The organism is Legionella massiliensis (assembly GCF_000756815.1).
In the GTDB taxonomy this organism is placed as follows: domain Bacteria; phylum Pseudomonadota; class Gammaproteobacteria; order Legionellales; family Legionellaceae; genus Tatlockia; species Tatlockia massiliensis.
This window is the reverse complement of record NZ_CCVW01000004.1, coordinates 461,373-519,043: the sequence shown is the minus strand read 5'-3', so window position 1 is coordinate 519,043 and position 57,671 is coordinate 461,373. Positions and strand designations below refer to the sequence as shown.

Sequence of the window (57,671 nt, the reverse complement as noted above, 5' to 3'; positions counted from 1 at the left end):
CTACCAAGGACGCAGCTTAGAACGTCCTCAAGCTGAGATGGAATTACTAAAACATTTCGCTAAACAGAAAAAATATGAGCTAGTCGAGCAATGCTGCAATTTGTTAGAAAGCGAAATGTCTACCAGCTTTCTGGGGCAAATAGGTAAGCATGCTAAGGTGGAGGCTCGACTCAATAAACATGTATCCAGCTGGTATTATCCTATTTACCAATTCTTTATAAGGCTTTGGAACTATGGCCTATGGGGAAGCAGCGAATCGGATAAAATTGTGCCCTACTGTGATGAGGATAGCGAATACTCTTCACCTAGTACTACCCCTGCAACCATAGAAACACCCAATATGAGCGGGAAAGTTATTGACGATCAGTTAAAACTTGCTAAGAATACACGTGCATTAAAGACGAGGTACCAGCGTTTTCTTGAGAAACATCCGAAAGAATCAGACCTACCACCTGTGGAAAAGCTTTCTCTCTCTATTGCTGACATGCCCTCTCTATTTACACCAGTAATACCTACCGGCAGGATTGAGGCGCTTATAAATCCCCAGAGTCTTACTGTGGCATCTAGTTAACTGATGTTAGTTAAGGAAAATAGGAATGAGGTTAATCAAGTCGCTCTACTTCTGGGTTTTTGTAGCCTTTATCTCTGGCAGCTTATTTGGGCTATTAAAACCAGAGATGGCTATTGCTATGGAGCCGCTTGGCACTAATTTTATTAAGATCATTAAAATCTTTATTGGTCCCATTGTTTTTCTAACAGTAACAACCGGTATTGCCCAAACCGGCTCATTAAAAAAATTAGGTAAAATTGGTTTAAAAGCAATTATCTATTTCGAATTGGTTTCAACTGTTGCGCTGTTAATCGGCTGGTCGGCAGCCTTGATTTTTAAGCCAGGCGCAATGCTTCATGCTGATGTGAAGCTATTGGATCCACAGGCTGTCGCTCAATTTGTTAAAAGCGCAGAGCATCTCGGCTTTGTACAATTTCTTGAAAACATTATTCCTACTAGCATTATTGAGCCTTTCGCCAAGGGCGATATGCTGCAAGTCCTCTTTTTAGCTATATTATTAGGCATTTCTTTGCTTGCGGTGGGCGAGGAAGAAGGTAAGCTTGTTTTTGAGTTTATGGAAAAACTCACCAAAGTATTATTTCGGGCAATCCGAATTATTATGTATGCCGCCCCGCTTGGCGTGTTTGGTGCAATGGCCTTCACTCTGGCGAAATTCGGCAGTCAATTTTTTATTCCTCTTTTAGGTTTGATACTTACTTTTTACTTAGCAGGTTTGATTTTTATTTTTCTCGTTTTAGGTTCAGTAGCCCGGATCACAGGTTTCTCAATTTTACAGTTTTTGAAATACCTTGCCCCTGAGCTTTTTATAGTATTGGGAACCTCATCCAGCGAAGCCGCCTTACCCCAGTTATTACAAAAATTAGAAAATCTAGGTTGCGAACAAGAAACTGTTGGTGTTGTTGTACCGATGGGCTATTCCTTTAACTTGGATGGCACCAATATCTATATCACTCTGGCAGCCCTGTTTATCGCCCAAGCCCTTGGGATTCATCTAAGCATCCTTGAACAGTTCACCCTTTTTGTGACAGCGATGTTATCGAGTAAGGGAGCAGCTGGTATTACTGGCGCAGGCTTTATTACCCTAGCCGCAACCTTGTCTGTAGTTCCTCTTATCCCGCCGGTTGGCATTGTGCTCATCTTAGGCATTGATCGCTTCATGAGTGAAGCGCGTTCGTTAATTAACTTCATTGGCAATGGCGTTGCTACTCTGGCGATTAGTCGTTGGGAAAAGGAAATTTCTGCTGAGCAATTAGCACATAATCTTGAAATGCATGCTTGAAACTAAGGGCAATAGGCCACGCAACTTAAGTGACGCCATTATGATAGCGCACCCCAGCCCATCATCTTTAACAAAGCGAAGGCCACCCCTATCCCGAATTCCCGCGGTCAAAATAACAAGCTTTATGCCTGGTAGTAACTATTAAAAAATTAATAGTATTAATAAGTTTCTTTTAATTCAGCATTTTTATAATGATTACTGAATTTATGAATTGGAAGTAATCATGTTTAAACGAAACGCCCCTGAAACACCACGATTATCATCAACAGAAACAAAGAAACCTAAGATTTTATTCAATATGACAACCAGCGAAGCAGCAGCCTCTTCCAGTTCATCAGTAGTGAGAGATGATGACCAGCATCAAGAACAACCGCTGGAACCTAGGCTTTTTCTAGGTCTAAACGAGCCTGATACTCAAGAAAACACAGCCTTACTCGGGTTTCCAATAGTGAGCGATGATGACCGGTATTGCTGGGAAGCACTTGTACATAGCCATTTGCCAAATCGGTATGTATGTGACAATAAGAAAACTAATAGGGAATGGCAAGGTTTTTATCAAGATGCAATTAATACATTGATAGATTCTTTTAGTGATTCGGAAGTAAAAGAAATTGCTCATAAGTTATTTTCCCCCGAGGCTATAGATACGATAGTTGACTTGTCGGATAACGAACAAAGCATATTTTTCAACGCAATCATTGAAAAGCTTGAAGGGTTAATGAAGGATAATGATTATCGGAGCACTAGGGATTTAGCAATCCTTATTTATTACCGCTTACCAAGGAATTTGACAACGATTTTGTATGAGCAGGCAATAACTGGACATACCAGCCTATCCAACCTGCATTGGGCGCTTATTTGTCACCACCCCTTGAGTAATGACATGAGTACTGACATCAATAAGGTTTCATGTACCCCAGCGATTCATCTGACAACTTGTTTCAATGATCCTCAGCTAATACATCACTTAAAAAATTTAGGTGCTGATTTAGATCTCAAAAATTTAAGAGGCACAACAGCCTGTTATCTTGCAGCACAAATGGGACTTACTACTGTAATAAATGTATTAATTGCAGAGGGGGTAAATGTTAATCTAAGCTGGGATGGCTATACTCCACTTTGGGTAGCTGCCGGAAATGGCCATATTGAGATTGTGAATCGCTTATTAGAGGCAGGAGCGCTTGTTAACCAGCCAGACGATTACAATAGAACCCCGCTTTGGGTTGCCGCCGGAAATGGCCATATTGAGATTGTGAATCGCTTATTAGAGGCAGGAGCGCTTGTTAACCAGCCAGACGATTACAATAGAACCCCGCTTTGGGTTGCCGCCGGAAATGGCCATATTGAAGTTGTGCGTCGCTTGTTACAAGTAAGGGAGATTGACGTTAACCACCTAGATGATTATAGCGAGTCCCCACTTTGGGCTGCAGTCGCAGAAGGCGGTCTTGAAACTGTGAATTGTTTATTACAGACCGGAAGGATTGCTGTTAATCAGCAAAATATCAGGGGCAAGACCCCGCTTTTTGCCGCTGCTAATCGAGGCCATACCGACATTCTAAATTCCTTATTGCAGGCTGGTGGAGATATTAACTTGCCAAGCGATATGGATGTTAGTCCGCTCTATACAGCCGCTATAAATAATCGTACTGAGGTTATAAAAACACTAGCCATTCATGGGGCTATAGATCACGAGAAGAGCGTTTTAAGGTATGCCATTGAAGAGAAAAAGACAGAGGTCATTGATGCTTTTTTTGCGGGCGGCCTTCACTTTTCTCCTGACGATATGGATACATTTCCATGGTTAGCAGAGGAGATATCCAGACGCAGCCAGGCGAATACTAATACCCGCCAATCTTCGCTAGCAGGGCGTTCCTTGTTTGCTTATGAGAATGCATTGCGTGACCCCAATGAGATTCCCGCTGAAACTCTCGACAAACTAGGCAGGCTTTGTCACATGCCTATAGGCTATGCACCAGATGGCACGTGGTTTATGGATAAGGCGATTGCGGGCGACAAAGATGCCTTAGCCTATCTGCAAACCTACGATGATAAAGTACCAGGCTCATTAGCTTGCTGGTTTAAACAGGCCGGTTCGAAGCTAGCTCCTTTTCGTTTAGCCTTAAAGCTGGTAACTGCAAGAACAGCCCAAACGATTGAACTGAGTGTTAAAGAAGAGCAAGATTTTTATTCAGGCCACATAGATAATCTGGACGACCTATGCAACAGATATGATTGCGACTTACTTATAGATTGGCTCAATAAACTGATTGTTGCTCCGGAGATGGAAGCATTTTCTGTAGTGTGCCTGAAATTCTCTAATAAAATTTTGAGTCATCAGATCACTACATTAAAGCAAGATAGGCACAGGATAGCTATGTTAGAGCAAACTGTATCTCAGCTAATGTCTCATAAAACAGAGAAAAAGACGATTCCTGCAAGTCAGCGACAAATTACCGATTTTTTCAAGTTTGACAAAAATCCTGACTCTAGTCCTGTAGCTAGCAGCAGTTCTGGGCCATAGACAATACCAGGAGTAATAGGTCACCCCCATCCCGAATTCCCGCGCAGCTTGACTACAGGATCCGTGGACTCAGAGTAGAGTGAAGAGCTTCTAATCAGCAGATCCCGCGGTCAAGCCGCAGGAATTCGATACTAGAATGAGGCTGACCTATTATAGTCTAAGTAGCCAAAGGATTATTGCCCACATGTCGACGATTATCGCGCTGTTCCTGGGCTTTATCTTTTAATTCTTCACGCTTAGTTTCTGATATAACGGCATTATGAAACCAAAGAGTTCCTGTATAAGTCGAATTGGCAAAGGAAAATTTCTTTTCATCTACTCCCTGTACTAGTTTCATATTATTTGAAGGCTCTTTACCATTTCTATTCGGTTCATATTTCAAAAATAATTCGAAAGTTTCGGGAGGAGTTCTAAAGTAGATGATAATTTCATTAGCACAGGTTTCTTTAGAGTTGAGACTAATTGAATGTGCTCCGCGTTTCTTTGTACGTAAACATTCCTTCACAAGATCTTGTATGATGATTAAATTTTTACAAGCCGTTTTTTCCCCTTGTGCTCCACCCTTAGACTCAACTTGCAATAATTGGTCACTCACCAATACATCTTTTAAAATACCGTCAACAACCCGTTTATCAAAGGTCCAGCCTTGAGGAATTTTTATATAAACCATCGAAACACCATGACTAAATTAAGATCATGTAGATCATCGTATAACAAATCAGTATTTAATTTCAATAATTTGCATTTAGTATAATTAAGGACAGATTTGTTTTTATCTTGGTAAGGAGCCTTACTTGTAACCAACAACGATACTTAGTATAGTTTGCAGCCTGTTTCAGGAGTAATCGATGAATGACATAATTGCCTCAATGATCAGCCAAGCAAAACATGTCTTAACACATGCCTATGCACCCTACTCTAAATTTCGCGTGGCAGCCTGCCTTTATAGTGAAAATGGCAATTTTTATACTGGCGTGAATGTTGAAAATGCGTCTTATGGACTCACAATTTGCGCTGAATCTTCAGCAATTTGCCAAATGATTACTGCGGGAAAACAAAAGATTTTATCGATGGTAGTGATGAATGGTGAAGGGACGCTTTGCCCACCCTGTGGCGCTTGCTTGCAGCGAATTGCGGAGTTTGCAAATAGCAAAACTGTCATCCACCTTTGCTCTCATCAAGCCCCAATTAAATCGCTCACTATTGAAGAGCTCTTACCCTATACCTTTAGATTTAAGCCTTAGTGTGGAAATTAAATGACTAATACAAATAAAACAGCAGCGCATTTAGCTGCAGAAAAAATTCAACAACTCTTGCCAGGCTTTAAACCGAGACTAGGTATAGTCCTTGGCTCAGGGCTTGGTAGCTTTGCCGAACAGTTAGAAAGCGCACTCACTATTAGTTACGATGAATTACCTGGTTTTCCCAAAATCACAGTTCACGGCCACGGTGGTAACCTTGTGCTTGGCTATCTGAATGGTGTAGCTATTGTTTGCCTACAAGGACGAGCGCATAGCTACGAAGGCGCTAATCATGAAACGGTGAAAACCTATGTTCGAACTTTGCGCTTGTTAGGCTGTGAATATTTCTTTGCAACCAATGCATCAGGCTCCTTACGTGAGGATGTTGGTCCAGGCGAATTGATGTTGATTAGAGATCACATCAACATGCAACCCGGTAATCCCTTAGTTGGCCCCAATGATGAGGAGTTTGGTTCCCGCTTTTTCCCCTTAGACAATGCCTATGATAAGGAGATGTGCGAAAAATTGCTGGCAATTGCCAATCAGCAAGACATAGCACTCCATCAAGGTGTTTATATTGCCGTACTTGGTCCCAATTATGAAACAGCAGCAGAGATTAAAGCCTTCCGTATTATGGGAGCTGATGCAGTTGGCATGTCGACAGTGCCTGAGGTTTTGGTTGCTAATCATTGCGGTATGAAGGTAGCGGTTATAGCGACAATTACCAATTACGCAACCGGCTTAGATCAAACTAGCCATAGCCATGAGGCTGTTGTGAAAATGGCTGCCAAGGCTGCGGAAAAATTAAATCTCTTGGTTAAACAATTCATAGCGGACCTGACATGATCCTGGAAGAACTCTATTTGCATGCCTTTAATGAGCTAAAATCTAGCCTAGAGAGCTATTCGCTAACAGCCATGGAGGCAATCAGCTTAATTGATTTAACCTTACTCGATGAAACTGCTTCTGATGAGGCTTTGTCTGCACTCAATGAAAAAGGAAACCGCTATCAGGTTGCAGCGGTCTGCGTCCTGCCTCAGCATACTAGGGCAATTACCCTTAGCCACGAGCTCAAGCTAGCCACAGTAATTAATTTTCCTGAAGGCAATCAATCAGATCAGCAAGTGTTATCCGCTATTGATGCTGCCTTGACTGACAACAAAATCGATGAAATTGACTATGTCTTTCCCTATTATGACTATTTAGATGGGGAGCAATCCTTTGCCTTAGCTCAATGCCAACAAGTTCTTGAACGTTGCCAACAACAAAAGCTTAGCCTCAAAGTTATTTTAGAAACTGGTGCCTTACCCTCCTTAGAGATCATTTATCAATTAAGCCGCGAGCTAATCGATTACGGCTGCCATTTTCTAAAAACCTCAACGGGAAAAGTTGCACAAGGTGCAACACCTGCAGCAGCCTTTGTGATGCTTAAAGCAATCAAAGATTCCCAAACCAATTGTGGTTTAAAGGTTTCTGGCGGAATAAGAAAGCCTGAGCAGGCATTCGGCTATATGGCCTTAGCGCAACAAATATTGGGACGTACCGTCGATAAATCATGGTTTCGCATCGGAGCGAGTTCTCTGCTGGATGAGCTTGTTTAGTTAATGCCCCCTCATCCGCCCTGCGGATGAGGGTTCCAAAAAACAATCTTCCTACCTACAACTACCGAATTTTCTACGGTACTTCATCAAATGAGCAATAGAATGTGTTTTTTAACTTCATACAACGTTATATTGCAAACAACCCAACTTCCCTCAATTACATATCTATTTTAATGATAAGGATGAACTGGCAGCCCAACCGCTGTTTTCTGAGTGGACAGCCCATGAAACCGGCGATCGCTTTATGCCTATAGCAAACGAAGAATTAGATGAATACTTTATTAACTTGGCCAATATTAATGCGAAACCCCTTATTAAAACTATTAGGACTCAATTAACAGCGCAAGTAAAGAAAATGGAAACGGATTATAAGATTGCAGAAGGACAAGCGTCAAAATTATCTGCATCTATCGCTGATAATTATCAGGACTATATTGCAAAACTAACAGAACTTAGCCAAAGGCTTAACCACTTTTCATTATCTTTTAGATAACTATCTGGCAATGGCTTTACAGACCCAAAATCACCAGCTATTAGAATTTATCCTAATAGATGGCAACATTAACATTAACCACCAAGAAGTGACCACCTTCTCTTCTGCCGTTCATTGTTGTTTGGACTTTGCTGGTATGGCTAATTGCCTGTCAGTTTTAATAAAACATGGGGCTTCAGTTTTTGGTAGAGATGAGCAAGGTTTACCAATAGCACATATTATTTTGACAAATCACCCCCTACTTAAACAGGTTTTCCGTGCTCATCGTGCAAAAACGATAGACTCTCTCGCATTCTATAAAAAACTGTTATTCAGTCTTAAGCTCTATTTAGCGGAAAATACTCTAATACCTGAGGCAAGTTATAAGGAAATTACAGAAGCAATTAAGCGCTATCAGGCATCTATTGATGCACTAAGTTATGTACTTCCCCCAGTTAACGCTAGTTAGAAAGTCCTGAAAAGTCGAAGAGCGTAACTTGCTAATAAATATCACACAACGGCTTTAGAGCGGCTTGCTACAGATCCTGAGTTCGTAAATTTAAAAGGAAAATTGCTTAAAGCGTATAAAGAGTATCGCAAAAAATTAAGCCCCGTTGAGAGCAGAAGATTCGCCAAAATTGAATCACAGTCATTGGATAATCTTGACAAATTACTGATGCATTTTGGAATTAAGCTTGATAACTATGAAGAAATAAAAAGAAGTGGCATAGACTATCTTCATAATAATTTGACAATAATATCTAAGCGATTGGAATTAATAGCTCTACAGGAAAATACACGAGGCTATTCTTCTGGTAAAAACCTTTCTAAAGGCTACTCTAAACTTCTATCTGCTCAACAAGTTTTGTTGGCTGAAATAGAAGAATTGGAAGGTAAATATAGTCTTGCAGATATAGAGCGGGTAAAAGTGCTGGACAAGGAAATTGACGACTTAACTGAGATCTCAATGAAACTGAGTCATCTTAAAACAAATGACGTACGTCATGTCGAACGCAGAGAGACATCTCCTGATGTGTAGCACTGTGCTAATCCCGGAGATCCTTCGCTATGCTCCCAAAAACGTACGTCATGTCGAACGCAGAGAAACATCTCCTGATGTGTAGCACTGTGCTAATCCCGAAGATCCTTCGCTATGCTCCCAAAGACATACGTCATGTCGAACGCAGAGAGACATCTCCTGATGTGTAGCACTGTGCTAATCCCGGAGATCCTTCGCTATGCTCCCAAAGACGTACGTCATGTCGAACGCAGAGAAACATCTCCTGATGTGTAGCACTGTGCTAATCCCGGAGATCCTTCGCTATGCTCCCAAAAACGTACGTCATGTCGAACGCAGAGAGACATCTCCTGATGTGTAGCACTGTGCTAATCCCGGAGATCCCTCACTATGTTTGGGATGACAGACGTAATAGTTCTCGTGGGAGGTAAAAATCTTGGAGAAAGTTCAATTTTAAGTCCAGGTCGAGAGAAAAGCGTGATTAAAAAGTGCAGAATAGCTGCCTATTTGAGCATTTTTAATCACGTTTTTCTCTCGAGATGTGACAGAAGTGGACTGTCCTAGGTCCGGAGTGATCTATTACAAAGCACCTAGGGCAAAGTCAGAGCTAACCACATGATTAACCCATACCAACTATTTGAAGTAAAAGCCTGGAAATAGCTATCACGGTTTCCTTTAACAACTAGTCGGTATTGATAGAGCAATACCAGCCCTGCTACAAGCCAGCCAGCGAAAAATAGCTTGGATAGCTGCAATTCAAGAGCCAGAACAAGCCAAAGTAGATGTAAGCAAACTTGTAAGCTGCTAATAATCACTTTGTCATAGCTGGCAAACAGAATGGCAGTCGATTTAACACCAATGCGGAGATCGTCGTCTTTATCGACCATAGCGTATTGAGTATCGTAGGCGACTATCCAACAAAAATTAATGATTAATAATAAAACCATCGTCGTATTGGGCAGTTGCTTTGACGCTGCAAAGGCCATGGGAATCCCCATTGAAAAAGCAATTCCTAAAACAAATTGTGGCCCCTGAATAAAGCGCTTACAAAAGGGATATAACACGGTAACAAACACCGCAGCCAAGGCATAGTAAAAGCATTGCGGCGGTAGCTGAATAAGAATAAGCAAAGCAGCAAATAATAAAACCAATAGCAAAGCCAGCGCTTGACCAAGGCTTACCTCGCCTGTAACCAATGGACGCATAGCAGTTCTTTTGACATGTAAGTCCACGTGGCGATCCGCAATATCATTAACCACACAGCCAGCGGCGCGCATTAAAACAGTACCTAGAAAAAACAAAATAATGAGAGCTAACGGCGGTGTTTCCTTATTAGCAAGCCACAAAGCCCAGGCTGTGGGAAACCATAACAACCAAATGCCAGCTAATCGATGAAAACGCATTAATCGCAGATAAGGTCCCATATCAATTTATCACCTTCATTAGACCTGGAAGAAAAATTTCTACCAGATAAAAAGTTGATGTTTTTTCAATAGTAAATACGGATAACCGTAACCATAAGGTCTCGTCGAGCTCACCTAATGATTTTGGTAGCCATTGATATTCTAAGCAATGCGGATTAATTGCGTAATTTAATAAAATAGTCCGTTCTATAGAGGGCTCATTGAAAACAATGACGCCAAGCGACTCTTGGCTTAATCGATCAAAAAATAGTCGATTCGCTCGATAGGTATATTCAGGAATAATAGTCCTAGCAAACCAGCAGGCTGTTTTATGCGAAAACATGAGAATATCTCGATGGACAACAGGCACTAGAGCTAGACCTAAGGTAAATTTATCCCACCAACTTGGCTGCGACCAAGATTGTTTAAGTACTTGCAGCTCAGCATCACCGCTTTGTGTTCTGAGCTTATCGGTTAAGGAGGAACTATGATGAAGCCAGGGTTTTAATATTTCGGGAGAGAGACTATCAACTTTCATGAGATTATTAATTTGAATGGACATAAGCTAAACACAATCATTATGCGAATTTAATGGACGCTATTATAACATTATCGCGGATGAAAGCTCTAATTGAGTTAGTAAGGCTGACTTGTAAAATTAATACTCTGAATAATATAGGGCGAGGGCAGGGACAAATCTTGTCCATCCACCACAAGCATAGACAAAGCCACATTTACACTTAGCTCGGGGATTTTAAAAGCTTGTTCTATCCGCCAACATCGGAAACGAGCACATTTGCCATCAGAAACAATAGTAGGAGCAGTTATGGGATAAGGATGTAGGACTAATCCATTTTGTCGTATTTCCTGCAGCCTGTCTTGAAAAAAAATCTTAAGGGAATCCCAGGCCGCAGGATAAAAACTCTCCCGCACTTTGGCGAGCTCTTCTGGCTTACCTAAATACTGTGCTGAGAAGGTGTTTATCATGGTCTGCTGTGTCCAACTAGCAACATCGGGACTGCCGTCAGAGGCATGAGCGTTAAATGGGATAATGATAAAAAATAATGCGCCAAGAAAAGAACGAGTCAGATTCATGTTAATCCCTTAGTTATTTTTAGTGAACTCTGCTTAGCAACTTATTTCAAGTATATGCTATTTTGTACAATTTGCAGGATTATCTTCTAACGCGCCCCAAGCGATTTAGCGTTAATTGAGTCGAAGCTCCTTTATCATTTTGAATAGTGAAATGACCACTGGAGGCAGAATGGTTAGGATCAGCGGAGAATATCAAATAATTAACAGAATGAAGCCCCTGCCAACTTAGCTGAAGCCCTTTATGATGCCATTGCCAGAGATGTATTGGCTTTATATTTTCACTGTATTGATGCGTTTTATTATCAGCAAATAAAATCGCGCCCTTAGACCAATCTAGTCCCCCTGGCAAAGGAGCTAACACTAGTGGTTTGCCCTGTAAAATTGCCGTCGCTCTGGCAAAATTAATTAGAGCGGCTAATTCATCTTTGACAATTTCCAGCTGATTCTTGCGATAAAGATCTAGGCCGAAGGGAGTGCTGAATGCCAACAAGATGCCTATCAGCAAAATAGACAGCAGTAGTTCAACTAAACTAAACCCCCTCTTCCTGTGTGCTGGACTTCGGTGCAGGTTCACGGTTTTTCCATTAAGTATTTTTTTACAGCAAGCAAATCAATATAGGCTTTTTTCTTATCGCTTGGATTGCGTAATAGATAGGCTGGATGGTAGCTCACAATAAAGGGGGTATCATTATAACGATGTATAGTTTTCCTTAATTGATTCAAAGGAAGCGGCTTAGAAACGAGGAACTGGCCAGCGAAGCGTCCCAAAGCAAGAATTAAGTCAGGTTTAATCAAAGTAATTTGCCTTGTTAGATAATCACTGCATTTAACTATTTCCTCAACGGCAGGATCGCGATTATTCGGTGGGCGGCATTTTAAGACATTGGCTATATAAACATCCTCTTCTGTCATCCCTATGCTTTGTATCATTTGATTCAACAGGCTACCTGCCTTACCAACAAAGGGTAAGCCTTGCTGATCCTCATAAAAGCCAGGAGCCTCACCAATAATCATTAACTTTGCCTGAGAACTACCTCGCGAGAAAACAGTCTGACTACGTGTTTTATGTAAAGGACAGCGCTGACAAGCTGCAACTTCCTGGGCAAGATCATCTAAAGGATTCTCGCAGACAGACGAACCAGGCTGTCGAACAACCCAGCTATCAATTCCCATAGTTTGTAAGTAATAACGAGATAAGGGCTCTGACATAGGCAACTGCTTTTGCTGACTTAGGGCGGCTAGTATAAAGTAATTTAGGTTTAGAGTGAATTGAGTGAGGTTATTAAAGTAAGTATCATAGTGCCGTAGCCTGGATGCAGCGAAGCGAAATCGAGGAAGCCGGATCACTGCTCCCGGATTTCGCTTCGCTGCATCCAGGCTACATTTTTTTTAAATCATTGCGAGAATATCTTCTACAACCTGTGCAGGTTTTTCAGCCGCCGTTATTGAACGCCCGACAACAAGAAAATCACTCCCCAAACCTATAGCCTGATCTGGAGTCATAACACGGGTTTGATCATTCTTGTTATCACCTGAAAGTCTTATACCCGGAGTAACAGTCAAAAATGATTGTCCGCAGACTTTTTTGATCAATGGCACTTCATAAGCAGAGCAGACCACACCATCAAGTCCGGCACTAAGAGTCAATTGAGCTAAACGCTCTACTTGTTCATCAATCGGAGAATGCAAACCAATTGCTGGTAAATCTTGAGGCCCCATCGACGTTAAAACAGTTACCGCAGTTAATAAGGGACGGTTTCCCCCGAACGATTCTATCGCTTTACGTGCAGCCTGCATCATATTGAAGCCACCCGACGCATGGACATTGATCATCCATACCTCAAGTTCAGCACAGGCACGACAGGCTTGTGCAACAGTATTGGGGATATCATAGAATTTCAAATCGAGAAAAATCTTGAAGCCCATTTTAACTAGGCGACGCACAAAGTCAGTACCAAATAAGCAAAACATTTCACTACCAACTTTGAGTGCACAGTCCGTTGGATCTAATTGCTCAACGAGAGTTAGGGCTTCGTTTTGATCTGCAAAATCAAGAGCAACTATTAGCTTTGAATTCATTGAGCTTCGACCAATTCGGCTGAAAGACAACTTATAACCGCAGTGGCTACCTGCTGTTGTTCTTCAAGGCTCATATAGGGATGCATCGGCAAGCTAACCACGTGCTTAGATGCCTTCTCAGCATGAGGAAAATCACCCAATTTATAGCCAAGATAAGCCAAGGCCTGTTGTTGGTGCATTGCTATTGGATAATGAACAGCGGTAGGAATTCCAAGGGTCTGCATTTGCTTCTGGAATTGATCACGATTAGGTACCTCAATCGTGTATTGGGCATAAACACTCGTGTTACCTTTCATTACACGCGGCGTTACCACATGCTCCGCAAGCAACTCTTCATAACGTTGAGCAACCTCTTGTCGCAGTGCAATTTCTTCTGGGAATAACTTCATTTTTTCGATCAGAATTGCAGCTTGGATAGTATCCATTCGGCCATTAATTCCGATACGGCTATGGCTATATCGACTATGTTGACCATGGATTCGAATTTCAATCAGCTTCTCAGCAATAATATCGTCATCGGTAAAACAAGCACCTGAATCACCATATCCCCCTAAAGGTTTTGAAGGGAAAAAGCTGGTACAGCCAATGGTTGACAAGGCACAAGAATAATTGCCGTTATATGTGGCACCAAAACTTTGCGCCGCATCTTCAATAACAGGCAAACCATGTTGTTTTGCGATTAGATTAATAGCTGCCATATCAGCACACTGGCCATAGAGGCTCACTGGCATGATAGCTTTTGTTTTAGAGGTAATTGCTGCTGCAATTTTTGCCGGATCAAGATTGTAGGTGACTGGATCAATATCAACAAAAACAGGCTTAGCATGGCAAAGCGCAATAACTTCTGCTGAGGCAAAGAAACTAAAGGGCGTTGTGATAATTTCATCACCAGGCTGTATGTCTAGAGCTAATAAAGCCATCAATATCGCATCTGTTCCACTGGAATTAACGATTGCATGTCTAACGCCTAAAAATTCAGCAAGCTGTTTTTCAAGTTTTGCTATTTCTGGCCCCATAATATATTGGCCATGGTCCAATACAGTTTTAATGCTTTGCAAAATCTCAGTTTCAATTAATTTGTACTGCTTTTTAAGATCAATAAATTGCATAATTATCTCAATATTTAGTTACGCTCAGCTGCAATTTTTCAGCTTATCTAAGAGCTCGATTAAAGTTTTGTTGTTATCCTTTTCCGAACCTAATCGCCCTCTAATCCATGAACGGGCTTCATTCTACCCCACTGCTTACAACTTGGGCAATGCCAATGCAAATGTTTACCACCAAAACCACAGTGTCCGCAGCGATAAATGGGCTTATTATCCAGAAATTTCGATGTAATGTCATACAACATTTGTAGTTTATCGCGCACTTTGCCATGCGCTGTTTCAAGATGCCAAAAAATCAAACGATTTAATCCGCGAATTGAAGGATAGGTACTTAGTTTTTCTGCAACAAAATCTACAGCCTCATCCATGTCTTTTTCACGTCGTAAAAACTCAGCAATAACAAATATTGTTGAGGCTCTTGGATGTTCTTCCAACGTTTGTTGTAAAAACTCGACGCATTCGTCCATTGCATCGATTTCACGATAGCACATGACCAAAGGTTCAATAATTTCTCCAATAAATTCTGGATCTTGCTGAGGAACACGTCTTAAAGAGCGTAGGGCTTGTTTAAAGCGCTTTTGATGCATATCGAGAGAGGCTTGCATCAAAGAGGCACGAACAGACATTTTATCGACGATTAGGGCCTGCTTAGTTGCATTCTGCGCTTTTTCAAATAAATTATTTTTAAGTGCCTGATGAGCAATTTCACAGTAATAATGGGCAGCCTGAATATGCATACTTTGCCCTGCTGATAATTCAAGCTTTTTAACGATATCTAAGGCCTTTTCCCAAGCCTTTTCTTGCTGATAGATTGCAAGCAGCCCATGCAGGCTTGAGACCTCACGGCTCCCACCCATCTCAACAACTTCGAGAAAAATACGTTCAGCCCTATCGAATACACCAGCACTCATATAATCTTGCCCCAGAGCCATCAACGCTTCTTTACGCTCCCCTAGACTTAACTGAGGTCTTGCAATTAGATTTTGGTGAATTCTTATTGCTCTATCGACCTCGCCTCGACGACGAAAGAGAGAACCCAGAGCCAAATGAGTTTCTACTGTCTCACTATCAACTTCCAATAGTTTAATAAAGACATCAACAGCCTTGTCAGGCTGTTCATTCAAGAGATAATTTAAACCGACTACGTATTCACGTGATAAACGATTATCAAAGTGCTTTTCTTTGCCAGAATAATTACGGCTAGCAACCCACCAGCCAGACCATGCAGCAGCAGGTAAGAGTAAGGGCCATAAATTAATCATTAAAGCTCTCCATTACTTCATAACCGCATCATAATAAGTTCTGAATTAATCCAGGTCAATTCTGTTAATGTTGATCTTTTAATGGTATAGCCCTCAGGTTTTTTATTTCTTTTTCTGTGAGTTTTAGTTGATTTTTGAGTTTTAAATAATCAACTTTTAATCGCCAATACCGGTATAAGAATAATAAAAACCCTACTAATAGACCAACTCCAAGCATAATTGTCATTAGAACTGAAATAGGCATACTCACCGTTTTAAAATAAAAATTAACCGCTACTGAAGATGCATTTAAGGCCGCAAAACTCACACCTAATAAGATTAATATTAAATAAACTAACAACATGACTAAACGCATGGTATCCACCTATAAGCTTTAATTATCCTTTATTCCCTGAAATGAACTAGGTTTAAGCACCCTCATCCGCCCTTCGGGCACCTTCTCCCTTTTAGGGAAAAGGGACAATCAGTCCCACTATATTCCCTCCCCCCAAACATGGGGAGAAGGTGCCCGAAGGGCGGATGAGAAGTACTGATTCAAAGCTCTGGATATCAGGGCTACCCTATTAGTGCGTAGCCTGGATGCAGCGAAGCGAAATCCGGGAAGTCATACCACACTGCTTCCGGATTTCGCTTCGTTGCATCCAGGCTACATTCAATCCACACAATAGCACCTGCTCAGGGAACAGCGCAGACCTCTCTGTCATTAATTTAAGGGCATTTGTCATTCCCGCGAAGGCGGGAAACCATCTCTACATTGGCACTGTGCTTAGCTAGAAATAGTTTCCCGCCTTCGCGGGAATGACAAAACCTTCCTTAACTCAATGGCAGTGAGCGCAGACTTATTCCCCTTACAGGAAATAAAACAAAAAAAAAGCGTAGTTACCTACGCTTTTCTATCAGCTAGAAGGGATTACTCACCCTCTTTGTTTGCCATTTTCTCTTTAAGCAGATCACCTAAGGTTGTTGAAGCAACTTCTCCACTACGTGAATACTTCTTAATCGCTTCAGCTTGATCTTGCGCATCTTTAGCTTTAACAGAAAGTGCAACAGTACGATTCTTCTTATCAACATTGATAATCTTAGCTTCGACTTCGTCACCTTCTTTAAAGAAGTTAGTGGCATCATCAACTCTGTCTTCAGAGATTTCACTAGCACGAATAGTACCAACAACGTCAGGAGCCAGGTCAACAGTTACAGATTTAGCATCTACTGCAGTTACCTTACCTTTGACGATTGCACCTTTGGTAAATTCCTCAGTGTAAGAGGTGAAGGTATCGCCTTCGAGTTGTTTAAGACCCAAAGAGATTCTTTCACGTTCAGCATCAATTGCCAGGATAACAGCTTCCAATTCTTGACCTTTCTTGAATTGTTTAACTGCTTCTTCTCCAGGAACATTCCAGGAAATATCAGACAAGTGAACCAAACCGTCAATTTCACCATCTAAGCCAATGAAAATTCCGAAATCTGTAATAGAGCGGATTTTTCCGTTAACCTTTTGGCCTTTGCTATGAGATTGTGAGAATTGGTGCCATGGGTTGCCAACACATTGTTTCATACCCAGGGAAATACGACGACGCTCTTCATCAATCTCAAGAACCATTACGTCAACTACATCGCCCATTGAGACGACTTTGCTTGGATGTACGTTCTTGTTAGTCCAATCCATTTCAGACATATGGACTAAGCCTTCAACGCCTTCTTCAATCTCAACGAAGCAACCATAGTCAGTAATATTGGTAACTTTACCTTGTAGCTTTTTACCGACAGGGTAACGTTCAACAAGATCAACCCACGGATCGTTGCCTAATTGTTTCATACCTAGAGAAACACGGTTACGCTCGCTATCAAAGCTCAACACTTTAACACGAACATCTTGACCGACTGTTAACAATTCGCTTGGATGTTTAACACGTTTCCAGGAAATATCAGTAATATGGAGTAAGCCATCGATGCCGCCTAAATCAATAAAGGCACCGTAATCTGTCAGATTCTTAACTATACCGTTGAGAACTTGTCCATCATGTAAGGAATCAAGTAAGGCTTGTCTGTCAGCACTGCTTTCTTCTTCAACAACAGCACGACGTGAAACAACGATATTGTTTCTCTTGAGATCCATTTTAATAACTTTGAACTCAAGCTCTTTACCTTCAAGGTAGGATGGGTCGCGAACAGGTCTGACGTCAACCAAAGAACCAGGCAAGAACGCACGAATTGTGCCGATTTCGACTGTGAAACCACCTTTGACTTTACCAGAAATAAGACCAGTGACCGTCTCGTTGTTTTCATGGGATTTAGACAGCTTACGCCATGCTTCTTGGCGTTTAGCTTTTTCTCTTGATAACAAGGTTTCGCCGTAGCCATCTTCAACCGAGTCGAGAGCAACTTCAACTGTATCACCCAATTGAACTTCCAACTCACCATTTTTATCATGGAATTCTTCTACAGCAACGATACCTTCGGACTTTAAGCCAGCGTTCAGGGTGACGTAATCATCATCGATGCCAATAACTTTTGCAGTGATAATCGCACCAGGATAAAACTGTGCGCCAATGATACTTTGCTCAAATAATTCTTTGAAACTTTCAGACATGTTAATAAACTCTTTAGTAAAAATATGGAAGATTAAGATCCACTTATCTTCCCCCCAACAACCTCTTAGCTTAAAGCCAAGATTTCTACGTCAACGACTAAACAAGCGTTCATCAGTTAATATTAATACATTATCGAACACCTGTACAATCGTTAATCCAGTTGTGTCAATCAAAACCGCATCCTCTGCTGGTTTCAATGGCGCATGTAAACGTTCTGTGTCTCTTGCATCACGTTTAGCCAGCTCATCCACAACTTCGGCGAGGCTAGCATCAATTCCTTTTTCTTTCAACTGAAAATAGCGTCTCGATGCTCTTTCTTCCGGTGAAGCATATAAAAAAACCTTTAAAACTGCTTCAGGAAAGACAACAGTGCCCATATCTCGACCATCAGTCACTAAGCCAGGAGGCATCGCAAAAGCGCGCTGCCGTGCAAGTAATGCTTCTCTAACCTCAGGGATAACTGCAATTCTTGATGCATCCTGCCCACAAAGCTCAGATCGAATTTCATCAAATACGTTAGTTCCTTCCAACATTACCTTACTTTGTTGATGCGGATCTGTTTCAAAACGAAGTTCAAGCGAATGTGCAAGCTCAACGAGAGTTGATGTATTGCCAAAATCCACAGCAGCCCTTCTTGCTGCGTAGGCAAGAACTCGGTATAAACAACCACTGTCCAATACATGCCAATCTAAATGATTTGCCAGCATATGACAGATTGTTCCCTTGCCAGTACCGCTTGGGCCATCTATTGTAATGACCGGTACGTTTCTATCAGACTTCATTTTTAATTTCCTTAATAGCCAACTGAACTTGCTTGGCTGTTTCTACAAAAGTTGGAAATGAAGTTGCCACATTGACGCAATCTTTGATAACAACTGACTCTTTGGCTACAGCACCAGCTATAGCAAAGGACATCGCAATACGATGATCATGATGGCTGTTTACTTCTCCGCCCCTCAATTTTCCACCATTAATATATAAACCATCTTCAAAGGCCTGTGCCTCTACTCCTAAACGCTGCAGCCCCTCAACCATAACACCAATTCGATCAGACTCTTTGCAACGCAATTCGCGAGCACCATGAAGTAAGGTCTGTCCCTTGGCACAGGCTGCTGCAATAAAAATAATAGGGAATTCATCAATAGCTATAGGCACCAGCGCAGTTGGAATATCTATCCCCTCTAGCGGTGCATGTCTAACTAAAATATCAGCGACCAGCTCTTCTCCACAGAGACGCTTATTATTCAGGCTGATATCTGCCCCCATTTGCAACAAAATCTGGATTACCCCTGTTCTTGTGGGGTTAATCCCTACATTTTTGATTAAGATCTCTGACTCAGGAATAAGTGTTGCTGCTACGATGAAAAAAGCCGCGGAAGAGATATCTCCTGGCACAATAATATCTGTAGCTATACATTCATCTTCTGAATTAATAATAATTGTATTTTCAGCTTTCTGGATTGGATAGGAAAAGGTTGTGAGCATTCGTTCGCTATGATCGCGCGTTAAACCCGGCTCTATTATTTTCGTTTCACCTTGTGCATAAAGGCCGGCAAGCAAAAGGCAAGACTTAACCTGGGCACTTGCCTCAGGCATTTCATAGCTAATCCCATGTAGCGTATGGCCGCCGCGAATAGTTAGGGGAGGACGACCATCTGTCGTCATTATTTCTGCCCCCATCTGCATCAATGGTCTACTAACTCTTTCCATTGGACGTTTTTGCAAGCTTTGATCGCCGTTTAGCTCAGAGTCAAAGGATTGAGCAGCTAAAAGTCCAGCGAGCAAACGCATAGATGTCCCAGAATTACCACAATCAAGGACCTCTTTCGGCTTAGTTAAACCATATTTGCCAACACCGTGAATAACCACTTTCTGGTTCACAGGCCCTTCTATCTTCACACCCATTGCTTGGAAGGCTTTTAGAGTTGCAAGGCAATCTTCGCCATCCAAAAAACCGCTTACGGTTGTGGTTCCTTTTGCAATAGCCCCTAAAATAATCGCCCTGTGAGAGATTGATTTATCGCCTGGCACAGTAATTTCACCGCGCAAAGCATTTACAGGGCTACTTTCAAAATCCAGACTCATTCTTTATGTTCCTTTGCAAAATCATTCATAAATTCAACCAAGCAATCAACACCCTCCATCGGCATTGAGTTATACATACTTGCCCTTAATCCACCAACTGCACGATGGCCTTTTAGTGCCAGCAATCCACGAGCCTTAGCTCCTTCGAGAAAGGCATCCTCAAGCATGGGATCATCGAGAGTAAAACAAACATTGACCAATGAACGAGCTTCCTTAGCTACTCGACAATGGTAAAAATTTGAGTCATCAATGCAATTGTAGACTTTCTGTGCTTTTTGACAATTAATTCCATACAAGGCCTCTACACCACCCTGCTGTTTAATCCAATTAAACATTTTTCCAGCTAGGTAGCAGTTAAAAGTAGGTAAGGTTGCATAGGTTGATTTTGTCGAACTGTGGGTCCGATAATCGATCATAGTAGGAAGTTTGTCATCAGAGATTGATTTGATTAATTCATCACTAACAATAACAAGAGTCAGACCCGCATTAGCTATATTTTTCTGGGCGCCGGCGAAAATTAGCCCATAATCTTTTACATTGATCGGTTCACTCAATAAGCAGGAAGTCATATCCGCAACTAGGGGTATCCCGTCTGTCTGAGGCAAGTTTGCGACGCGGATACCATTTACCGTTTCATTAGGAGTAAAGTACAGGTATTTTGTATTCTCTTTAATCTGCCATTGATCAACCGCAGGGATAGTCGTGAAGCCTGAGCCTTCGCCATTAGCCACACAATAAGCTTCTTTGAGCTTATAAGCCTCTTGATAAGCCAAATAAGACCACATGCCTGTTACCAGATATCCAGCCTTTTCCCCTAGACCCAGTAAATTCATTGGGATAGACGCAAATTGCGCACGGGCAACCCCTGTTAGAAAAAGGACATGATAATCATCTGGAACAGCCAAAAGCTCACGGAAGCTTTGTTCGGTCTCATTCATTAGTTCGGTAAAGGCCGGAGTACGATGGCCAATTTCCATGACTGACATACCCAGATTCTGCCAATCCAGCAGCTCTTCTTGTACCTCTCTTAAAATCGACTCTGGCAACATTGAGGGGCCAGCACCAAAATTATACCCTCTAGTCATTTTGTTCGTCTTCCAACTGACCTTCTTCGTCGTTATCCTCTATGTCTTCCAACTCATCAGCGCCAGCAATCTCTTCGATACGCTGCATACCAACAACATGTTCACCCGACGCAACATTGATCAAGCGAACACCCTGAGTATTACGACCTATAATCGATAGCTCACCAACTCTGAAACGAACCAAGGTTCCTTTGTCAGTAATTAACATGGCCTCATCGGTGTCAGTAACCTGAAGTGCTCGCACCACCTTGCCATTACGTTCAGTAACCTGGATAGAAATTACCCCCTGACCACCACGGCCAGATACGCGATACTCTTCAACATCTGTACGTTTTCCATAGCCATTTTCTGTTGCAGTAAGAATTGTGCCACTCGATTGCGCAACTACCAGTGATATGACTGATTGACCTGCAGCCATTTTGATACCACGGACACCACGGGCGGTTCTACCCATCGGCCTTACCAGATTTTCGTCAAAGCGAATAACCTTACCCGCATCAGTAAACAGCATAATATCTTTGGAACCATCGGTAATATCAACACCCACTAAGCGGTCATCGTCGTCTAAATCAACAGCGATAATTCCTGTTGAACGCGGACGGCTAAAGGCTTCTAAAGATACTTTTTTCACGGTTCCACGCTTAGTCGCCATAAAGACGAAGTAATTTTCATTAAACTCACGTACCGGTAACATTGCGTTTATCGCTTCATCAGCTGCAAGAGGTAATATATTAACAATAGGTTTACCACGAGAAATACGACTAGCTAAGGGGAGTTGATAAGCCTTAAGCCAATAGAGCTTACCGTGGTTAGAGAAGCAGAGCAGTGTATCATGGGTATTTGCGATAACCAGGCGCTCAATAAAATCTTCGTCCTTCACGTTTGTTGCAGACTTTCCTTTACCACCACGGCGTTGTGCCTGATAAGCAGAAATCGGTTGATATTTCACATAGCCTTGATGCGATAGAGTAACCACAACATCTTCTTCAGTAATCAGATCTTCTATAGTCAGGTCTTCCTGAGATGCAGTTATTTCTGTTCTACGAGCATCACCAAATTGAGCTTTAACTTCAACGAATTCATCGTGTATCACTTGCATCAAACGTTCTGGCGACGCAAGAATTTCAAGTAATTCTTTAATAACACCCAACAACTCTTCAAACTCAGAAATAATCTTGTCTTGCTCAAGAGCGGTTAAACGATGGAGCCTTAATTCGAGAATAGCCTGAGCCTGATTAGGTGAAAGCCGGTAACCCTCATCAGTCAGGCCAAACTCAGCCGATAAATCATCGGGACGGCAGGCATCGCTTCCAGCGTTCTTTAGCATGCTAGCAACCATTCCTGCTTGCCATAGCCGTGCCAGCAAGCCATCCTTTGCATCCTGCGGTGTTGCAGATTGCTTGATGAGCTCAATCATTTCATCAATATTGGCTAAAGCAATACCTAAGCCCTCCAATAGATGGGCGCGATTACGTGCTTTCTTCAATTCAAAAATAGTACGTCGGGTAACAACTTCACGTCGATGCTTAATGAAACAATCAAGAATTTCCTTGAGGTTTAGGGTACGAGGCTGGCCATCGACCAGCGCAACCATATTAATACCAAAGACATTCTGCATCTGGGTATGGGCATATAAATTATTCAGAATAACTTCCGCAACCTCACCACGCTTCAGCTCAATAACAACACGCATACCTTGTTTATCTGATTCATCACGTAAACCGGAGATGCCCTCAATACGTTTTTCTCGTACAAGCTCAGCAATCTTTTCAACAAGCCTTGCTTTGTTAACCTGATAAGGCAACTCATTAATGATGATTGCCTGTCGGCCAGAGTGGCTGTCAGTTTCGATTTCAGTACGGGCACGGATGGAGATTCGTCCACGACCTGTTCGATAGGCCTGCAAAATTCCTCCGCGCCCATTAATAATGGCAGCGGTAGGAAAATCAGGACCAGGAATATGAACCATCAGATCATCAAGCGATAAATCAGGCTCTTCAATCAAAGCGATACAGGCATTAATAACCTCTGTCATGTTATGAGGGGGAATATTTGTCGCCATACCAACGGCGATACCTGAAGAACCATTGACTAGCAGATTAGGAATTCGCGACGGCAATACAACCGGGGCAAATTCGCTTTCGTCATAGTTAGGGCTGAAATCAACAGTTTCTTTTTCCAGATCAGCAAGTAAGGCATGCGCCACTTTTGACATTCTGATTTCGGTATAACGCATGGCTGCAGCCGCGTCACCATCAACCGATCCAAAGTTTCCTTGCCCATCAACAAGCATATAACGCATGGAAAATGACTGAGCCATACGAACAATCGTATCGTAGACAGCAGTATCACCATGAGGATGGTATTTACCGATAACATCCCCTACCACACGGGCTGATTTTTTATAGGGTTTATTCCAATCATTACTTAATTCGCTCATGGCAAAGAGCACACGGCGGTGAACAGGCTTCAAACCATCACGCACGTCGGGCAAAGCTCGGCCGACAATAACGCTCATGGCATAATCCAGGTAGGATTGCTTTAATTCATCTTCGATATTAACGGGTATGACTTCTTTGGCTGAATAAACCATCTTTGCAGGCATCCTTTGGGTGTATGTACGAAAAAACAAACCGAAAGGATACCATAGAGGCCGACTTAATTGAATCTTCTCTATTTAGGGTAAACTTTTATATAGGGCAAAAATCTGTAATCCCAGAAAAAACTCGAATTCCCACGGCTTGACCGCGGGATCTGGCCGTGGTGTAAGCGACATAGCCCCCGCGGTCAAGCTCATAGGTATCTACACAAGTGTCTGTAATAGGTCATGTTCCTTCTGGTCTCAAAACTACGTCATCCTGAGCGCAGCGAAGGATCTCCTGAATGTGGCACCGTGCTAATCCCGGAGATCCTTCGCTGCGCTCAGGATGACGTGGCGTTGGGGTGACAGGGCGTTCAATTACAGACACTTGTGTAGATACCTATGGGTCAAGCCGCGGGGATTCAGAACGTATTAAGGTATTTCTATTTTCGTCAAATACTAAAGTAGGATTGATATAGGCTAAAAATAATTTCTGTAAAAAAAACAAAAACTACACCATACTCAATATATTGCAGGGATAAATTGACTGGGGATAGGCATTTTTATATAGTGCTGCCCATTGACTTAAGCGTAGAGGCTGTCAAGCCAAATAATAAGAGGAGACGCGATGACTACTAAAATTGCACGACTTAACATAGACGGCCATGATCCCATTGAATTACCTATATATAGCCCAACGCTTGGAAGTGATGTAGTTGATATCAATAAGCTTGGTGAGCAAGGCATGTTCACCTATGACCCTGGTTTTATGTCTACTGCATCTTGCGAATCCAAAATCACTTTTATTGATGGTGACGAAGGTGTCCTACTCTATAGAGGCTATCCAATTGAGCAATTAGCTGAGAAAAAAGACTTTCTTGACGTCAGTTACTTACTCCTAAATGGCGAATTACCTGATATCAAACAGAAAGAAGAATTTGTTAAGCTGATTAACAACCATACAATGGTGCATCAGCAAATGTATAACTTCTTAAACGGCTTTCGCCGTGATGCGCACCCAATGGCAATTATGGTTGGAATAGTTGGTGCCTTGTCTGCTTTTTATCACGAGTCAATGGATTTAAATAATCAGGAAGATCGCTATATCTCTGCGATTCGTCTAATTGCCAAAATGCCTACCCTGGCAGCAATGAGCTATAAATATTCTATAGGCCAGCCCTATATGTACCCACAAAACAAGATGTCTTATGCAGAAAACTTCCTGCATATGATGTTTGGTGTTCCTTCCGAGGAAATAATACCCAATCCAATAATTGTTGATGCAATTGATACTATTTTTACTCTGCATGCGGATCACGAACAGAATGCCTCAACATCAACAGTCCGCTTGGCTGGCTCAACTGGTGCTAACCCCTTCGCTTGTATTTCTGCTGGCATAGGTGCTCTCTGGGGACCTGCTCATGGTGGTGCCAATGAAGCCTGCCTGAATATGCTTAAAGAAATTGGTGATGTTAAACACATTAACCACTATATCAAACGAGCTAAAGACAAGGATGACCCATTCCGTCTGATGGGCTTTGGTCACCGTGTCTATAAGAGTTATGATCCTAGGGCAAAGGTTATGCGTAAGACCTGTCATGAGGTGTTATCTACCGTTAATGCGCATAATGAGCCTTTATTTAAACTAGCTATGGAACTAGAGCGTATTGCGCTTGAGGATGAGTATTTCGTGGAGAAAAAACTCTATCCTAACGTTGACTTTTACTCAGGAATCACCCTTAGTGCGATTGGCATTCCAACCAACATGTATACCGTTATTTTTGCACTAGCAAGAACTGTTGGCTGGATGTCGCATTGGATGGAAATGGTTGCTGGTAAATCTAAAATTGGTAGACCACGCCAACTTTATACTGGTGAAAAACAACGAGATGTTTCTTAAAAAGCACCCCTCATCCGCCTTAGGGCGGATGAGGGTTTATCCTTCCTCCTATCTATCCTAGCAACCTGTGCTCAAATCCAAACTTTCACCAAGATTCAAATATATCCCCTGAGCAGGTACCTATCCTCCAAATTATCAATTTGCTACAATCTTGCCCTGCGTCTAAACTGACTAAGATCTCTCTTTGCACAGGATAAGGAAATATCATGACCGACATTCTCATCTGTTCGCCAACACGAACTGCTATTGGTACTTTTAATGGTACTTTAAAGGAAACTCCCGCTACTTTACTTGGTGCCACTGTTATCAGCGAAACTCTCAGACGAGCAAAATTAGCGCCTGATGAAGTGCAAGCTGTTGTTATGGGGCATGTCGTGCAAGCAGGAACCGGGATGAACTCGGCAAGGCAAGCTGCAGTTAAAAGTGGGATTCCAGTCAACGTTCCCGCCTACACAGTAAATCGGGTTTGTGGTTCAGGAGCCCAAGCTGTTGTTTCAGCCTATCTGGAAGTAATTAGCGGGAATATTTCCTGTGCAATTGCTGGTGGTATGGAAAATATGGATCTCTGTCCCTACCTCCTTAACTCAGCACGCTGGGGTTATCGCCTTGGCGAAGGAAAACTGGGTGATAGTATGTTAATTGATGGTTTACATGATGCCTTCTCATCCATGCATTCTGGTTGGCATACAGAAGATCTTGTCAATAAATATTCTATTTCCCGCGAAGAGCAAGATGCGTGGGCACTTCGCACACAACAGCGCTTTGCCAAAGCACAGGCAGCAGGAAAGTTTGAGGCTGAGATCTGCCCGGTTGAAATTACTACCCGCAAGGGCGTAGAACTTTTCCAAAAGGATGAACATAATCGACCTGACACCAGTGCAGAAACCCTAGCAAAACTCAAACCCGCCTTCCGCAAAGACGGAACTATCACCGCGGGCAATGCGCCTGGCCTCAATACGGCAGCTGCGGCTATGATCATTGCTGACGCAAAATTTGCTAATAAGCATCAGCTCAAACCGATGGCTCGTATTGTTGCTTATGGTATCGGAGCAGTTGAGCCTGGCATGTTTGGGATAGGACCTGTTCCGGCTGTCAAACAAGCCTTGGAAAGAGCGAAATGGCGGATTGAAGATGTAGAACGAGTTGAAATTAATGAGGCCTTTGCTGCTATAGCCATTGCGGTTATGCGTGATCTAGGTTTCAAAGAAGAGATCGTTAATGTTGAAGGGGGCGCAATTGCCCATGGGCACCCAATTGGTGCAACTGGGGCCATTTTAACTACTCGCTTGCTGCATTCTATGCAACGCGATGGCTTAAAGCGCGGTATTGTGACGCTTTGTATAGGCGGAGGCCAAGGTATTGCTTTGGCATTAGAACTTTTATAAAACCAAGCAAGGTCCCTGATGCTTTGTTGCTGACAGGGACCTAGCCTAAAACTTGAGGTTTATCAATTATGATGTATCAATTGGAAAATGTCGGCACACGCTCAATGGAATCTTTGCTAGGTGAATTTGCTAATATTCCCGACAACACAGACTATCTGATTATTACCGATTACGAGAATAGTAATAAGACTCTCGAAGAGCTACAGCTGCTAGCCCAACGTATTCCACAATTCATCACCGATTTAGACCTCGCTTCTATCAATTTTAATTCCTTAATACTGCCCCATGCGGAACATCTTTTTAAGTCCCTACCCCCACAGATTAAAAAACTCATAGTCAATCCAGAGGGTCTGGCAACAGAAACCACTGCGCAATTTTGCAGCCTACTCAATGCATTGACTGAAACTGGTCTGCGCTCTTTGTTACTTGAGGGCTCAGGAATTACACATCGTCCACAAGCCGATCAAATACAAATCCTTAATGCAGTACCTAAAACAATTACTCACCTTGGTCTAACCCGGCAAGAGATTAACTCAGAAAATTTTAGACGTTTCGCTGCCGCCTTATCCCAACTGACACATTTGGATAGCCTGGATTTGAGTGAAAACAGTTTTGATCAATTAACCCCGGAAGAATTTTTAGAGTTTCTGCGTACTATACCAAGAAACATAAGAACTCTTTCTCTATCTTCAAATAATTTATGCCATTTTATTGGCTACATGGATAGGATCTGTGAAGCACTTCCCCCGGGTCTACAAACTCTTGACCTTACATCAAATGGTTTTGGGTCAGCTCCAGGACTACCCAATTTAACCCGGCTGCCTGCCCTGAAAACCCTGGACTTCCAAGGTCATTGCTTAGAATTTTCGACTTTTAGTCAGATAAGTACTTTTTTTGCAGAGCAACTTAGTCCAACAGTGGATGCTGTTCATTTAATAGGCACCGTTCTTAATCCTCAACAATTTTCCTTAGCAGCTTACGAGCAATCTGGGCTAGACAAAATTCGCGCAGTTCATTTACAAATGATGCAACAATATTCCTATGGACAGTATATGGATACGACTTTCTGGCAAATACCACAAACTCCCCCCGATGGATCAGACGATGGCCTTGATGAAGAGCAGGTTTTAGACTCAGATAGTGAAGAGTATATTCCTTCTACTCCGACTAATAACTAGTCTCCTGTCCTTCGCTGCGTTCTATGAACCCTCATCCACCCTTCGGGCACCTTCTCCCTAAAAGGGAGAAGGTGCCCAGCGCATTAAACTCCCCCTGCCTTCACCATACGCAAAGCACGCTGCCAGCCTTGATATTCAGTTTCAATACTTTCTCTATCTTCTGGTTGAAACTCATGTTGGCAACTCCAGCTCTTTTGCAATTCCTCCAGCGAATCAGCTAAGCCACAACTAAGAGCGGCAAGGATTGCAGCACCCTGCGCAGTTGTTTCAATATCTACTGGGCGCTGTACGGCTAGTCCGCATTGCGAGGATAAAAATTGCAAAAACCATTGATTTGCCGCCATCCCTCCGTCAACACGCAATAAGGATAGTTCCATTCCGCTATCCTCGCGCATACAGGTCAATACATCTCTGGTTTGATAACAAACTGATTCGAGAGCCGCGCGGGCAAAATGGGCGCGATTAGATGTTCTTGCCAAACCAACAATAGCAGCACCTGCTGTAGCTAACCAATGTGGTGCGCCTAATCCAGTAAATGATGGAACAAGATAAACCCCCTCATTGGATTGCAAAGACTTTGCCAAACCCTCAGTATCAGCCGCGTTTTCAAAGAGTTTTAGTTCATCACGCAGCCATTTTACGGTGGTCCCTGCCTGATAAATGCTCCCCTCCAAGCCATAACTGGTTTCCCCCTTTATTTGATAAGCAATCGTTGTTAAAAGCTTATGCTTAGACATCACAGGCTTATTCCCCGTATTCATCAGCAGGAAACCACCCGTGCCATAGGTTGCCTTAATCATGCCATGATTAAAGCAGCGTTGGCCGATAAGCGCGGCCTGTTGATCACCAACAACAGCTCTAATTGGGATCGATAAATTTAATTCCTTATTATTGATTAGCCCAAAATGGTTATCTGAAGAACAAACTTCGGGTAGCACTGAAACTGGAATATCGAATAAGGCAAGTAATTCCTCATCCCATCGTTGCTCAAAGATATTAAACAGCATGGTTCGTGAGGCATTGCTAATATCGGTGCAGTGCACTTTATTGCCGGTTAAACGCCAAACTAAAAAACTATCAATCGTACCGAAGGCAAGCTGATTTTTTGCTGCTAGCGTTCTGGCTTCGGGGATATTTTGCAGGAGCCAATGCAATTTTGAGGCTGAAAAATAAGGATCAGGCAACAAGCCTGTTTTCGCCTGAATAAACGCTGTCTTGTCGATTAAGGATTCGCAAAATGCTTGGGTACGCCTGTCTTGCCAAACAATAGCAGGGGCTAAACATTTGCCGCTTTGCTTATCCCAAATTAGAGTAGTTTCGCGTTGATTAGTAATCCCGCAAGCAATAACTTCCTTTGTGTTTACGCGTCTAGTCACATCTTGCATTGCTTTAAGCGTTTTTTGCCAGATTTCTTCTGGATCATGCTCTACCCAGCCAGGCTGTGGATAGAATTGATTAAGAGAGTATTGGCTTGCTGTTACTAGCTCACCACTAGCGGTGTAAAGCATTGCCCGAGTACTACTGGTTCCCTGATCGATAGCAAGAAGGTATGTCATTAGATTCTATTTCCCTATTAACGTCAGTTATGGATAAGAATCATTTAAAATCGAGAAATCAATGTACTCATCGTTAAAAGCGTCCAAAAATGCTCGAATTAGCCGTGCTAGTCCTGCACTTTTTGGACGCTTTTGCCTCGATTACATTTATTTTTCTCGATTTTAAATGATTCTTATCCATAACTGACGTTATTATAATCAAAAACTAATTTTATACGCTTTTTGCGGAGACCAAAACATGGATCAGGTTTTTGACGTTGCAATTATTGGGGGAGGAATTAATGGTTGCGGTGCTGCAGCCGACGCAGCGCTTCGTGGATTATCGGTTATCCTTTGTGAAAAAGATGACTTAGCCTCAAAAACCTCATCCTCAAGCAGCAAGTTAATCCATGGTGGCTTAAGATATCTCGAGCATTATGACTTTGCACTGGTAAAAAAAGCCCTGGATGAACGCCAACTGTTATTAACCTTAGCCCCTTATTTAGTCCATCCCCTTCCCTTTGTCCTGCCCTACCAGCAAGATATGCGCCCGACCTGGTTATTGCGTACAGGCTTATTCTTCTACGATAACCTGAGCCGTAAAAATGAACTTCCCAAGTCAAAACTCATCAGGCGCGCTCGTCAACCTGATTACTTCTCACCCTTAATTGATCATTTCGACAAAGGCTTCTTGTTTTATGACTGCACGACCGACGATGCTCGCTTGACTATCGCTAATGCGCTACAAGCTAAGAAACATGGCGCGTCAATTCATACTAATACTGAACTGCTAGAGGCAAATGTGATTGATAATCTGTGGGAACTAAGAGTTCGTACCAAGTCAGGAGAACAGCAGATTATAAGGGCAAAGTCTGTGATCAACGCTGCTGGCCCTTGGGTTCAATCTATTAATCAGCTCTTAAAGCTTCCTTCTAAATATAAAATGTCCCTGGTCAAAGGCTCGCATCTTGTTGTCCATCGACTTTATGAAGGAAACCATGCTTATCTTTTACAAAACGTAGATCATCGTATTGTTTTTATTGTTCCCTACCATGGTCATACGATGATCGGTACTACTGACGTAGCTTTTAATGACTCACCAGATGAGGTTAATATTTCTAGCGATGAAATAGAGTATCTTTGTAAGCTTGTAGATAATTACCTCATTAATCCCTTAAAGCGTGAAAATATAATTACTTCTTGGAGTGGGGTTAGACCCTTGATTGCCGCTGAGGGAGAGGAACTTAGTGCCATTAGCAGAGACTATATAGTCAGCTATAGCAATACGCCCGCAGCGGCTGTGACGATTTATGGTGGAAAAATCACTACTTACAGACAATCCTCCCTAGAAGCTATTAATCTACTCGAACCTTGCTTTCCCAATCTTGCCAAATCCCAATCAGAATTTACCCCTCTACCAGGAGCGACCCTAGCTAATTGGTCGTATAAAGAATATTTAGCTCATGCTGAAGAAAAATATTTTTGGCTTGAGGAAACCGTCAAAACACGTTATCTGCATAACTACGGCACTCGGACAGAACAATTACTCGAAGGCTGTACCAAGATGTCTGATCTTGGCCAGCATTTTGGTAGCGGGCTTTATCAAGTTGAGGTCGATTATTTATGTAAGGAGGAATGGGCTAGAGATTGCGAAGACATTCTCTGGCGGCGTACAAAACTCGGTTTAGCCTTTTTACCTGAGAACAAACAGGCTCTAATGGATTATTTAGAGCATTCTGCCTATTGTCATTTTTAATTGGCCGGCCTATAAGATTTTATCTTCGCCTAACTTAATCCCCCAGCTATCCATACCAAATCAAGCTAAAAATCTCGACTATACTTGCCTATATATTGATCATCTTGCATTCCGAGGTTAGCAATATGAAAAATATTGTGATAGCTGGTGGTGGACCAATTGGCTTATATACTGCAATTAGGATAAGCAAATTAATAGAGAAATATGGGTTAAAAGCAACCGTAACCGTTGTGGAGCCTAAATTAAATCTTTATAGCAGGCCTGGTATTGTGGCAAAGAATGTTCTTGATGTTATAGAGCGTAATGTCGAACTTGATCATAACCTTTTGCCGGATGGTGATGACAGTGGAAGCTCTATCTTCATTATGGACTTAGAGAAAGCCCTTTATAAGGAAGCACAAAACCATGGGATCAAATTTGTGCGGGGCAAGGTTGCAGCAATTGAGGGTAAGGCGCTGGTACTTGAGGACGGTCGTAAGATACCCTGTGAGATAGTTATTGATTCTACAGGCCCGAGAAGAACGCTTATTAATCAGGTCAATCAACAGTCAACCTCAGAGAAAAAGCCTTTTACAATAAGGCAAGTTGCTGACAATCCGATAAAAAATCACTTTGTTGCTTATGTTCATATGGATGGCGAAAATGCCAAGCTAATTGCTGGGAAAATGGTTAAAGATCCCTTAAAACATGCCCTGGCATTAGAAAAATTACGCACTGAATTCGGCTGGCCTCATTTTAAAGAACCCGAGTTGTCTATTAGAAAATACACGCCTAAAGGGGAAAACAAAGATGACGATATGCAACGTTTTTATTTTTACTTTGAAATCCCACCAGAGCTCGCTGAATCAGAACCATCTGAACAACTTGCCTGGTTGAAGGCTTTACTCTATTTAAAAACAGAAAATGATGATATTGAATTTACCGTTGAAGATGGCGCAATGAAATTTCTTCCTTTTGGGGTAAATCCTCATGAGGTTACAGAACCGGTTTATACAAGTTCTGGATTGCCTGTGGTTATTCCCTGTGGTGATGCACAAATAGAACCCGATTATCGCCCGGGGATTGGAATTCGCAGCGGTGCATTTAGGGCTGATACCTTGGTTGACTCATTCATGAGAGACCTGGATGGTGGGCTTGTTTTAAACCAAGAGGCCTACGAGCACTCGCTACAAGGCCCGCTAGGATTACATAGAACTACACTTAAAGACGAATATAAAAATAACAGGGAAAGGCTTGATTCAGCTCTTCTAGAAAAAGGAAAAATCTATAGTGAAGCCCTAGCCTTGGCAGAAACACCAGAACAAGGGGAAATTATTCTTAAAGGGCTAAGGCAAATTGTTAGTGAAATAGAGCGATTAGGAGTTCAAGCCTATCGAGATAGCTGCCAGAAAGGAACACCCTCTCAAAAAGTTCCTCAATTTAAAATTGACAACTATGGTCATCTTGCAGAGGTAACAAGCTTAGAGCAAAGCAAAACCTTATTAGCAACAGCCTTAGAATTGCTACCGGAAACCGAGGTTGAACTTAGAACGCAAATAAAAAACAACATTGATGACTTAGCAATGAGTTATAAAGCTTTTGCCGCTCTCAAATTCTCTTCAAAAGAATATGGTTTTGCACATAAGTTTTACAACGAGGCTCTCAGTTTGCTGACCTCCAATATGCCAGGCGAGCATAAAGACGAAATTGCTAAAATTTATTCTAATTTAGCCCTTATAGCCAAGGCACAGAAAAAATATGATTTAGTCAAAGACTATGTCGATAAAGGCTTGCAAGAACTTGGGTCTATGCTTAGCGAAGACCGCAATACCCCTGATATGAAAACGATCTACGCAAAATTATTAAATACCCAGTGCAACGCGCTGTTTGATGAAGTAGAGGCGAATATCACAAAACTTGATAGCAGAGACCATCCCTTAAACGCTAAGTTACAGCAAGGAAAAGACCTCTGTAATACACTTATTGAGAACAGTTTGATTCATAGCTCGTCTGCTAAAATTCTCTCTGAACGATTAGCTAAGGTTGAACGAGCAGTATCTGAGAAATTAGAACCCCTTGTAACTGTTCAGATAAAATAAAGTCTTTGCGAACTTAGACCTATTACCCGTAGCCTGGATGCAGCGAAGCGCTGAGTGATCCTGGCATTTTTTTAATCAAAGAATCATTTATATAACTATGTAAACATTAATCGGCTACTTTGACTTATATGTGTGTCGTTCCCGCGTAGGCGGGAAACCATCGTGCAAACAAAGTGAGGAACCACTTTGAGAAATGGTTTCCCGCCTACGCGGGAATGACACACAAAAGAACAGAAAGAACTTATATGGCGCATGCGTTCTGTTTAAAAAAAATGCCAGGATTCCTCAGAGCGAAGCGAAATCCAGGAGGTCGTACCACTGCTCCCGGATTTCAAGCCACACAATAATGCTCATCCTTAGGGTGTAGCTGAAGAACTTGTATTTGTAGCCTGTGCAACCTCATCCAAGCCATTCAAAAATTTTGTTATAGGATCAAGCGATAGTGCCCTAAGAGCCGTAACGACATCTGGGCCTCCAATTTTAATTGCTGCGGCGATCTTATCTGCGTTCTCAGGCTTAATTGACATTTCAACCTTTCCCTGCGTCTTGGAAATTATACGAAGCTGTGAATACAAAGGCGGATCATTTTCTCTCAGAATTACAGCTGTGTCTTGATCAAGCAAACAGCCTTTATGTTCAAGCTTGTATTGAAATAGAGCAAGCTCAGGATCCGATGCAAGTTCCTTGCCAGCATAGGATGTTTGAGCGACTGCCGCTAAATCAGCGGCGTTCAATTGTGCAAAAATTTGCAGGGTTACTTCATTAGGTAAGCGTTCAAAAAAACGAATAGAGCGTCGTTCTTGTTCCTCGTCCTGTTTGCTCATAATTGTCTCGTCATGACTTGTATTTAAGCATTATAGCATGGTTTATTTATTTTCAACTTAGAAAGAGTATCCCTAGCCTTCAGGGTTTTGTACGAAACAAAATTTGTAATCTCAGAGAAAATTCGAATTCTCGCGGCTTGCCCTTCCAATTAGTCTTAAGTTTTTGTTGATATTCATACAAGATACCAAATGAAATCAGTTTTGGACAATGAGTCCCGAATTCACTCCGCGCTGCCCCTGCCCGCGAAAGAAATAGGGGGGAGATCGGAGTGAACTTCAGCTGATTGCCCAAAACTCATGTAAAGCGTTCAGAGGATCGCCTACAGTTATTCTTCCTCATCTATCTTGGCGCGAATGTCACTAACATCAGCTTTTATAGCCTGCTCGACCAAGTCTTTTAGCATCGACTCAGGCATCGAGCCAGCCTCAGAATAGATAAGAATACCTTGCTTGAAAATCATAAGATGCGGTATTGAGCGTATTTGCAAACTATCCGCTAACTCTGGTTCTGCTTCAATATTCACCTTAGCAAAGGTTATCGTTGGATTGAGCTCAGCTACACGCTCATAGACTAGTGCAAACTGTTTGCATGGCGCGCACCACTCAGCCCAAAAATCAATAAAGACCAGCTCGCTGGAATGAATAACCTTATCAAACTCGTTAGACCCCATGGTGTAAATCGGCATGCTCACTCCTTGATACAGAGATACAGGATAAAATTTTGTTGAAAATATTATCTACTGAGCCCATTCCATTAATACGATGGAACTGCGGTGCCTGGATATGAAATTTCTTAGCCGCTTGTTCCATATCCTTGTAGTAATTAACCAGAGGCTCAGTCTGTTTGTGGTAAACCGCCAAACGATTCTTAATTGTTTCTTCCTGGTCATCATCACGTTGGATTAAAGGTTCACCGCTAATATCATCAACCCCTTCTTTTTGTGGCGGATTGAACTTGACATGGTAAACACGGCCTGAGGCCACATGTACACGACGACCACTAATTCGATTAATAATTTCATCATCAGGCACTGCGATTTCAATAACATGATCAAGCCTAACCTGAGCCTCTCGCAATGCATCAGCTTGGGGTATTGTGCGTGGGAAACCATCAAATAGAAAACCTCGATGACAGTCCGGCTTTTGCAGACGTTCTTTCACCAGAGCAATGATAATGTCATCGGAAACCAGTTGCCCTGCATCCATTATCTTTTTAGCGCTTTTGCCTAATTCAGTGCCAGCAGCGATAGCTGAACGTAGCATATCCCCTGTAGAAATCTGCGGTATCTTAAAATGGTCGATCAGCTTAAGCGCTTGGGTCCCTTTACCAGCACCTGGACCACCCAATAACATTAATCGCATCAATTCGCTCCTACTTATAACTTAATTTAGAAAGTAAACCTGGGTTTACACTAATTCATCCTTTATTTATACCATGTTTTTAGCATAGCATGTTGTAAATTTAATCAACTACAGCGATTCAACTGCGCCTGATAAATTTGCGACCTAGCTTTTACCTTTCGAGAAACCTGGATTAACCATGGTTTCTGCAGATAAGTTTTTCTCTTATATCCCCCTATTCCTTCATGATAGGCCAAATAGAGACGATAGGTATCATCACGTGGAATACCTGCAGCGCGGTGCGCCTGATTTGCATACCAGCCGATGAAATCAACAGCATGATAGAAAACATCACGTTTGGCCCAAATACTGCCACCATTTTCATCTTTTTTATACTGTTTCCATGTCCCACGAAGTGCCTGGGAATACCCATAGGCAGTAGTCGGTCTTTTCCAAGGAATAATCCATAATAATTTCTGATGAGGAGGTCTGGCTTTAGCATCAAATTTCGATTCTTGATGAACGATTGCCATTTGGACTGCAATAGGTACATGCCAACGCCGTTGAACATCCCTAGCATCCTTATACCAACGGGGATGTTCTTTAAAAATCCTACAAATATTATTTACATCTGAAGGGGGTTTACTAGCACATGAAACCAAAAGCAGTGAAACTAGAATAAGGAGTATCGATTTAAGGTTCATTTTATTTTTTTTGGATCCTATAACGTTGGTGACACGACCCTAGCAAAAAAGCAGAGAAAATTAAATATTTTTATCAGAACAATTATGTGATCTGCTGAGGTTTATATCAATTTGATTTCAGCTCAGACAATTAAATTAACGTCAGCTCATTTATTTCACAAAGCAAGAAAGCTGTGATAGTTTTGATTGCAAAGAAATTCAGCCAGGCATTGATTTAAATGAGTATTTTAGTATTCGATATAGAAACCATCCCAGATGTTGATGCGGGGCGCAAATTACATGATCTAGCCAACTTATCCGACGAGGACACTGCCGCTGCACTATTTGCTTTGCGCCGGGCAAAGGTTGGTAATGACTTTCTACCTCATTATTTGCAAAAAGTCGTGGCGATTTCGCTTGTTCTAAGCCAAGGTGCAACACTAAAGGTTTGGTCGCTTGGCGATGAGCATTCTGACGAAAAAGATCTGATTCAACGTTTTTTTTCTGGTATCGATAAATATACCCCAACCTTAATTAGCTGGAATGGCAGTGGCTTTGATCTACCAGTACTTCATTACCGTGCTTTGCTGCATGGTATCTCTGCCCCCACCTATTGGGAGACAGGAGATAATCAGCAGGCTTTTCGCTGGAATAATTATTTGAACCGTTTTCATTATCGTCATCTAGATTTGATGGATACCTTAGCCGCCTATCAAAATAAAGCCTTTGCTCCCTTAGATCAAATCGCTACTATGCTTGGATTCCCTGGAAAAATGGGCATGTCTGGCGCTAAAGTATGGGAACAATTCTGTGCTGGCAATCTAAAAAGCATCCGCGACTACTGTGAAACCGATGTTTTGAATACTTATTGCGTTTATTTGCGTTTTGAACTAATGCGCGGCACCCTGGATCCTAGCGATTATGAGAAATCCTTACAGCGTTTAAAAGATTATTTGCACAGTGAGGATGATAAGCTGCATTTGCAAGAATTTTTAGCAAAAATGAACTAGGCTTTTAATAGGATCACTTGCCAATGCATTTTGCAGAATGGATACTCAATGAAAATACTGCCCTTTAAGCCATCAAGCACCCTATCCTTCGGCGTTGAGTTGGAATTACAAATTATTGATCCCCACAGTTTTGGCCTGACATCCCGGGCTAAAGATCTGATACGAAGCATTAAAGAAAGCGCTTATAGCAAACAAATAAAACCCGAAATTACACAATCGATGATTGAAATAAATTCGTCTATTCATTACTCAGCAAGTGATCTAAGAGATGAATTGGATACCCTCCGTATGGTTCTCCAAAGACTTGCAGATAACTTTGACTTACATTTTTGCGGGGGTGGCACACATCCCTTTCAAAAATGGTCAATGCAAAAAATATTCCCAACTAGGCGCTATAAAAATTTATCAAGACATTATCGCTATTTATCAAAGCGTTCGACGGTATTTGGTCAACATGTTCATATTGGTTGTAGCAGTGCAGAAGATGCTATCTATCTAACCCATGCATTTACACGCTACGTCCCACAATTTATTACTATTTGTGCATCTTCTCCTTTTTATCAGGGGGTTGATACTCATTATCACTCATCAAGATCAACCGTCTTCAATTCCTTTCCATTAAGTGGCGTTATTCCCTTTGTTATTAATTGGCAAGAGTTTTCTAATTATTTTTATACAATGAAAAACCTTGGAATTATCGAAACGATGAAGGATTTTTATTGGGATATCCGCCCTAAACCAGAATATGGCACCGTTGAAGTACGGGTTTGCGATACCCCATTAACGACCAAAAAAGCGACAGTCATAGCAGCCTATATACAAGCGCTTGCAAGTTATCTATTAGAAGAAAGACCGATTGAACTCAGCAAGGAATTATATTATGTCTATAGCTATAATCGCTTCCAAGCGAGCCGTTACGGCTACGAAGGAACGATCATCAACCCTTATACTGCTGAAAAACTGCTGATTGCTGATGATATTCTTGAAACCATAAAAAAGGTTGAGCGTTATGCTAATGATTTAAACTCAATGAGTTATATTCTTCAGATTGCGCAGGATGCTCAGCATAAACATAATGATTCAACTGCTCTAAGACAAATTTTGAAACAGTATAATTCGTTTCCTAAGGTTGTTGCTGAACAATGTAGGATCTGGACAAACTCATCGCTGTAAGGCCACGTCTCTCACCCCGTCAACCTGTGCGCCCAAGCCCCTTCGGGGCAAACATCGATAAAGACCCCATCATCCCGAACATAGTGAGGGATCTCCGTGATTAGCACATTGCTACACTTAGGAGATGTCTCTCTACGTTCGACATGACGTACGTCTTTGGGAGCGCAATGCAGGGGCATGACCTCATCGCTTTAAAAGGGGAAATTGTGGTGGGCTATGGTCTATTTTAGTACAAATATACTCATTTGCATTAAGGACATAGTATAAGCCCAAACCTAATTCAAACAGGAAAGCGAATAGAACTACGATGCCTAAAATGCTTAAGCGCAATTGCCTTTTTTTCAACTTCTTTTCTAATGAGCTTTTTGCCGTAAAGTAATTAGTTTCACGCAAGCGATTACTAATAATATCTACTATTGACTCAAGGAATTTTTCATAGAGGTGAGCGTTTTCAGCTAAAAGGCTAATCGGCGCTTGTAGAGCCGTCAGATTCTCAGAAGCAGTGACTGTGAGTGAGCACTCTCGGTTTTTAATGACCCTCATTTCACCAATAGTTTCACCACTATTCAGAGTCCCTATATGTTCATTGATATTTTTCTTGTCACATTCCTTAAACAAACCAACAGAGCCGGCTATGAGAATATAGAAATTATCATTTTTTTCGCCTTCTTTGGTGAGCATTTCGCCTTCTACAAAAATAACTCGTTTAGACATTTTTATAAATTCGGAGAAGTCTTCATCAGAGAAATTTTTTAATAATTTGGTGTTTTTTAAAATTGCTAGTTCAGCATCAGAAAACTTTCCATAATGTTCTTCAGAGGGTGAGGTTAAACTAAGTATAGTCGTTAAAGATAACTGACGTTAAATCAAAACCTTTTTCAGTAGAATAGCATCTTCAGTACCTTGGCCATCGATATAATAGTCTTCTTTAATTGAATCTTGCTGAAAGCCAAATTTTTTATACAAGGCAAGAGCAGCTGTATTACTTGGACGAACTTCCAATACAACAGAGGTTATTTTTGGATTAGCTTCCAAGGTATCAAGAACTGATTTTAATAATGATTTGCCATAACCTTTATTTTGATTTTGAGCCGAAATGCAGAGGTTTAGGATATGACAGATAGATTGACTATTGCGACATATCATATAACCAACGATTTGCTTCACATTGTTATCACTGAGCTCAAATACACGGCAGTCATAACCCACTAAAACACAATCACTCAAAATATCCCTACTCCAGGGAGCACGGTGAGTTGCGGTTTCAATAGCGTAAACGCTGTCAATATCGCTTTGCTTCATTGGACGGATTATCGATTCCATTGTGACCTCAAGTTTTATGTTCGTAGAACCCCTCATCTGCCCTACGGGCACCTTCTCCCCAGAGGGGCGAAGGAAATTTATAAGTTGATATCTCTCTTCTCCCCCTTTGGGGAGAAGGTGCCCGTAGGGCGGATGAGGGGAACTTAACCTAATCCTTTTTCTTCTTAGGCATATAAAGATCAGTAATTGTCCCTTCAAAAATCTCTGCTGCCATCGCAATAGGCTCAGAAAGTGTTGGATGAGGATGAATAGTCAGAGCAATATCCTCAACATCACATTCCATTTCAATTGCCAGAGACGCTTCTGTAATCAAATCACCTGCATTAACCCCTACGATTCCTGCCCCCAGGATACGCTTAGTTTTTGGATCAAAGAGTAATTTAGTCATTCCCTCTTCACGTCCCATACTTAAAGCTCGGCCACTTGCCATCCAAGGAAATACTGCTTTCTCACAAGCAATACCCTTCTCTTTCGCTTCTTTTTCTGTCAGACCAGTCCAGGCAATTTCAGGATCGGTATAGGCAACACTTGGTATGCAACGTGGATCAAAATAATGCTTCAATCCAGCAATTACTTCTGCAGCAACACGACCTTCGGGAATTGCTTTATGAGCAAGCATTGGTTGGCCAACCACGTCACCAATCGCATAAATATGAGCTACGTTAGTGCGCATTTGCTTATCAACCTTGATAAAGCCGCGTTCGTCAACATTGATTCCCGCCTTGCCACCATCAATTGCACCACCATTTGGTTTTCTGCCAACGCAAACAAGAACTTGTTGGAAGCAGCTAGGTTTATCTGTGACATGCTGACCTTCCATAGACACATAGATACCGTCTTTCTTAGCTTCCATTGCAGTTACTTTTGTTTTCAGGAGGAATTTGACGCCTTTTTTGGTCATGCGTTTTTGTAAAACGTTAACTAAATCAGCATCTGCGCCAGGAATTAATTGATCCATAAACTCAACAACGGTCACTTCTACGCCTAGAGCGGAGTAAACAGTTGCCATTTCTAAACCGATAATACCGCCACCTAAAACTAGCAAGCTGCCTTTGATGTCCGCCAATTCTAAAGCGCCTGTAGAACTGAAAATACGTGGGTCTTCGGGTATAAAAGGCAGATTAATCGATTCGCTACCAACAGCAATAATTGCGTTTTCGAAATCAATAGTTGTGGAGCCCTCTTTTCCTTCAACGGTAATTTGATGAGTTCCAGAGAATTTGCCCATGCCAGTTACGACTTCAACTTTGCGCTGCTTGGCCAACATTTTCAAGCCACCAGTCAATTTAGACACCACAGAATTTTTCCAGCCAACCATTTTTTTGTTATCGAGTTTGGGCTTGCCGAAGCTCACACCCTGATCAGCCATTTCATGGGTTTCATCAACCACTTTAGCAATATGTAACAAGGCCTTTGATGGGATACAGCCAACATTCAAACATACGCCACCTAAGCTATCAAAGCGCTCTACCAAGACTACTTTTTTACCCAAATCAGCAGCGCGAAATGCTGCTGTATAACCACCAGGACCACTACCTAGCACCACTACTTCAGTTTTAATATTTCCAGTCATCACAGGCCTCTTTAAATTTCTAAATTTTTTATTATGATTTTTTACAACAAAATTCGTCGAATATCCGCCAAGGATTCACTCAGGTATCGTGTGAAACGCGCAGCCTCTGCACCATCAATAACTCGATGATCATAGGATAGAGATAAGGGCAGCATCAGTCTTGGTTTAAATTCACCATTAATAAACACCGGTTTAATACTAGAGCGCGAAAGTCCTAAAATAGCCACTTCAGGACTGTTTACGATCGGGGTAAAGGCTGTACCACCAATGCCTCCAAGGCTTGAAATGGTAAAACAACCACCGCTCATATCAGCAGGCATTAATCCCTTGTCACGCGCCTTCGTGCTTAAGCGAGCCATTTCTTCAGCGATTTGACCAACAGTCAATTGATCAACGTTGCGTATTACTGGCACGACTAAACCATTGGGTGTTTCTACTGCAATACCGATGTTGAAATACTGCTTATAAATTAGATTTTCACCACTAGCGTCAAGCGAAGCATTGAATTGTGGGTAAACAGCCAAGGCCTTAGCAACTACTTTAGTTACAAAAGCCAGCATGGTTAGCTTATAGCCTGTCTGTTTGCTATTGTCAGATTCTGATTTTCTAAATGCCTCTAAATCAGTAATGTCAGCTTCATCAAATTGAGTAACATGCGGAATAGTTATCCAAGAGCGATGAACGTTAACACCAGTTAATCGCTTAATCTTATTAAGTGGCTTAACCTCAATTTCACCAAATTTAGAGAAATCAATCACTGGAGCACTAGGAAGGGCAAAACCAGAACCACTGGATTTTTCACTCAACTTAGTTTTTACATAAAGTTGAATATCTTCCTTGGTAATTCGCGATTTACGGCCGGTTCCTTTTACCTCGGCTAAATTAACACCCAACTCACGAGCCATACGACGAACAGCTGGGCCACCAGAAATATTTGCCGCCACTGTTGATTCAGAACTTAGCGCTAGGGTCGCTGTAGTTGTTTTCTCTGTTTCTTGCTTAGCTAGTGCTTCTGGTTTAGCAACAGCGCTCTCAGGTCCAGCTTGTTTGACAGGCTCTGAACTAGCTGATGCAACCGCAAGCTCTGCTTTCATCACCAGAATAAGGTCTCCTTGAGAAACCTTATCACCAAGCTTCAGCCTTAGATCTTCAACAACTCCAGCAGCTGGCGCTGGAATATCCATTGTTGCCTTATCGCCTTCTAGCGTAATAAGAGCTTGATCAAGGGTTACAGACTGTCCAGCACTCACCATAATCTCAATAACATCAACATCCGTTGCGCCACCGATATCGGGTATTCTTACCTCAAGACGTTGTGAACTTGTTGCCGGTTTCTCAGCCTTCTCTTCTTTGGGCTTTTCTTCTGTATTGGAAGCAGTTTGCTGCGCTTGTTGTTCAACAACAGGCGCTTGACTCGCTTGCCCTTCCGCAACTAGAGTTAAGATTAGATCGCCCTCTGAAACCTTATCACCAACCTTTACCTCCAACTTGGCTATTTTGCCAGCCTGCGGTGAAGGAATCTCCATGCTAGCCTTATCTGATTCAAGGGTAATCAACGGAGTATCGATCTCAACTTGGTCTCCGGGCTTTACCATGACTTCAATGACATCAACGCCAGTTGCGCCACCAATATCAGGAATCTTTACTTTTATCTCATCTGCCATTTTTATCCTCAGTAAACAGGTAACTGCAATTTATTATTAATTAGTGGCTCACTGGATCCTGTTTTTCGCTTTTAATTCCATAACGCTTCATCGCATCAGCTAAGCATGATTTAGGCATATCACCTTGTTTAACTAGGGCTTCCAATGCAGCTAAAACAACAAACTTAGCATCAACCTCAAAGAAATGACGCAGACGCTCACGGGTATCGCTTCGTCCATAACCATCAGTTCCCAGAGTAGTATAGGGCGCTGACACAAAGGGTCTAATTTGATCAGCATAGAGGCGCATATAATCAGTTGCAGCAATAATAGGCCCTTTACGATCAGCAAGAAGCTCGGTGACGTAGGCTTGCTTTGGCTTTTTAGCTTCTGGATGCATACGGTTGTGACGCTCAGCAGCCAGACCATCACGTCTTAACTCAGTAAAGCTAGTCACCGACCAAATATCTGCACCAACAGAAAAATCGTCTTCAAGCATTTTTGCAGCAGCGATGACTTCTCTTAAAATCGTTCCACAACCTAATAATTGCACGCGTTTTTTGCTCTTTTTAGCATTCTCTTGCAAGAGATACATTCCTTTAATGATCCCTTCTTCAACCCCTTTAGGCATCTCGGGTTGGGTATAGTTCTCATTCATAACTGTGATGTAATAAAACATATTTTCTTGTTTTTCATACATGCGATAGAGGCCATCCTGAATGATCACCGCAAGTTCATAGGCATAGGTTGGATCATAGGCCTTGCAATTTGGAATTGTTGCAGCCATTAGATGACTATGACCATCCTGATGTTGCAGTCCCTCGCCTGCCAGAGTTGTACGGCCAGCAGTACCGCCAAGTAAAAACCCTCTCGCCTGCATATCGCCGGCGGCCCAAGCCAGATCGCCAATTCGTTGAAAACCGAACATGGAATAGTAGATATAGAAGGGAATCATTGCTAGCTTGTTAGTACTATAAGATGTAGCAGCAGCAATCCAGGAGCAGAAAGCACCGGCTTCGTTGATTCCTTCTTCAAGAATCTGGCCATCTTTTGCCTCGCGGTAGTACATCACCTGTTCGTGATCTACAGGAGTATATAGTTGGCCAACAGGAGAATAAATCCCTATTTGACGGAATAAACCCTCCATACCGAAGGTACGGCATTCATCAGGAACAATTGGGACTATCCGAGCACTTAATTCCTTATCCTTTAACAAAACAGAAAGTATGCGCACGAAGGCCATTGTCGTAGAGATTTCTCGCTCACCGGAGCTTTGCGTCACGGTAGAGAAAGCTGACAATGCAGGTACCTTTAAGGGTTCAAACGCTGTATTACGTGCAGGTAAATAACCGCCTAAAGCCTCACGCTGCTTACGCATATAGCGCAGTTCTGGACTGTCATCGGCTGGGCGATAGAAAGGAATCTCTGTAATTTGATCATCACTAATTGGAATACTGAATCGATCCCTGAAAGCACGTAATTGCTCAATACTCATTTTCTTCTGTTGATGGGTAATATTTTGCCCTTCACCAGCAGCCCCCATTCCATAGCCTTTAATCGTTTTAGCAAGAATGACTGTAGGACTGCCTTTATGTTCAACCGCTTGAGCGTAGGCTGCATAAACCTTTTGCGGATCATGACCACCACGATTTAAACGCCAAATCTCATCATCTGACATTGATTCGACCATTTTCTTGAGCTCTGGATACTGACCAAAGAAATGCTCACGCACATAGGCGCCATCATTGGCCTTATAGGCTTGGTAATCACCATCAACACACTCAGCCATGCGCTTTTGCATCAAACCATTTTGATCGCGTGCGAATAGAGGATCCCAACGACCACCCCAGATAACTTTAATTACATTCCAGCCTGCTCCACGGAACAGTCCTTCTAGTTCTTGGATAATTTTGCCATTTCCACGAACAGGACCATCAAGCCGTTGCAGGTTACAATTCACCACAAAGATCAAATTATCTAACTTTTCGCGTGCAGCTATCGATAAGGCGCCAACAGATTCCGGCTCGTCCATCTCCCCATCACCAAGGAAAGCCCAAACCTTGCGTCCTTCAGCTTTGATCAAACCGCGATTTTCGAGATATTTAAGAAAACGGGCTTGGTAAATCGCTTGTAAGGGTCCAAGTCCCATCGATACTGTGGGAAACTGCCAAAAATCGCCCATTAACCACGGATGCGGATATGAAGAAAGGCCATCAACCTCAACCTCTTGTCTGAAATTCTTCAATTGATTCTCAGACAAACGGCCTTCAAGAAAAGCACGAGCATAAATGCCTGGCGCTGAATGCCCTTGGATATAAAGCAAATCACCGCCACTGTTACCCTCTGGGCCTTTAAAGAAGTGGTTGAAACCAGTTTCATAGAGTGTCGAAGACGAGGCATAAGATGCAATATGACCACCCAGTTCAGATGCATACTTTCCAGCACGCAAAACCATTGCAACTGCATTCCAGCGAATGAGTGCGCTGATACGTTTGCCAATACCCTCATCAGGTGGCAGCTGTTTTTCTTCGTGGGTTCTTATAGTATTGCGGTAAGCGGTGTTTATCGAAGTACCTAAGTGCACACCATCTGCATTAGCTTTATTAAGCAACTCCTGGATAAGGAATGCTGCTCGTTCATTACCATCATTGGCTACAACAGCTTGTAAGGCATCCAGCCATTCACGCGTTTCAACTGGGTCAATATCATTACTCTTATCTTGTGCCATGAATGTGTTCCTCATTAGACTTTAATTCAATTTGGAATTACCAAAGAAAGCTAACTGCAAAGTGGTGCATGTTCCAAACGTTTAGTTATCGCCCCACCGCATGATTGCCTACAAATTGCATAGTCAGCCTGGCAGTTGCAGGTTACTTTGCGGCATTGTAGTGGATCGCGGAAGGAATTCAACTGAAGCGCAATAATTTTGCCTTGTTCCATTTTTTCATGTTCATAATAACCATAATTTCTAGCTGCTGTCTGCCCTGCAGCGGCAGAACATTGTCCACAGTTATTGCGACATACCTTTGTACAAGCAGCTAGTCTGCTTTCGCAGCTTGCAATACAACTCGCAGTATTAGCGGGTACAGGACGATGCAAACAAGAGGCAAGGAGGAAAAAGCAACAACATATAACGATACGTATTGTCAGATTAATCATAGTTTGCTCATTAATTTTAAATTCATTTTGTCGCAAAACCGGTGGATCTCGGATTTACACTAAGGCAACCAAAGTAAAAAATGCAAGTAATACTAAATAAACAATCACCGCATGCTCAACCAGATTTTCTGCATAAGGTAGTAACACTGGTTCGCTTTCATTGATCCGTGCAGCCAGCAGCCCTCCTTCACTAAGGAAGCTATCGTTATTTTCTGGTAATGAAAAAAATCTTTGTACAAAAAAACCATACCCTTTTTGAAAATTTCCAACTAATAAATAGAGCAAAACACTTATTCTTGCTGGAATCCAGTCCAAGATACTAGTAATTTTCTCCGCAAGCTTTGCAGTTAACTCCTGTTCACGACATAGAGAGATCAAGCGATAAACCACAGCAGCTAAGGGTCCGGCAACTACATACCAGAAAAGCACTGCGAATAACTGACCGTTAACCTGGGCAAAATAACGACCTGATGCAAGCTCAGGATCAGGCTCATCAACCTTTTCCCTTATAGGGTAAAAGGGATTATCAGGCCCCAGACAATAATAGAAAATAGCTAAATTGAGGAGAAAGCAAATAATGCCAAATAACCAATGATCTATGAGTAAAAGTACCAAAGCGCATAGGATTACTAAGGGCAAAACGATCAAAGCGAGAATAACTGCTGGGTTTGAAAATACCTTGGTTTGGGGGCTAATCTGGTAAATTTTATTACAATAATCCGTAAACCAATTAAATCGCAGGTAAGAAGCTGCATGAACCACATAGCGCTCACTTAATAAACACAGCAGAATAACCAGCAATTTCATTGTTAATCCTTACGCATTTTGTCAGACAAGGCAATTGGAGTTGGATACTTCAACACGACCAAATAGGATGAAACTATAAAAGTTAAAATTGTAGTTGCCTGGATCAAATTAGAGGCTACCTCCGAAATCAATTTAGTGCTCGCTGCAATACTTGCCACCAACAAGGAAAATTCGCTTGCCTGACCTAACCGCAGCCCAACCTCTTTGGCAACAGCCCTTTTCTCCCCTGCTTTTACAAGTAGAAATTTAAACAGAAGCGGCTTTAAGACCAACATAAGCAAAGACAAGATACAAGCAGGGATTACTACTTGGGCAACAAAACCAAAATTAAAGGTCGCCCCAATCGAAAAGAAAAACATTACCAGGAAAAAGTCACGCAAGGGCTTCAAGCTTTCTGCAAGGTAAAGTGAAATCGGGCTCGAAGCAAGCGCAACACCGGCAACAAAGGCACCGATATCTTCAGATAAACCGACCTTCTCGGCTAAAAAGGACATTCCTAAGCACCAGCCAATTGATAAAAGAAACACATATTCTTGTGTTCTATCAAATCGAGCCAACAATTTTACAAGAATGTAGCGCTCAACAGCGAAGGCAAAAAGTGTGAGCGCAGGTAAGGCAACTCCAACTAAAACCAGATCATTCCAGGAAAACCCAGCGCTTTGCTGAGCACCATTGATCAGAATCAATACAATAATCGCAATAACGTCTTGCATTAAGAGTACTGAGATCATCACCTCACCAGTATGTTGATGATGCAAAATAGTAGTGGGAAGAAGCTTAAGTCCGATAATCGTACTTGAGAACATCATGGCAGCGCCTAAAATCCAAGACTCAGCAACTCCCAAGCCAAACCAACGGCCAATCAGATAAGCAATAACTGCAAATGCTGCAGAACTTATAACTGCAATCCAGGTAATTTTCTTTAACATGTGGACTAGATTTTGCGGCTGCAAATGTAACCCTAAGAGGAAAAGCAAAAATACAATACCAATATCACCAACTTGCTGTACGACACTAATATCAGAAACCAGTTTTAAGCCCCAAGGCCCTAAGGCTGCGCCAAGTAGTATATAAGCAACCAAAAGAGATTGTCTGGTGTAAAGAACCAGAGTTGAAAAAACAGCGGCACCCGCAAAGATTAAAAAAATGGTATAAAAGACTGCACCAGTTTCCATAAATCGAATATCCCATCAGTAATAAAGTTGAATCAGAAAAACCAAAAAAACTGTATACCACAAAACACCCCCTAAGGCCAAGAAGATGAACCAATGATAACCTCATGTAACTTCACACTAAGTGGGTGTCAAGCCGTGGGAATTCGAGTTTTTCTTGGGATTATACATTTTTCTCAACAAAGATGCGGCCTGGTCCCACTACCATTAAGTTAAGGGCAGTGCGGCCTGGTCTCCCACACGACGAATAGACAAATAGTAATCAAGCTGTTAAAATCCAATTTTTTTCCTATCCTTTCCAAAGACTTAACAGGTCAAAATAATTACTTGTTTAATCAATTATATAGGGAGCAATAAAGTCGATGACTTATAGCAATGAGCAACCTGCGGCCGGTAAAAATTCGCAAAAAAAATCAATTCTGCCGTGGATTGTCTGGGGACTAGGAACTGTATTTTATTTTTATGAGTGCCTCTTACAAGTATCTCCCTCGGTAATGTCAAACGAATTGATGCGTGATTTTACCGTTACCAGCCATACTCTTGGTATTTTGTCAGGGATCTATTTTTATTCTTACGCGGCAATGCAATTACCTGGTGGCGTGCTAATGGATCACTACGGTCCCCATCGCTTATTGACCGTCGCAACATTAATTTGTGCAATCTCTACGATTGCCTTTGGACTTACCAGCAATTTTTTTATGGCTTGTATCGCGCGTTTAATGATAGGTTTTGGTTCCGCTTTTGCGGCCGTTGGATCCATGAAATTAGCCGCAAATTGGTTTCCAGCCCAGCGTTTCGCTCTTTTGACGGGGATGATGGTTACTATCGGAATGTTAGGCGCCATTGGAGGTGAAGCACCGCTAGCCTTGCTAATCGATCATTATGGCTGGCGTCACAGCATGATCATCATGGGTGTGGTTGGTCTCTTTCTTGCCTTGCTTATCTTGTTAATAGCTCAAGATTCTCCAAATAAAGGTTCTCCACAAATAGCTCACTCTCACATTGATGAAGAACCACTTTTACGCAGCCTCCTGACTTTAGTTAAAAATAAACAGCTTTGGCTTGTCGCTGTCTATGGCGGCTTGATGTATATGACAACCCCAGTATTTTGCGGCCTTTGGGGCGTTCCCTTTTTAATGTTTAAGATGGGCTTAGCTAAGGCTACAGCTGCAAACTATATCTCCCTGGTTTTCGTTGGTTGGGCAATCGCCAGCCCCTTATGGGGAATTTTTTCAAATCGGATAGGACTGAGAAAACCACCTTTACTCCTCGGTGCGGTTGGTGCTTTAACAACTAGCTTGTTTTTCATTTACGCCCCGATCAAATCGGGTTGGATAATGCAATTACTTCTCTTTTTCTTCGGTATTTTCTCAGCAGGCTTCCTGCCTGCCTTTGCCGTAGCAAAAGAGTTATGCTCAAAACGCTATGTCGCTACTGGATTAAGTTTTATGAACATGATGAATATGGTGGGTATCGCTCTTGCCCAACCAATTATTGGATTTATTCTTGACAAATTATGGCAGGGGGAAATTGTTGATAAAGTGCGGGTATATCCTTTAGAGGCCTATCACATCGCTCTATCGTTATTACCCATTGGAATTTTGATTTCTTTACTTATTTTACCCTTAATTAAAGAGACCCACTGTCAAGCAGTGCAAAATTGATTTCGTATTATTGATTTATTGAAGTAGACAAATTATGGCAAAAAAACTTTTTATTAAAACAAATGGCTGCCAGATGAATGAATATGATTCATCCAAGATGGCAGAAGTCCTGAAGCACTCACATGGGCTGGAAAAGACTGAAAATCTTGAGGAAGCAGATGTCATTCTTCTTAATACCTGCTCTATCCGAGAAAAGGCTCAAGAAAAAGTTTTTTCACAATTAGGTCAGTGGCGCGAATTTAAAAAGAAAAATCCCCATGTCGTAATCGGCGTTGGGGGTTGCGTTGCCAGCCAAGAAGGTTCGGACATTATTAAACGTGCGCCCTATGTTGATCTGGTCTTTGGCCCACAAACTTTGCATCGTTTACCTGCTCTATTAGAAGAACGATTAAGTACTAGGAAGCCAGTTGTTGACATCAGCTTTCCTGAAATTGAAAAATTTGACCATTTACCCGCACCACGTGCTGAAGGGCCTGTTGCCTTTGTTTCCATCATGGAAGGCTGTAGCAAGTATTGCAGCTACTGTGTCGTTCCCTATACTCGCGGTGAAGAAATTAGCCGTCCCTTCGACGATGTCTTAGCTGAATGCTATCAACTTGCCAAACAAGGTGTAAGGGAAATAAATCTTCTGGGACAAAATGTTAACGATTATCGTGGCCCCATGGCTAATGGTGAAATTGCTGACTTAGCGCTGTTAATACATTATCTCGCTGCAATCGAAGGTATTGGTCGGATCCGCTTTACAACATCTCACCCGCTTGCATTCTCAGATAACTTGATCAATGCCTACGCAGAAGTACCCGAATTAGCTAATCATCTGCACTTACCTATTCAAAGTGGCTCGGACAAAATCCTTGCAATGATGAAACGTGGTTATACCGCAATGGAATTTAAGTCTAAAATTCGTAAATTACGTAAAATCAGACCGGATATTCGCCTTTCTACCGATATTATTGTTGGCTTTCCCGGCGAAACTGATCAGGATTTCCAGGATACGATGGATTTGGTTCATGAGATGGGTTTTGATACGTCTTTTAGCTTTATCTATAGCCCACGCCCCGGAACGCCTGCGGCTAATTTACCTGATGAAACACCTATGGAAGTCAAAAAGCAACGACTGCAAATTCTACAAAACAGGCTACTGTTGCAAGCGTCCCGTTATAGCCAGTCAATGATTGGTTCCGAGCAACGAATCCTTGTAACAGGTACATCGAAGAGGGATTCTCAGCAGTTATCTGGACGAACTGAGTGTAATCGTGTGGTGAACTTTGATGGTCCACAAAATTTAATCGGCCAATTTGTAACAGTGCATGTTAATGAAGCCTTACCCAATTCCCTACGAGGCCGTTTAGTCGAGGAGTTATCAGCTGTTTAATATGAGCGATTCCATTGTAAAACACACCATTGTTCCGCGCGAATATCATGGCCAAAGGCTAGATGTGGTGCTCGCGCAACTTTTCCCTGATTATTCGCGCTCGCAACTTAGCACCTGGCTCAAAGAGGGTTCGATTACACTGAACCAACGCCATGGTAAACCAAAGGATAAAGTGCTTGGCGGTGAACAGGTTGAGATGAATATTGATTTGGCCAGCCTTGCAGCTGATAAAGATTCTTACCAACCCGAAGCAATCCCCCTTGATATCATCTATGAAGATGAACAGGTTTTGATTATCAATAAACCAGCAGGCTTAGTTGTTCATCCTGGAGCTGGGAATCGTGAGCATACCTTGGTTAACGCCCTGCTACATCACGCGCCTTCTTTAGAACATTTACCACGAGCGGGCATTATTCATCGTCTCGATAAAGATACTACAGGCCTTCTAGTTACTGCTAAAACACTGCCAGCGCATACCAGTCTTGTTCGCCAGATGCAGGCTCGTGAAATACAAAGAAATTATTTAACTCTGGTACAAGGACATCTGATTTCTGGTGGTGAAATTGATACCTTTTATGGCCGTCATCCACGAAATCGTTTAAAAATGGCCGTATGCCAACAAGGCAGACAGGCAGTCACTCTTTATTCAATCAGAAAACAATATCAGGAATTTACCCTACTCAATGTGCAGCTTTTGACAGGACGTACCCATCAGATTCGGGTGCACATGGCCTATATTAATCATCCTGTTGTAGGCGATCCGCTTTATGGTGGACGACCCCGTTTTCCCAGCCAGGCTACAGAAGAATTACGTGAATTATTTAGTAATTTTCAACGCCAGGCTCTGCATGCTTGTAAACTTTCCTTTAATCATCCACAAAGTGGGGAGTTATTGACATTTGAAGCCACTTTGCCTGATGATTTTCAATCTTTAATTGCTGCTTTGGATGACCATTTTGTCTAATTTATACGCCAACTGGCCGGCGCCAGCAAACGTTTTTGCGCTAACTACCCTGCGAACTCAAGGGTCTAGTAAAGCACCTTATGATGCTAATAACCTAGGCCTACATGTTGGAGACAATCCTCATGATGTCAATGCGAATCGCGAGGCTCTTAGGCTAACACTTGAGCGTCCCCAAGACGCTGAATGGTTGGAGCAGATTCATTCAGACCTCTGTGTTGTGGTTGAAGAAGACCCTAACCGTGTAGCTGATGCTGCAATTACTCGTTCTGCCAAGCATACCCTTGCCATTATGACAGCTGATTGTTTGCCCATTATGCTGTGCAATAAACAAGGTACAGAAGTAGCGGCTATTCATTCTGGCTGGCGTGGTTTAGCAAATGGTATTGTTGAAAATACTCTAAGCAAAATGCATAGCAGCCCAGATCAATTACTTGCTTGGATAGGCCCAGCGATTTGCCAATCTTGCTATGAAGTAGGTGGCGATGTCCTGGATGCCTATCAGGCACGTTATTCTTTTGCGCCAAAAGCATTTAAACCCCAGGGGGAAAAATGGCTGGCAAATTTGCCTCATTTAGCTGAGCAGGTTTTAAATTCCTTGGGCGTTTTAGCGGTTTTTCAGTCAAAAATATGTACTTTTGAGCAAAAAAAAGACTTCTATTCCTATCGCCGAACGCCGCAAACGGGTAGAATGGCAACTCTCATTTGGTTCAATGAAATTAATCAGGATAAATAACATGGCTTACAAAATACCCAACTTTGCGAAAGCAGCTCTGTTGGTGCTTACATCATTTAGTGCCCTTGCCGCACCAATGGAAAGCACAAGCATAACACCAACCCTTGCCCCTGTTCTTAAAAATGCAATGCCTGCCATTGTTAACGTAGCAGTGCAAGGTGTAGTCCCAAACACTACTGGCAATTCTGATGATGATTCAGAGGATCAGGATCAACCGCAACAACCACAGCTAGTCCCTGAAAAACCTAGAAAATTTCAAAGTATTGGTTCTGGCGTTATCGTTGACCCCAAAAATGGCGTCATAATTACCAATGACCATGTGATCCGAAATGCAAGCCTGATTACTGTTACCCTAAATGATGGTCGACGGTTAAAAGCCAAGCTAATTGGTGGCGATAGCGAAACTGATATTGCGGTTTTAAAAATCGATGCGAAGAACCTGAAGTCTTTGCCTATTGGCGATTCGGACAAGGCTGAGGTCGGTGATTTCGTTGTTGCTATCGGTAACCCTTTTGGCTTAAATAGTTTTGGCAACAGCCAAACAGCTACCTTCGGAATTATCAGTGCAACCAAACGTAGTGATTTAAACATCGAAGGCGTAGAAAACTTTATCCAAACAGACGCAGCAATCAATCCTGGCAACTCTGGTGGAGCCCTTGTTAATGCAGCTGGTGAACTGATAGGCATCAATACAGCAATTATCTCTCCCTATGGTGGTAATGTGGGTATTGGCTTTGCAATCCCGATTAATATGGCGAAGGATGTTGCACAACAGCTTATTAAATACGGTTCAATTCATCGTGGTTTGATGGGGATTTTCGTACAACATCTAACCCCTGAACTCGCGCAGGCAATGGGCTACTCTGAAGACTTCCAGGGTGCTATCGTCTCGCAGGTGAATCAAGACTCCCCAGCTGAAAAAGCAGGCTTAAAACCTGGTGATATTATTACGCAAATTAATGATACAAAAATTACCCAAGCTACTCAGGTTAAAACTACTATTGGCCTATTGCGAGTAGGTAGCGAAGCTAAAATAGCACTCCAACGTGATGGAAAAGACATTACCTTGAACGCTGTTGTTACTGACATTAAAAAGCATGAGCAGCGATTACAAGCTTCAAATCCTTTTCTTTACGGTCTAGCCTTGAAGAACTTTGAGCAAGATACTCCTTCACATGGCCATATTATAGGTATTCAGGTTGTTGGTGCCTCTGAAAACAGCGCAGGATGGAGAGCAGGTCTAAGACCCGGCGATATTATTATCTCTGCTAACAAACAACAGACTGACAATGTGAAATCTCTACAGAAAGTTGCATCACTGCAAAAGCAGCAGTTGTTACTACAGGTTTTAAGAGGCCCCGGCGCACTTTATCTGCTGGTTGTCTAATCTTATACCCCCTCATCCGCCCTACGGGCAGCTTCTCCCCTAAGGGGCGAAGGGAAAATCTAAAGTCGTTCCTTCTCCCTGTTCCCGGGGAGAGGGTGCCCGTAGGGCGGATGGTGGTTCTAGCACGATCCCTCATGACACCTTTTTCTCACGCTTTGAAGAGCCATTCATTGAAAGGTCTGTGCGCAAGCACAAGTCTCGAAGCGTCACAGAGCCCAAGGCTTCGAGACGGCCTAAAGGCCTCCTCAGCCCGAACGGTTTCGAGGTAGCATCCTTAACTTAATGGCAGTGCCTCCTATCCCACCCAGCTTTCAAAAAATATTAACTCTTTACTATTGACATCAAAGGCATTAAACGACAAAATCACGACCTCTTGTGGCTACGTAGCTCAGCCGGTTAGAGCGCGGCACTCATAATGCTGAGGTCGGTGGTTCGAGTCCACCCGTAGCCACCATCGACACAAGATTCAATTCCCCCATGTCAAAACAGATAATAAATCCACACCTTCTCGTAAAAGCACAAGAAATACTTAATCAGAACTTTAATACTAAGGTTGAAATAGAGTCAGTTGAACTATTATCAGAATCAGAACGCAGAAACATTGTTATTAGACTTGTTCTCAACAATAGCTTAACCAAAGTGCCAAGAAACCTGATTCTGAAACAAGCTCTTGCAGAACCCTCCAATCTTGACGACCAAGAGGCTTTTGCTCGATTTGCCAGGGATTGGGCAGGTCTTGAATTTGCTAGTCGAATCCCCCAAAGCACACATAATGTTCCTCGCTTTTATGGTGGCAATAAAGAACTTCGATTTATTTTGATTGAAGATTTAGGTCAGCAACATAAGAGCCTGGTTGATTCATTAACCTATCCACAACCTGATAAAGCCATTCTTGCTTTGGAACGTTTTATGAAAGCCTTAGGCAGCTTCCATGCCGCAAGTTATGGCCATACTTCATTGTATGAGAGTATTTTGCAAGATATTCATCAAGACAGGCAGTCACCACAAAAGGAACTTGATTACCTAGTTAATGAATTAATTAATTCATTTCAAACAACGCTGGCAACGCTAAATCTCACAGCAACTAAAGAATGTATTACTGAAATACAGTCACTTATTGAGTCCTTACTAAAACCAGGTCCTTTTACAGTCTTAACCCATGGCGATATCTGCCCTGACAATGTTTTTGACCATGAAGATAGCAAAGATTTACAACTTATTGATTTTGAATGGGCCTTTGTCAGAAATGCTTTATTAGACGGAACTTATCTGCGGATGAGTATGCCGACCTGCTGGTGTGCAAAGGCTATTCCTGCTCAATTGATTGACCCCCTTGAGCAAATATATCGCGAAGAACTCAAACGTAGTATTCCTGCTGCTCATGACGATTTGGCCTACAACAAAGCCTATACAGAAGCCTGTGGCTTCTGGATTCTACAATGGGCAATTGCTCATATTGATTCCATTCTGCTGCATGACAGAATAGGTCCTTCAGGTCCTGTCCCTAAAGACTCTTTATGGAACTCCGACGAAAATCTGGTAAGGCCGCGGGTTTTATCGCGTTTGCAGACGTTTATTGAACAGTCCTCAAAAAACAAATTACTCCCTCATCTGAGACAAACTTCTGAACAGCTATTAATAGAATTAAAAAAGCGCTGGCCTAGAGCTGATTTGCTTGAGTATTATCCAGCATTCATGTCGGAATAAGATGGTGCTTATGGGAATTATGCAACCTGTTAACTTTGAGCCATATCTGTCGCGCTGGCAACTTTGTGTTGATGGCGAAGCGATCCTAACCCATAGCAGCCAGCTGCTCCCAGTTCGCTATCAAAACCAAGCGGCAATGCTTAAAATTTCGACATCTGCAGAAGAGCGTTGGGGAGCCTCTCTGATGGTTTGGTGGAATGGACAAGGGGCGGCAAGAGTCTTTCAACATGAGAAGGACGCTCTATTAATGGAACGTGCGCAAGAAAAGAGCTCTTTGCTGACTATGGTTAGCTCTGACCAAGATGATGAGGCAAGCCGAATTATTTGCTCTGTTGTAGCTCAGCTCCATGGGCAGCATAAATCACCACCGAAGCTATTAGCACTATCAGATTGGTTTAGAAGCCTTGAGGCGGCAGCCTCACAATTAGGCGGTATGTTTAAACAGAGTTATGCCGTTGCAAAAGAATTACTTGATAGCCCCGAAGATGTTGTTGTCTTACATGGCGATATTCATCATGGCAATATTTTAGATTTTGGTTCACGTGGCTGGCTTGCTATTGATCCCAAGCACTTACAAGGGGAGCGTGGCTATGATTATGCAAATCTATTCTGTAACCCAGACCAAATTATTGCTACTAGGCCTGGACGCTTATTACAGCAGCTTCAGATTGTTGCAGAGGCAGCACAGCTTAATAAGCAGAGGCTTCTGAAATGGATCTTCGCCTATGCGGGACTCTCAGCAGCCTGGAGTTTAGAGGATAAACAATCAGCTGAATTAGCTCTGGCTGTTGCTGAAATTGCTGCAAATCTGCTTCCTCAATAAAATCGCGATATAGATTAAATAGATCCCGCGGGCAAGTCCTGAGAGATCCTCACTAAATTTAGACAGTAAAACTGTTTTGACCAGACCGCACCAGGCTCGCTCGGGCTGATGAAGCGCAAAGCGCTGTCTCGAAGCCTCTGTGCAAAGCCTTCGAGACGTGGCTTGCGCCACTCCTATCAAAGAACGGTGTCTGAAGGATAGATGAGGGGCTTCTGATTCGAAGTTCTTTCCTGATATTTGCCCCAAAGGGGCTGAGTTGCTCAGCCCGAACGGGGTAAGTAAGTCACTGGATTTTTACTGTCTAATTTTTGTGGCCATCTCTCAGGGCCAGGCCGCGGAAATTACCAGTTTCTACTGCATAGAGTACTTATCCCCTTCGTTATTCGCTAATGCCTCTTTTGCTGCAGCACTATGTTGAATAATTTTCTGTAAGGGTGATCCTGGCTTATTGAATGCTCTTACCTCTTGCCAAGAGAACTGTACGCTTG

The 57,671-nt window shown here is 42.3% G+C and carries 52 protein-coding genes and 1 tRNA gene (2 of these 53 cut by a window edge); 24 read left to right on the top strand and 29 right to left on the bottom strand.

What is annotated here, in order from left to right; translation table 11 throughout:
- The 3 genes from BN1094_RS17015 to BN1094_RS19015 form a co-directional block, all read left to right on the top strand.
- A protein-coding gene (locus BN1094_RS17015; protein WP_044012350.1) for an ankyrin repeat domain-containing protein crosses the window boundary here: on the top strand, window positions 1-571 show its final stretch. It extends 6,263 nt beyond the left edge of the window; the window shows 571 of its 6,834 coding nt (coding positions 6,264-6,834); its start codon lies off the left edge, out of view; it ends in the stop codon at window positions 569-571.
- Window positions 572-596: 25 nt separating this feature from the next.
- Complete coding sequence (dctA, locus tag BN1094_RS17010) at window positions 597-1,850, top strand: C4-dicarboxylate transporter DctA (RefSeq protein WP_044012349.1); 1,254 nt, start codon at window positions 597-599, stop codon at window positions 1,848-1,850.
- Between the two features lie 223 nt (window positions 1,851-2,073).
- Entirely contained in the window at window positions 2,074-4,371 is a 2,298-nt protein-coding gene (locus tag BN1094_RS19015; protein ID WP_052403356.1) for an ankyrin repeat domain-containing protein, read from the top strand.
- Between the two features lie 157 nt (window positions 4,372-4,528).
- On the opposite strand, the gene BN1094_RS19010 is transcribed toward BN1094_RS19015, so the two are convergent.
- A complete protein-coding gene (locus tag BN1094_RS19010; RefSeq protein ID WP_052403355.1) occupies window positions 4,529-5,041 on the bottom strand; it encodes a hypothetical protein in 513 nt (170 codons plus the stop codon).
- 178 nt (window positions 5,042-5,219) lie between these two features.
- Between BN1094_RS19010 and cdd the strand changes: the two genes are divergently transcribed.
- From cdd to BN1094_RS16970, 6 genes are all read left to right on the top strand, one after another.
- Window positions 5,220-5,615 carry a cytidine deaminase gene (gene cdd / locus BN1094_RS16995; protein WP_044012347.1) on the top strand — a complete coding sequence of 132 codons (396 nt, stop codon included), beginning with the start codon at window positions 5,220-5,222 and terminating at the stop codon, window positions 5,613-5,615.
- Window positions 5,616-5,627: 12 nt separating this feature from the next.
- The gene (locus tag BN1094_RS16990; protein WP_044012346.1) at window positions 5,628-6,458 is read left to right on the top strand and encodes a purine-nucleoside phosphorylase; all 831 of its coding nucleotides are present in this window, start codon (window positions 5,628-5,630) and stop codon (window positions 6,456-6,458) included.
- Window positions 6,455-7,213: a deoxyribose-phosphate aldolase gene (gene deoC, locus BN1094_RS16985; protein WP_081935194.1), complete on the top strand. Its 759-nt coding sequence runs from the start codon at window positions 6,455-6,457 to the stop codon at window positions 7,211-7,213. Before BN1094_RS16990 ends, deoC begins: the two co-directional genes overlap by 4 nt.
- Window positions 7,214-7,457: 244 nt before the next feature.
- Complete coding sequence (locus BN1094_RS16980; protein WP_044012344.1) at window positions 7,458-7,706, top strand: hypothetical protein; 249 nt, start codon at window positions 7,458-7,460, stop codon at window positions 7,704-7,706.
- 10 nt (window positions 7,707-7,716) lie between these two features.
- Entirely contained in the window at window positions 7,717-8,154 is a 438-nt protein-coding gene (locus BN1094_RS16975; RefSeq protein ID WP_044012342.1) for a hypothetical protein, read from the top strand.
- 102 nt (window positions 8,155-8,256) lie between these two features.
- Entirely contained in the window at window positions 8,257-8,724 is a 468-nt protein-coding gene (locus tag BN1094_RS16970; RefSeq protein ID WP_044012340.1) for a hypothetical protein, read from the top strand.
- Between the two features lie 569 nt (window positions 8,725-9,293).
- Here BN1094_RS16970 and ubiA read toward each other — a convergent pair.
- The 14 genes from ubiA to gyrA all read right to left on the bottom strand — a co-directional run bounded on the left by ubiA (window position 9,294) and on the right by gyrA (window position 24,002).
- Window positions 9,294-10,127, bottom strand: a complete 834-nt coding sequence (ubiA, locus tag BN1094_RS16965) for a 4-hydroxybenzoate octaprenyltransferase (protein ID WP_245614384.1) — start codon at window positions 10,125-10,127, stop codon at window positions 9,294-9,296.
- A 1-nt stretch (window position 10,128) separates the two neighbouring features.
- Window positions 10,129-10,668 (bottom strand): chorismate--pyruvate lyase family protein, encoded by a 540-nt coding sequence (locus tag BN1094_RS16960; RefSeq protein ID WP_044012338.1) that lies wholly within the window; start codon window positions 10,666-10,668, stop codon window positions 10,129-10,131.
- Window positions 10,669-10,742: 74 nt separating this feature from the next.
- Complete coding sequence (locus BN1094_RS16955) at window positions 10,743-11,201, bottom strand: DotI/IcmL/TraM family protein (RefSeq protein WP_044012336.1); 459 nt, start codon at window positions 11,199-11,201, stop codon at window positions 10,743-10,745.
- A gap of 79 nt (window positions 11,202-11,280) precedes the next feature.
- Entirely contained in the window at window positions 11,281-11,775 is a 495-nt protein-coding gene (locus BN1094_RS16950) for a GspH/FimT family pseudopilin (RefSeq protein WP_052403354.1), read from the bottom strand.
- Window positions 11,772-12,410 carry a uracil-DNA glycosylase gene (locus BN1094_RS16945; RefSeq protein ID WP_044012333.1) on the bottom strand — a complete coding sequence of 213 codons (639 nt, stop codon included), beginning with the start codon at window positions 12,408-12,410 and terminating at the stop codon, window positions 11,772-11,774. The genes BN1094_RS16950 and BN1094_RS16945 overlap by 4 nt, the downstream gene beginning before the upstream one ends.
- Before the next feature lie 180 nt (window positions 12,411-12,590).
- The gene (gene pyrF, locus BN1094_RS16940; protein WP_044012332.1) at window positions 12,591-13,280 is read right to left on the bottom strand and encodes an orotidine-5'-phosphate decarboxylase; all 690 of its coding nucleotides are present in this window, start codon (window positions 13,278-13,280) and stop codon (window positions 12,591-12,593) included.
- Window positions 13,277-14,389, bottom strand: a complete 1,113-nt coding sequence (locus BN1094_RS16935) for a DegT/DnrJ/EryC1/StrS family aminotransferase (protein ID WP_044012330.1) — start codon at window positions 14,387-14,389, stop codon at window positions 13,277-13,279. Before BN1094_RS16935 ends, pyrF begins: the two co-directional genes overlap by 4 nt.
- 89 nt (window positions 14,390-14,478) lie before the next feature.
- Entirely contained in the window at window positions 14,479-15,648 is a 1,170-nt protein-coding gene (gene lapB, locus BN1094_RS16930; protein WP_044012329.1) for a lipopolysaccharide assembly protein LapB, read from the bottom strand.
- A gap of 64 nt (window positions 15,649-15,712) precedes the next feature.
- On the bottom strand, window positions 15,713-16,003 hold the full coding sequence (locus BN1094_RS16925; RefSeq protein ID WP_044012328.1) for a lipopolysaccharide assembly protein LapA domain-containing protein: 291 nt from the start codon (window positions 16,001-16,003) through the stop codon (window positions 15,713-15,715).
- Between the two features lie 555 nt (window positions 16,004-16,558).
- Window positions 16,559-18,238 (bottom strand): 30S ribosomal protein S1, encoded by a 1,680-nt coding sequence (gene rpsA / locus BN1094_RS16920; protein WP_044012327.1) that lies wholly within the window; start codon window positions 18,236-18,238, stop codon window positions 16,559-16,561.
- A 90-nt stretch (window positions 18,239-18,328) separates the two neighbouring features.
- The gene (gene cmk, locus BN1094_RS16915; RefSeq protein WP_044012326.1) at window positions 18,329-19,021 is read right to left on the bottom strand and encodes a (d)CMP kinase; all 693 of its coding nucleotides are present in this window, start codon (window positions 19,019-19,021) and stop codon (window positions 18,329-18,331) included.
- Window positions 19,011-20,318: a 3-phosphoshikimate 1-carboxyvinyltransferase gene (aroA, locus tag BN1094_RS16910; protein WP_245614396.1), complete on the bottom strand. Its 1,308-nt coding sequence runs from the start codon at window positions 20,316-20,318 to the stop codon at window positions 19,011-19,013. Before aroA ends, cmk begins: the two co-directional genes overlap by 11 nt.
- Before the next feature lie 2 nt (window positions 20,319-20,320).
- On the bottom strand, window positions 20,321-21,409 hold the full coding sequence (serC, locus tag BN1094_RS16905) for a 3-phosphoserine/phosphohydroxythreonine transaminase (RefSeq protein ID WP_044012323.1): 1,089 nt from the start codon (window positions 21,407-21,409) through the stop codon (window positions 20,321-20,323).
- Window positions 21,402-24,002 (bottom strand): DNA gyrase subunit A, encoded by a 2,601-nt coding sequence (gyrA, locus tag BN1094_RS16900; protein ID WP_044012321.1) that lies wholly within the window; start codon window positions 24,000-24,002, stop codon window positions 21,402-21,404. Before gyrA ends, serC begins: the two co-directional genes overlap by 8 nt.
- A gap of 616 nt (window positions 24,003-24,618) precedes the next feature.
- Here gyrA and gltA point away from each other — a divergent pair.
- From gltA to BN1094_RS16885, 3 genes are all read left to right on the top strand, one after another.
- Entirely contained in the window at window positions 24,619-25,890 is a 1,272-nt protein-coding gene (gene gltA, locus BN1094_RS16895) for a citrate synthase (RefSeq protein ID WP_044012319.1), read from the top strand.
- 206 nt (window positions 25,891-26,096) lie between these two features.
- Entirely contained in the window at window positions 26,097-27,275 is a 1,179-nt protein-coding gene (locus BN1094_RS16890; protein ID WP_044012318.1) for an acetyl-CoA C-acetyltransferase, read from the top strand.
- A gap of 68 nt (window positions 27,276-27,343) precedes the next feature.
- The gene (locus tag BN1094_RS16885; protein WP_141650506.1) at window positions 27,344-28,453 is read left to right on the top strand and encodes a leucine-rich repeat domain-containing protein; all 1,110 of its coding nucleotides are present in this window, start codon (window positions 27,344-27,346) and stop codon (window positions 28,451-28,453) included.
- Window positions 28,454-28,536: 83 nt separating this feature from the next.
- Here BN1094_RS16885 and glpK read toward each other — a convergent pair whose 3' ends face one another.
- The gene (gene glpK / locus BN1094_RS16880; protein ID WP_044012316.1) at window positions 28,537-30,009 is read right to left on the bottom strand and encodes a glycerol kinase GlpK; all 1,473 of its coding nucleotides are present in this window, start codon (window positions 30,007-30,009) and stop codon (window positions 28,537-28,539) included.
- A gap of 238 nt (window positions 30,010-30,247) precedes the next feature.
- On the opposite strand from glpK, the gene glpD reads away from it, so the two are divergent.
- Together glpD and BN1094_RS16870 are read left to right on the top strand one after the other, a co-directional pair.
- Window positions 30,248-31,744, top strand: a complete 1,497-nt coding sequence (gene glpD, locus BN1094_RS16875) for a glycerol-3-phosphate dehydrogenase (protein WP_044012315.1) — start codon at window positions 30,248-30,250, stop codon at window positions 31,742-31,744.
- A 125-nt stretch (window positions 31,745-31,869) separates the two neighbouring features.
- Entirely contained in the window at window positions 31,870-33,822 is a 1,953-nt protein-coding gene (locus tag BN1094_RS16870) for a hypothetical protein (RefSeq protein WP_044012314.1), read from the top strand.
- A gap of 356 nt (window positions 33,823-34,178) precedes the next feature.
- Here the strand turns inward: BN1094_RS16870 and BN1094_RS16865 are convergent, their stop codons facing one another.
- The 4 genes from BN1094_RS16865 to BN1094_RS16850 form a co-directional block, all read right to left on the bottom strand.
- Window positions 34,179-34,646 carry an F-box protein gene (locus BN1094_RS16865; RefSeq protein ID WP_044012313.1) on the bottom strand — a complete coding sequence of 156 codons (468 nt, stop codon included), beginning with the start codon at window positions 34,644-34,646 and terminating at the stop codon, window positions 34,179-34,181.
- A gap of 326 nt (window positions 34,647-34,972) precedes the next feature.
- The gene (locus tag BN1094_RS16860) at window positions 34,973-35,332 is read right to left on the bottom strand and encodes a thioredoxin family protein (RefSeq protein ID WP_044012312.1); all 360 of its coding nucleotides are present in this window, start codon (window positions 35,330-35,332) and stop codon (window positions 34,973-34,975) included.
- A complete protein-coding gene (adk, locus tag BN1094_RS16855) occupies window positions 35,307-36,008 on the bottom strand; it encodes an adenylate kinase (RefSeq protein WP_044012311.1) in 702 nt (233 codons plus the stop codon). The genes BN1094_RS16860 and adk overlap by 26 nt, the downstream gene beginning before the upstream one ends.
- A 104-nt stretch (window positions 36,009-36,112) precedes the next feature.
- Complete coding sequence (locus tag BN1094_RS16850; protein WP_044012310.1) at window positions 36,113-36,691, bottom strand: transglycosylase SLT domain-containing protein; 579 nt, start codon at window positions 36,689-36,691, stop codon at window positions 36,113-36,115.
- 218 nt (window positions 36,692-36,909) lie between these two features.
- Here BN1094_RS16850 and BN1094_RS16845 point away from each other — a divergent pair, with 218 nt between their 5' ends.
- A complete protein-coding gene (locus BN1094_RS16845; protein ID WP_044012309.1) occupies window positions 36,910-37,680 on the top strand; it encodes a 3'-5' exonuclease in 771 nt (256 codons plus the stop codon).
- A 48-nt stretch (window positions 37,681-37,728) separates the two neighbouring features.
- On the top strand, window positions 37,729-38,853 hold the full coding sequence (locus BN1094_RS16840; protein WP_044012307.1) for a YbdK family carboxylate-amine ligase: 1,125 nt from the start codon (window positions 37,729-37,731) through the stop codon (window positions 38,851-38,853).
- A 183-nt stretch (window positions 38,854-39,036) separates the two neighbouring features.
- On the opposite strand, the gene BN1094_RS16835 is transcribed toward BN1094_RS16840, so the two are convergent.
- The 8 genes from BN1094_RS16835 to BN1094_RS16800 form a co-directional block, all read right to left on the bottom strand.
- Window positions 39,037-39,567 carry a cyclic nucleotide-binding domain-containing protein gene (locus BN1094_RS16835; protein WP_052403353.1) on the bottom strand — a complete coding sequence of 177 codons (531 nt, stop codon included), beginning with the start codon at window positions 39,565-39,567 and terminating at the stop codon, window positions 39,037-39,039.
- Between the two features lie 147 nt (window positions 39,568-39,714).
- Window positions 39,715-40,176 carry a ribosomal protein S18-alanine N-acetyltransferase gene (rimI, locus tag BN1094_RS16830; RefSeq protein WP_044012305.1) on the bottom strand — a complete coding sequence of 154 codons (462 nt, stop codon included), beginning with the start codon at window positions 40,174-40,176 and terminating at the stop codon, window positions 39,715-39,717.
- 148 nt (window positions 40,177-40,324) lie between these two features.
- Window positions 40,325-41,749, bottom strand: coding sequence for a dihydrolipoyl dehydrogenase (gene lpdA / locus BN1094_RS16825; protein WP_044012304.1), 1,425 nt, complete (start codon window positions 41,747-41,749; stop codon window positions 40,325-40,327).
- 41 nt (window positions 41,750-41,790) lie between these two features.
- Window positions 41,791-43,413, bottom strand: a complete 1,623-nt coding sequence (aceF, locus tag BN1094_RS16820) for a dihydrolipoyllysine-residue acetyltransferase (RefSeq protein ID WP_044012303.1) — start codon at window positions 43,411-43,413, stop codon at window positions 41,791-41,793.
- Window positions 43,414-43,453: 40 nt separating this feature from the next.
- Window positions 43,454-46,120 carry a pyruvate dehydrogenase (acetyl-transferring), homodimeric type gene (gene aceE / locus BN1094_RS16815; RefSeq protein WP_044012302.1) on the bottom strand — a complete coding sequence of 889 codons (2,667 nt, stop codon included), beginning with the start codon at window positions 46,118-46,120 and terminating at the stop codon, window positions 43,454-43,456.
- A gap of 50 nt (window positions 46,121-46,170) precedes the next feature.
- Window positions 46,171-46,551 carry a hypothetical protein gene (locus BN1094_RS16810; RefSeq protein ID WP_052403352.1) on the bottom strand — a complete coding sequence of 127 codons (381 nt, stop codon included), beginning with the start codon at window positions 46,549-46,551 and terminating at the stop codon, window positions 46,171-46,173.
- Window positions 46,552-46,605: 54 nt separating this feature from the next.
- Window positions 46,606-47,358 carry a membrane protein gene (locus BN1094_RS16805; RefSeq protein ID WP_044012300.1) on the bottom strand — a complete coding sequence of 251 codons (753 nt, stop codon included), beginning with the start codon at window positions 47,356-47,358 and terminating at the stop codon, window positions 46,606-46,608.
- Between the two features lie 2 nt (window positions 47,359-47,360).
- Entirely contained in the window at window positions 47,361-48,533 is a 1,173-nt protein-coding gene (locus BN1094_RS16800) for a cation:proton antiporter (protein WP_044012299.1), read from the bottom strand.
- Between the two features lie 359 nt (window positions 48,534-48,892).
- Between BN1094_RS16800 and BN1094_RS16795 the strand changes: the two genes are divergently transcribed.
- The 8 genes from BN1094_RS16795 to BN1094_RS16760 all read left to right on the top strand — a co-directional run bounded on the left by BN1094_RS16795 (window position 48,893) and on the right by BN1094_RS16760 (window position 57,183).
- Window positions 48,893-50,194, top strand: a complete 1,302-nt coding sequence (locus BN1094_RS16795) for an MFS transporter (protein ID WP_044012298.1) — start codon at window positions 48,893-48,895, stop codon at window positions 50,192-50,194.
- A 34-nt stretch (window positions 50,195-50,228) separates the two neighbouring features.
- Window positions 50,229-51,569, top strand: coding sequence for a tRNA (N6-isopentenyl adenosine(37)-C2)-methylthiotransferase MiaB (gene miaB / locus BN1094_RS16790; protein WP_044012296.1), 1,341 nt, complete (start codon window positions 50,229-50,231; stop codon window positions 51,567-51,569).
- 1 nt (window position 51,570) lies between these two features.
- On the top strand, window positions 51,571-52,533 hold the full coding sequence (gene rluD, locus BN1094_RS16785) for a 23S rRNA pseudouridine(1911/1915/1917) synthase RluD (RefSeq protein ID WP_044012295.1): 963 nt from the start codon (window positions 51,571-51,573) through the stop codon (window positions 52,531-52,533).
- Window positions 52,526-53,266 (top strand): peptidoglycan editing factor PgeF, encoded by a 741-nt coding sequence (pgeF, locus tag BN1094_RS16780; protein WP_044012596.1) that lies wholly within the window; start codon window positions 52,526-52,528, stop codon window positions 53,264-53,266. The genes rluD and pgeF overlap by 8 nt, the downstream gene beginning before the upstream one ends.
- Complete coding sequence (locus tag BN1094_RS16775; protein ID WP_099909039.1) at window positions 53,244-54,653, top strand: Do family serine endopeptidase; 1,410 nt, start codon at window positions 53,244-53,246, stop codon at window positions 54,651-54,653. Before pgeF ends, BN1094_RS16775 begins: the two co-directional genes overlap by 23 nt.
- Before the next feature lie 377 nt (window positions 54,654-55,030).
- Window positions 55,031-55,107: transfer RNA gene (locus BN1094_RS16770), tRNA-Met, on the top strand.
- Window positions 55,108-55,130: 23 nt separating this feature from the next.
- On the top strand, window positions 55,131-56,360 hold the full coding sequence (locus BN1094_RS16765) for a phosphotransferase (RefSeq protein ID WP_052403351.1): 1,230 nt from the start codon (window positions 55,131-55,133) through the stop codon (window positions 56,358-56,360).
- A gap of 10 nt (window positions 56,361-56,370) precedes the next feature.
- Window positions 56,371-57,183, top strand: coding sequence for an aminoglycoside phosphotransferase family protein (locus BN1094_RS16760; RefSeq protein ID WP_218054623.1), 813 nt, complete (start codon window positions 56,371-56,373; stop codon window positions 57,181-57,183).
- A 351-nt stretch (window positions 57,184-57,534) separates the two neighbouring features.
- Here the strand turns inward: BN1094_RS16760 and BN1094_RS16755 are convergent, their stop codons facing one another.
- A protein-coding gene (locus tag BN1094_RS16755; protein WP_044012292.1) for an amidohydrolase family protein crosses the window boundary here: on the bottom strand, window positions 57,535-57,671 show its 3' end. The gene runs 1,930 nt beyond the window's last position; 137 of the gene's 2,067 nt are visible here — the last part of the coding sequence; its start codon lies off the right edge, out of view; it ends in the stop codon at window positions 57,535-57,537.

Bases quoted from the DNA above. Each gene is read 5' to 3' on its own strand.
- dctA (WP_044012349.1), top strand. From the start codon at position 597: ATGAGGTTAATCAAGTCGCTCTACTTCTGGGTTTTTGTAGCCTTTATC.
- BN1094_RS19015 (WP_052403356.1), top strand. From the start codon at position 2,074: ATGTTTAAACGAAACGCCCCTGAAACACCACGATTATCATCAACAGAA.
- BN1094_RS19010 (WP_052403355.1), bottom strand. From the start codon at position 5,041: ATGGTTTATATAAAAATTCCTCAAGGCTGGACCTTTGATAAACGGGTT.
- cdd (WP_044012347.1), top strand. From the start codon at position 5,220: ATGAATGACATAATTGCCTCAATGATCAGCCAAGCAAAACATGTCTTA.
- BN1094_RS16990 (WP_044012346.1), top strand. From the start codon at position 5,628: ATGACTAATACAAATAAAACAGCAGCGCATTTAGCTGCAGAAAAAATT.
- deoC (WP_081935194.1), top strand. From the start codon at position 6,455: ATGATCCTGGAAGAACTCTATTTGCATGCCTTTAATGAGCTAAAATCT.
- BN1094_RS16980 (WP_044012344.1), top strand. From the start codon at position 7,458: ATGCCTATAGCAAACGAAGAATTAGATGAATACTTTATTAACTTGGCC.
- BN1094_RS16975 (WP_044012342.1), top strand. From the start codon at position 7,717: ATGGCTTTACAGACCCAAAATCACCAGCTATTAGAATTTATCCTAATA.
- ubiA (WP_245614384.1), bottom strand. From the start codon at position 10,127: ATGGGACCTTATCTGCGATTAATGCGTTTTCATCGATTAGCTGGCATT.
- BN1094_RS16960 (WP_044012338.1), bottom strand. From the start codon at position 10,668: ATGTCCATTCAAATTAATAATCTCATGAAAGTTGATAGTCTCTCTCCC.
- BN1094_RS16955 (WP_044012336.1), bottom strand. From the start codon at position 11,201: ATGAATCTGACTCGTTCTTTTCTTGGCGCATTATTTTTTATCATTATC.
- BN1094_RS16945 (WP_044012333.1), bottom strand. From the start codon at position 12,410: ATGTCAGAGCCCTTATCTCGTTATTACTTACAAACTATGGGAATTGAT.
- pyrF (WP_044012332.1), bottom strand. From the start codon at position 13,280: ATGAATTCAAAGCTAATAGTTGCTCTTGATTTTGCAGATCAAAACGAA.
- BN1094_RS16935 (WP_044012330.1), bottom strand. From the start codon at position 14,389: ATGCAATTTATTGATCTTAAAAAGCAGTACAAATTAATTGAAACTGAG.
- lapB (WP_044012329.1), bottom strand. From the start codon at position 15,648: ATGATTAATTTATGGCCCTTACTCTTACCTGCTGCTGCATGGTCTGGC.
- BN1094_RS16925 (WP_044012328.1), bottom strand. From the start codon at position 16,003: ATGCGTTTAGTCATGTTGTTAGTTTATTTAATATTAATCTTATTAGGT.
- rpsA (WP_044012327.1), bottom strand. From the start codon at position 18,238: ATGTCTGAAAGTTTCAAAGAATTATTTGAGCAAAGTATCATTGGCGCA.
- cmk (WP_044012326.1), bottom strand. From the start codon at position 19,021: ATGAAGTCTGATAGAAACGTACCGGTCATTACAATAGATGGCCCAAGC.
- serC (WP_044012323.1), bottom strand. From the start codon at position 21,409: ATGACTAGAGGGTATAATTTTGGTGCTGGCCCCTCAATGTTGCCAGAG.
- gyrA (WP_044012321.1), bottom strand. From the start codon at position 24,002: ATGGTTTATTCAGCCAAAGAAGTCATACCCGTTAATATCGAAGATGAA.
- gltA (WP_044012319.1), top strand. From the start codon at position 24,619: ATGACTACTAAAATTGCACGACTTAACATAGACGGCCATGATCCCATT.
- BN1094_RS16890 (WP_044012318.1), top strand. From the start codon at position 26,097: ATGACCGACATTCTCATCTGTTCGCCAACACGAACTGCTATTGGTACT.
- BN1094_RS16885 (WP_141650506.1), top strand. From the start codon at position 27,344: ATGATGTATCAATTGGAAAATGTCGGCACACGCTCAATGGAATCTTTG.
- glpK (WP_044012316.1), bottom strand. From the start codon at position 30,009: ATGACATACCTTCTTGCTATCGATCAGGGAACCAGTAGTACTCGGGCA.
- glpD (WP_044012315.1), top strand. From the start codon at position 30,248: ATGGATCAGGTTTTTGACGTTGCAATTATTGGGGGAGGAATTAATGGT.
- BN1094_RS16870 (WP_044012314.1), top strand. From the start codon at position 31,870: ATGAAAAATATTGTGATAGCTGGTGGTGGACCAATTGGCTTATATACT.
- BN1094_RS16865 (WP_044012313.1), bottom strand. From the start codon at position 34,646: ATGAGCAAACAGGACGAGGAACAAGAACGACGCTCTATTCGTTTTTTT.
- BN1094_RS16860 (WP_044012312.1), bottom strand. From the start codon at position 35,332: ATGCCGATTTACACCATGGGGTCTAACGAGTTTGATAAGGTTATTCAT.
- adk (WP_044012311.1), bottom strand. From the start codon at position 36,008: ATGCGATTAATGTTATTGGGTGGTCCAGGTGCTGGTAAAGGGACCCAA.
- BN1094_RS16850 (WP_044012310.1), bottom strand. From the start codon at position 36,691: ATGAACCTTAAATCGATACTCCTTATTCTAGTTTCACTGCTTTTGGTT.
- BN1094_RS16845 (WP_044012309.1), top strand. From the start codon at position 36,910: ATGAGTATTTTAGTATTCGATATAGAAACCATCCCAGATGTTGATGCG.
- BN1094_RS16840 (WP_044012307.1), top strand. From the start codon at position 37,729: ATGAAAATACTGCCCTTTAAGCCATCAAGCACCCTATCCTTCGGCGTT.
- BN1094_RS16835 (WP_052403353.1), bottom strand. From the start codon at position 39,567: ATGTCTAAACGAGTTATTTTTGTAGAAGGCGAAATGCTCACCAAAGAA.
- rimI (WP_044012305.1), bottom strand. From the start codon at position 40,176: ATGGAATCGATAATCCGTCCAATGAAGCAAAGCGATATTGACAGCGTT.
- lpdA (WP_044012304.1), bottom strand. From the start codon at position 41,749: ATGACTGGAAATATTAAAACTGAAGTAGTGGTGCTAGGTAGTGGTCCT.
- aceF (WP_044012303.1), bottom strand. From the start codon at position 43,413: ATGGCAGATGAGATAAAAGTAAAGATTCCTGATATTGGTGGCGCAACT.
- aceE (WP_044012302.1), bottom strand. From the start codon at position 46,120: ATGGCACAAGATAAGAGTAATGATATTGACCCAGTTGAAACGCGTGAA.
- BN1094_RS16810 (WP_052403352.1), bottom strand. From the start codon at position 46,551: ATGATTAATCTGACAATACGTATCGTTATATGTTGTTGCTTTTTCCTC.
- BN1094_RS16805 (WP_044012300.1), bottom strand. From the start codon at position 47,358: ATGAAATTGCTGGTTATTCTGCTGTGTTTATTAAGTGAGCGCTATGTG.
- BN1094_RS16800 (WP_044012299.1), bottom strand. From the start codon at position 48,533: ATGGAAACTGGTGCAGTCTTTTATACCATTTTTTTAATCTTTGCGGGT.
- BN1094_RS16795 (WP_044012298.1), top strand. From the start codon at position 48,893: ATGACTTATAGCAATGAGCAACCTGCGGCCGGTAAAAATTCGCAAAAA.
- miaB (WP_044012296.1), top strand. From the start codon at position 50,229: ATGGCAAAAAAACTTTTTATTAAAACAAATGGCTGCCAGATGAATGAA.
- rluD (WP_044012295.1), top strand. From the start codon at position 51,571: ATGAGCGATTCCATTGTAAAACACACCATTGTTCCGCGCGAATATCAT.
- BN1094_RS16775 (WP_099909039.1), top strand. From the start codon at position 53,244: ATGAAATTAATCAGGATAAATAACATGGCTTACAAAATACCCAACTTT.
- BN1094_RS16765 (WP_052403351.1), top strand. From the start codon at position 55,131: ATGTCAAAACAGATAATAAATCCACACCTTCTCGTAAAAGCACAAGAA.
- BN1094_RS16760 (WP_218054623.1), top strand. From the start codon at position 56,371: ATGGGAATTATGCAACCTGTTAACTTTGAGCCATATCTGTCGCGCTGG.